A 55,392-nucleotide genomic window follows, 5' to 3' on the forward strand; every position below is an offset into this window, starting at 1 on the left:
GACGGCGACCTTGCGGTCTTCGCCGCCCAGCTCCGGCTTCTCCTCCAATGCCTTCTGCGCGACCTCACTGCCCACGTAGCGGCCGAAGATGTCGCGGACGCGCTGGCGCTCGCGCAGGCCCCGCATCATCTCGTTGAAGCCGGCCTGGAGCACACCGATCTCGGAGCCGTCGTAGATGTCTACCTGCGTGTTGATTTCGCCGCGCCGCACGCGGTTGATGGCGTCCTGCAGCTCCTTGATGGGGTCGACCACGCTCATGATCACAAAGGCGGTGCCGAACGCGCCGGTGACCATGGCGGACAGGGCCAGCACGAATACCGCCGGTTGGAGCTCGCCCGGAATGTTGGTGAAGTAGCCGCGAGACTGGGCGAGGAACAGCAGGACGATGCCCAGCACGGGCACGGCCGAGGTGGTAAACCACGTCATGTAGAGGCGCTGCTTGATCGGCGGTTCCAGCGTGGCGTCCTCGAAGCGGCGTGCGAGTGCCGCCGCCGCGATCGGGCGCACCAGCCGCTCGGCCTGCAGGTAGGTCAGCACGGCGGTGACGAAGCAGGCCATGGAGGTCGCGACGAAAATGACCACCGCGAAGCGCCCGCTTGTGCGCGCGGTGAGCGCGGTGAGGATCGTGATGCCAATCAGCCACACCGCCACCACGATCAGTGTCTGGAGAACAGGCAGGCGCAGCACCAGCCGTCGCACCATGTTCGGGTCGTGGTCTTGCGGCCGATGCTGCCATTCCAGCACAGGCCGGAAGAGGAAGAAGGTGACCACCATCCCGAACACCACGGCAAAGGCAACATAGGCCAGCCCAATCAGCCCAAGCGTGGAGCTGTCCAGCGCCAGCTGCTCGGTCTCCGGCATGGGGATGAAGAAACGGATGAACGCCATGATGGCGGCGGCACCAAGCAGGTTGGTTCCCAGCACGCTTGCGGCGTAGAGGGGCCAGGAGGTCCCCCACACCCAACGCAAGCCGTGCCAGAATCTGTTCATGGTGTATTACCTTAGCGAACGAGTACGCTAGGGCGCTGTGAACCTGCCCCAGTTTCGAAGTGTTGCCGAGCGCCTCGCGGATGCGCCCAATGTCCGCGAGGTCATCCTCGCCGCGGCCAGCGCGGCAAGGGAGCAATTGCTTATCGACGGCACCCGCCAGGACTACGCCATGACCCACTCCTGGCTCTTTACCGGCCCACCCGGCTCGGGCCGTTCGCAGGCCGTGCTGGCCTTCGCCGCCGCGCTCGTATGCACGGACCCAAACGAGGTTGGGTGCGGGCGGTGTAAGGGCTGCCGTGACGCGCTCGCGGGCCAGCACACCGACATCGTGCACGTGGTGCCGAAGGAGCTGATTATTAAGACGGAGTACATCCGCGAGATCGTCGCCCAGGCGGCTCGGATGCCCACTGTTGCCCCGTACCGCGTCCTGATCATCGAAAACGCGGACCGCCTCCACCCGGCCGCCGCGGACGCCCTGCTGAAGACGGTGGAGGAGCCACCCGAGCGCACCGTGATCATCCTGCTCGCGCCGTCGACAGACCCGGAAGACTTCTCCCAGACGCTGCGCTCGCGCTGCCGACACCTCTATATCCCTTCGCCGTCCGAGGCGGAGCTGGTGCACATCCTCATGCAGGAGGAGGGCGCCACCGAGCACGACGCGCGCCTGGCCGCGGCGACCTCGCTGCGCCACGTCGGCCGCGCGCGCCTCTTGGTGCGCAGCCCCGAGATCCAGCAGCGCCGCGCGCAGGCCATCAACATGGCCGAGCTGATTTTCCAGGGTGCCTACGCCTTCCAGGCGGTCGGCTCGCTGATCAAGGCGACCGAGAAGGAAGCAGTGGACTCGTACGCCGAGGAAGACGCCGCGGAGCGCGCCAAACTTGAGCAGGCCCTCGGCATGGGCGCGAAGGGCAAGGGCGCGGCGAAGGCGCTGCGCGGGGCGGCGAGTTCCCTCAAGGAGCTGGAGGCTCGGCAGAAGGCGCGCAGCACTCGCCGCAAGCGCGACGTCTTCGACCTGGTGTTGGTGGATCTTGCCGGCGTATACCGCGATGCGCTGGTGGTGCAGTCGGGTGCCGACGTCCCGCTGACCCACCCCGATTTCGAACCGCTCGCCCGCGAGCTCGCCGAACGCGTCCCTGCCTCCGACCTGGTCGCCTGCCTTGACGCGATCGCCCAGTGCCGTGCGCGCCTGCACCAGTCGGTGACGCCGGCCGTGGCGTTCAACGGCATGATCGGGCACCTGCGCGTCGCCTGCGGCGTGCGCTGACCTGCCGGTTTATCGTTTAGTGGTTTCTGCACTACAATCGTTTTCCGGTACAGCGTCGCTATGCGTGTTGTCCGGCCGCCTTAGCTCAGTCGGCAGAGCGTTTCACTCGTAATGAAAAGGTCGCGAGTTCGATTCTCGCAGGCGGCTCCACCAAAACCCCAGCTAGACAGTAGTTTTAGCTGGGGTTTCGTCGTCGGCTCGGCGCGTCGAGTTGCCGCAGGCTGTGGTGGCCACCCCTAAAAGAACTCAGAGAAATATGGTCTATTTGGCTCTTGGCGCAGTGGTCGCGCTCTTCATCTCGTTATGCATCATGGCACTGGGGTACCTAGTCCATCTTTCAGCTAAGCGAAAGGTGCTTTCTCCATACCGTTTCTTAGTCGTGATGGTTGTGCTAGCACCCGTTTTTCTGATCTACGACATACTCAGCGATGAGATGTGTAGCGGCCTTTTCAATTACGCGGTCAGCGGTTACTTAATTACCGCAGTCATCATCAGTTCTCTGTGGCGCATCATCGCGGATGGCTCCAGTGAAGCGCCGGAATAGGAATAGGAGCGACTCCTGGGCAAGAGAACGTTTCCTCTTTTCCAGCTTCAACAATGTCAAGAGACCGCCTGCGGTACCGGATATACGGAACTACGATGTGGCCATGACAGTCTCGGTTGAATGCGTCGTGGACTCAATGTTCACAGCTTTTTCATCCCCCATTCCCATCCCCCACGATCAGCATCAGGAGAGGGGGGAGCGTAGCAATGGGAAATCTTTGAAGCGTGAAAGTAGTCCGTGAACGGCTTTTGCTCAAGATGCACACATTCCTCAGAGTCCCATTCGAACGATGCCAATTCATGCCAGACCTCAAATTGTAGCCGCAAACAATGCAGATCCTTAAGGCCAAAAAAGCTGCATAGCTCTGAAATCGTAAATTCCGCAACGACTTCATCTTTGTACAGCTTAATCCGAACAACATGATGGTCAACGTCTACCGGTTCGCCACCCTCTAGGTTCCAGAGTGGGGTTTTTAACAATTTCATTAGAGTCTCCTTAATTAGACTCCCCTGTAAAGTCTCCCTGGCACCGTTCCAAGTTAAAGGAATGAGGATGGTGGTGCCATGTTATATCCAGCGCAACCTCTTGTGGCCAACACACTTCACTCACGTTCCCTTTCAATTAGGGTACGGCCCAGAGTTACATGTGATGTGCTGGCATTAATGAAACACGGCGAGTAGGAAGTCTAATTCAACCCCAACTTCTGCGGCCCGAGAATTTGGCTATCTCTCTGTTCGCACTATTTATTCTTCATTTTCCACGACTTGCAATGCGTTTTGCAGACCATCGATAAGCTGGTAAGAGCGCAGTCCGTGAATGGCTAAAGTTACTAATAGGAGAACAAAGCGCGCAACACCCTTACAACGAATATGGTCGTTAATGGCCAGATGTCTCAATTCTCTAGGAGCTATTATGAGGAAAACTGCTAGTGCACTTTTTGCGTTTTAACCATCATTTCACTCATTTCGCCCGCTCAGGCCAGCACGTTCGGACAGACACCCACGGTATCCTACGCAGTCGATTTGAATGATCCGCAGGAACAGGAACATGTCAATCCATATGGATTGTTTCCGCAGCCATTCAGATTCAAATCTCGTTCCGACGACTTAAGTGACAAAATGTGTGCTTTTCTCGGCGTGTCGACTTAAGTGACAAAATGTGTGCTTTTTCAGGGGGCCGGGATGGGGGGTAGGGGTGTTGTGCTGGGGTTATGAGCGTCCTGCCCAGCCGTGTCGGATGGCCCAGGAGGGGTTGAAGTCGGTGTCGATGCCGGTGTCGTAGACTTTCGGCCGGCCGTCGGGTGAGTTGGCTTGGTCGCGTTCACGCATGTGTGCCTGGCGGGCGTGTGCGTAGCCTGCGTGGCCGAAGTCTTGCTCGATTGCTAGCGCCAGCGGGTCATCGTGGTGTTGGGTGTGCAGGTAGAGCCACCAGTCCATGATGATTCGTTGGTGTTCGTCAAATGCGCCGCGGTGGGCTCGGGCAAGGTGTTTCAGCTGTGCGTTCACGCCGCCTTCCAGGCTGTTTGTGGTGGTCTTCAACTCGGTTGTGGTGCGGTGTGGTGGGTTGAGCCAGACGAAGAGGTGGCCTTGTTGGTAGAGGCGCTCGAACCGGCGGTAGGCTCTGCGGGCTCTGGGATGGGTGTACCACCATTGCTGGTTGTCGCGGATGCGTTTTGGGATCTCCTCTGGGGCGACTTGGTTGCGGTAGGTGCGGTCTTTGAGCCAGTCACCGTAGAGGTCATGGAAGCGGTTGAGGCGAAGTGCCCAGTCAATTGCCTGATCGCGGGTGGTGATGTGGGTCAGCTGGTTGCCGAGGCGAAGCAGTGCTTTGTGGGCGGTAAGTGTTGGTTGGCGTGTGGTGTCTTTGATGGTGTCGCGGCGTACGTGGACGAGGCAGCGTTGGATAGCAGCGTTTGGCCAGCATTGTTTGATGGCTTTGTGGGCGCCACCGGAGCCGTCTGTAGTCACGACTAGGGGTTCGGCGATCAGGTCGAAGAGTTTGGCGTAGTCGTAGGCGGTTTCTCGTGTGCACCAGTGCCAGGCGACGACGTGCTCGCTGGTTGCAGCGACAAGCAGGCATTTCTTGTGGAAGTAGGTCCCGTCGATAAAGAGCTGGTCGTAGACGCGGTACGGGTCTGGTTTGCACGGGACAATGATGAACCAGAAGTAGGTGAACCAGCGGATCAGTGTGCGCCTGGAGACGTTGTGTGCAGCAGCTACAGCGTCGAGGGGGCGTTGGCCGGTGATCCAATCGATGAAGACGGAAAACCGATATGCGCTGGTCTTGGCCGTGTTGGGGTTGGTGAAGGTGTGCCCGCAGTGTGTGCAGCGCCATCGCTGTGTTCCGCTGGAGGTGGTGCCCATTTTTGTGGCGGTGTGCTCGCATGCCGGGCATAGGGGCCTGTTGTGTTTTCTCTTTCTGTGTTGAGTTGGCATGCAGCTGGTTTAACAGCCTGCTGCCATAGCACATCCAACGCCTGAAGTGGTGGACCTTCCGGTCTACGGCCGGGAATCCCGATTCAACGAGCACTGTCCCGCCGTAGGCCCAGGCAGGACCGGGAATCCATATCCAAAAAAGCACACATTATGTCGCTTAACCCGTTCCGACCGCCCGCATATTTCTACATCTGAAGGACCTAGGGCTGCCAGTGTCCACGGATGGTGGGATCAGGTTTCTGGCCCCGCAAGAACTGCTACGGTACGTATTGAGCTTTGGGTGAAAGGACCCCATGACCAGGGGTTCCGAAAGGTAGGGACCGGTACCAAAAATTCTATTCCTGGTGGGGGCGGTCGCGGAAATAGGGCTACCGCACGTGCTGTCTGCAAGAACCACGATCAAACGGTATTTCGAGGCGACGTCGATGTGGACATCAACGATTATGCTGATGCCCCTGGCATGGTCCGGGGCGTAGAAGTGACGCTACCCTGCTTCAGTGTGATATACACCGTGTACGAGGACAACTACATCATTCTCGAGGCTTCTGCCTCAGCCGCCGTGGAAGTAGACGTAGACCTACTTTTTGATCGCTTTAGGTGGGCAGAGTTATCGCTTGGCTTCGCCAGCACCGGGGGTTCCTTGGACGAGGGAGTCTCTTCGGGGCTCTGGGAACTCAATGACGTCACACGCAACATGAACAAAGAGCTACAAGCTATCCAAGTACATGTGAATGTCCGCTCTGCGGAGGGCCGATTGCCCCTTCGGCAGCTCTTCGCTGTGTGGGACTTGGCGCTCCCGGTAGCTATCATTTCGGACCTTCGGTCGGTCGCCATGAAGAGAATTTCGCGTCCTGGAATCTCTCCAGTGCAGCGGAATCCCTTTCCTGACTTCTATTCGCGGGATTGCCTTGAAGATGTGGATAAGGAATCCTGGGCGAGCGCTGTAGCGCTCGTCGATCATGTTGTAGTTCGACACCACACACCTGAGCAAGGGACAATTGCGTTGAAGGTCAGGGGAGAAAAGACCAAAGAAGCAACGTTCTATGCAGAAGGATTTCGCCCCGTGATCATCTCCCGTGATTTTGAATCGATCTTGGGTGGTCTTCCCCTAGAAGAAGAATGGTCTATCGCAGCTATCCGGATATGAGCAGGGCATTGATTGCAGGCCTCAGCGACGCGATTCATCACACTCGAACCCGTGGGACTGCATTGTCCAAACGGAGCTAGCTCCATTTGGACCAAGACCGGGCACAAAACCCCAGGTCGCCCTCACCAACCACTCCCAAACGGAGCTAGCTCCATTTGCGCCCGATCGCCCCATAAAATCCCAGGTCGCGCATCGCCGCATTGTCCAAACGGAGCTAGCTCCATCTAGGCCTGCACGCCCAGGACGGCACGCACCGACGAAACCTCAACCCCCAACAACCCCGCGCACCAGGTACCCGCGCCGAATCTGCGCGCTGCGGATGAGCGCGGAGCACGCGGCCAGCACGGCGAACACCGCAAACGGCAGGCTCGGCCCGACGCGCGGCGTGATCCACGCGATCAGCGGCGAGATCCCGAACCCGATGTAGGTGGCCACGTAGTACAGCCCGATGACGCGGCCGCGTTTCTCGGGCGGGGTGTACTCGTCGACGTCGAGAAGCCCCTCGCGCAGGCACAGCCCGTACGCCAGCCCGAGCAGCGCGGTGGCAGCCAGGAACACGGCGGCGGAAGGCTGCGCCCCGCCAACCGCGATGAGTGCCATGCCGCCGGTCGCGCCGAGGGCCCCGACCACGCCTGCGCGCGGCCCCCACTGCCCGCGCCGCGCGAGCGCCTGCATGGCCAGCGCCACGCTAAAACCCAGCACCGCGGCTACGCCGGGCATGAATGCCGCGCCGATGGCAAAGTCGGTGCGCCCGGCCAGCACCACCATCGCCGTCGTGATTGAGGCGAAGACCCATATCCCCATCGGCACGGCAGTCGCGAGCGCCTTGGCCTCGCTGTGCGCGGGACGAGCCTCAGCCGTCTGCGTCACCGCAGGCGCGCCAACGTCGCGCATGCTAATCGACGCCACCATCACCCCCACAGCCATCACAATCGGCACCACGAACGGGACTTTGACCGCGTCCGCGGCCAGGTGGGCGACCACGCCGGAGGAGACCGGACCCAGCATGAATCCGGTGGTCAGGGCGATGCCCGCAGCGGTGGCACCACTGGCACCGCGGAGCCTGCCGGCCCAGGCAGTGCCAGCGCTGACGACTAGACCCACCCCAAGTCCGACGATGAAGCGGCCGAGGAGCAACCCGTGCCCGGGGATGCCCAGCATGAGGTAGACGTTGCCCGCGGCCGCGATGACGGTGCCCGCAATCACGGCGGGCCGTGACCCGAAGCGGTCGGCGACCCACCCGCCGATGAGCAGGCTGGGGAAGAGCCCAACCGCGTAGATGCCGTACGCGCTGTTGGCCAACACGGCGGAGACGTCGTGGTCGCGGCGCAGCAGCACCAGCACCGACGCGAAGTGGTTCGCCGACCACCCGGCGGTGATGAGGAACGCCAGGGTGAGCGCGTACGTGGCGCGCGTCATTAGTCCTCCCGGCGGCTTTCCGGCAGCAGGCGGGGCACGACCTTGCCCGTCGCGTTACGCGGAAGCTTGTCGATGAAGTTCACATCGCGGGGAATGGAGTGGTCGGCCAAGTTGGCGCGGACCCAGTCGCGCACGGCCTGGGCGGTCAGTCGCCTGCCGGCCTCGGAGCGTTCCGGCACGACCCAGACGGCGATGCGTTTGAAGGTGTCGGGGTCGTCGACGCCGCCGGAGTGCAGCTCGTCGACGCCGGGCATGCGCTCGAGGACCTCGGTTACGGACTGGGGGTGGACGTTTTCGCCGCCGACGATGATCATGTCGTCGTTACGGCTTAAGACGTGCAGGTAGCCGTGCTCGTCGAAGTAGCCGAGGTCGCCCATCTCCACGAGCCCGTCGATGGTCACCAGCGGGGTCTCCGGGTTGGTGTAGCCGCGAAGTGCCGTTTCGTTGTTAAGGAAGATGCGGCCGACTTCGCCTTGGGGGACCTCGTTGCCCTCGTCGTCGTAAAGCTTGAGCACTGTGCCCGGCGGGACGCGGCCGGCGACGGAGGCGTCGCTCGCCAGGAGTGCGGGGTCAGCGGCTGCGGCAAGCGCGAGCTCGGTCGAGCCGTAGATGTTGGCCAGAGTGGGGCCGAATCGCTCGTGCATGCGCTCGACGATCGCCGGGGTCAGCGCGTTGCCGGCGGAGCCGATGAACTTGAGGTGCGAGGTGTCGAATCGCTCGTTGTCGGGGATGTCCAGCATCTGCTTGAAGAAGATGGGGGAGGACATCAACCCGTCGCAGCGGTACTGCTGCAGCTGGCGGAAGACGTTTTCAGGGTCGAAGACGCGCTGGGTGACCACGGTGCCGCGCACGCCGAGCGTGATGTTGAGCGCCGACCAGCCCCAGGTGTGGAAGATGGACGCCGTCATCTGGATGGTGTGGCCGGAGCGAAACGGCATGGCCTCGAGGTAGCCGGCGACCACGAGCGGCATCTTCGGTTCCGGGCGCAAAATGCCCTTGGGGATACCGGAGGTGCCGGAAGACATGAGCACCATGTCGCCGTGCTTGGGGAACAGCGGCAGCTTTGGCAAGCCGCGCGTGCCGCGGGCGATGATGCCGGCCTGAGTCAGCTCGTCGCCGTGGTCGAGGGTGGTGTGCGCCCACACGCGCGTGACGTGCTCGATGCCTTCGGGGATGCGGTCGGCGAACTCGTCGTCGATGAACAGGATGTCAATGTTGTTTTCCGCGATAATCCCGGCGAGCTGCTCGGGGGAAGAGCCGATGTTGAGCAGGAAGATCGTGCCGCCGGTGTAGCCCTTTGCGGCAAGCGGCAGGATGATGCCGCGGCCGTTACGTGCCATGACACCGATGCGTAAAGCGTCGAGGCCCTTGTCCTGCTGGACTTGAAGGAGCCAGCGGCCGAGTGTGCGCGATTGATCGCGGAGTTGGCGGTAGGAGAGGAGCCCGTCGTCGTCGATAAGCGCGGTGCGCTCGGGCACTGCTGCTGCACCCTGCTCGACCTCGCGGGCGGTGGTGAAGTGGTAGCGCGCGAGGTTGGGTGCGAGGGCGAGCATGGCTTTCGGGCCGCCCTCGCCGCTGATGAGGCCGGCGCGGTTGGCGGCGCGCAGGAAGCGCACGGTGGAGCGCGCAGTGAACGCGACGCGGGAGGGGGTCAGCGCGGGTTTGTGCATGGCTGCAGTCCTTCTTTCCCGAAATTTGCGTACGGGCGATAAGTGTATCTGTTTAGTATTGCAAAACGTTCAGTAGTGTGACAATTGTGTACTCGTGTTAACTTGTGTTGTTAGGAGAGTATGACACGGGTAACGTTTCGCTGCGACCTTGGGATGATTACTCTGTACAAAATTCTTTCGCAACTGGGAGTACACGCACAATGACGAGCACACGCTTACGCACAACACTTGCCGCCATCTGCGCGGCCGTCCTCGCGGCACTCGGAGTCGTTGCCGCGCCAAGCGCGGGGGCGCAGCAGCGCAACATGGTGATCTTCGGTGACTCCGTCATCGCGGACCCGAGTGGCCCGCAGTGGGCGGCCGGCAAGCTTGGGCTCGACCCGCGCGGCTCATCCTCGGTGACCACGTGGTGCCCGACCTCGCCGACCAGCTGGGGCAAACAGGCCGCGGCCCGCCTCGGCCTGCCTGCCTGGGATTACTCCTGCACCGGCACCGTCTCGATCCAGAAGGGCCCGCAGTTTTCCTCGCAGGTCACCCGCGCCGTGCGCGACCGTGGGCTCAACCGCAATACCGCCCGCGTGATCATCTCCACCGGGTTCAACGACACCTACCACAATGACGGCCGCAATCGCGCCGCTTTCCGACGCGACTTTGTCGCCGCCATGGTGCCGCAGATCAACCGCATCCGCGCCGCCGCCCCGAACGCGCGCATCCAGATTGTGGGCTACCCCAAGATCACGCAGGGCGACAAGGTTTGCCTCTTCCATATCGCGCCGAACGTGTCGGATACGACCCCGTTCGCCGCGGTGCAGGAGTGGGAGGACTCCGCGCAGTGGGCCCAGGTGGACCTGGCACGCGCAACCGGCATTGAGTTTTTGGACTTGAAGCCTTCGACCTGGCACAACAACATGTGCGCGCCCGATAATAAGCGCATGTGGGCCGGCCTGGTGGACTTCTACGGCGGGCCGGGCAACCTGCCTATCCACGTCAACCAGCGCGGCCACGCGCACGTCGCCCGCGTTATCGCCGCATCCTAATTACGGACATGACCACCGCTGCGGCAGAGCACACCGCAGCGAAGCCGAAGAGATAGACGGCGACCATATTCGGCCCGCCTTCGCTGAACCAGTTCAAGCCCGCATTAGCGAGGACGATCAAGAACAAACCTGCGTTGATGCGGGCTGTGCGCTCGAGCCTGCGTTTCGGCCGCGCCGGGAGGCTGTGCGCGTAGCGCTTCGGATCGCCGAACTCTTCTTCCACGCTTGTGCCGTTTTCTGCGGCGAACGCATGTGCCTCCGCGATGGTCTCGCGGATCTCGCGCTCGTGGTACTCGCCGCGGGCCCGCAGCTCACCCGCGACCGTGGTGTCCCAGTCGCCACGGGGCGTGTGTTCTTCTGGGCCCTGTTTCTTCCACGGTAGGAAGAACGCCGCGGCCGCAAAGATGAGCGCGAGGATGAGGCCCCACTCGTTGCCGAACGGCAGGCCAAACTTGTCCAGCGCCATGATGGCCCACGCGCCGAGCAGGCTGATCGCCACGAGCGGGATAGCGGAGAGGGCACCGGCCTTCCACTTCGCCATGCGGGTGTAGAGATTCCAGTAGGTGGCCAGCGTGACGCTCAACCCGAACGCGAGGATCGCTGGGGTGACCACCATGCCGAGGGAGACATCGTCATTCCAGGTGACAACGGTGAGCCCGAGGGCGAAGCCAGCTGCGGCCACGAAGAAGATCCATGTAAGGCGTGGCGGGCGCGCCCTCTCTTCGCCAACGAATGGGTCTGTGCCTCCGTGCGCGAGCTCGTCGCGTACTTCGGCGGCGTGCTGCTCAGCCCACTCGTCGGCTGTGCCGAAAGCGGCCTCGGGGGTGAGTCCGTCGGCTTGCGCGTGCGTTTCGGCGTCACCTGCGGCACGTTCCGCGGCGTCGCGGGAAAAGCCGTGGTTGAGGGTCAGTACGAGGGTTGCGCGGTCGGTCCAACGGCTCATTTCGTGTCCTTTCGGGTAGCGGGGTCGTTAAAAAGCGAAGCACGGAGCTGGTCGAGCTGTGCGCTGTGGGTAGCGAGCTCAGCCTCGCCCTCGGCGGTAATCGCGTAGGTTTTTCGGCCCGGGCCGCTCTCGCTTTGGGTCCAGTGGGCCTGGATGAGTCCGGCGTCCTCGAGCTTGCCGAGCACGGGATAGAGGGAGCCGCCCTTTGGCCTGCCGAAGCCGAGCGACTCGAGCGATTGCGCGATGGCGTAGCCGTGCGCGGGGCCGTCGCGAAGGCGGCGCAGCACCGCGGTTGGCATGAACGCGCGGATCCACGGTTGGGGGAATGTCATGTACCTAAGTATGAAGCGTATCTAGATATGCGTCAAGAGTTGGTACGGTGGGGGAGTATGGCTGCACAAAAAGTTCAAGGAGTAATTGCCCGCGAGAAGGGCGCAGACGTCGAGGTCACCACCATCGTCATCCCCGAGCCGGGGCCCAACGATGTGGTGGTGAAAGTCCAGGCCACAGGCGTATGCCACACCGACCTGGCCTACCGCGACGGCGATATCGAGGACGCGTACCCATTTCTGCTCGGCCACGAGACGGCCGGCGTGGTCGACTCGGTCGGCGCGGACGTCACCCACGTCGCCCCCGGCGACTTCGTCGTGCTGAACTGGCGCGCGGTGTGCGGCGAGTGCCGCGCCTGCCGCAAGGGGGACACGAAGAACTGCTTTAACACCCACAACGCTTCCAAGGGCATGACCTTGGAGGACGGCACGGAGCTCACCCCGGCGCTGGGCATCGGTTCCTTCGCGGAGAAGACCCTGGTCCACGAGCTGCAGTGCACCAAGGTGAACCCGGACGAGGACCCGGCCGCTGCGGGCCTGCTCGGCTGCGGCATCATGGCCGGCCTCGGCGCCGCCGTGAACACGGGCGAGGTCCAGCGCGGCGATTCCGTCGCCGTCTTCGGCCTGGGCGGCGTTGGCCTGGCCGCCGTCGCTGGCGCGGCGCTCGCGGGCGCGACCACGATCATCGCCGTCGACCTCGACCAGCGTAAGTGCGATGCCGCCACCGAAACCTTCGGCGCCACCCACGCGATCTGCTCGAAGGGTTTGAGTGAGCAGGAGGTTATCGACAAGGTGCGCGAGCTTAGCGACGGCTTCGGCACCGACGTCGCCATCGACGCCGTCGGCATCCAGCCCACCTGGCGCCAGGCCTTCTACTCGCGCGACCTGGCAGGCCGCATGGTCATGGTGGGTGTGCCCAACCAGACCGACCACATCGACGTGCCCGCCATCGACGTTTACGGCCGCGGCGGCTCGATTAAGCCGGCCTGGTACGGCGACTGCCTCCCGGAGCGCGACTTCCCCACCTACGTCGACCTGCACCTGCAGGGCCGCTTCCCGCTCGGCGAGTTCGTCTCCGAGCGCATCGGTATCAACGACGTGGAGGATTCTTTTGCCAAGATGAAGCGCGGCGACGTGCTGCGCAGCGTCGTCGAGTTCTAGCCCACCCAACCCCGAAAGGACCACCATGACTTTCCGCGTAGATAACGTTGTCACCTCTGGCCTGTTCAAGCTCGACGGCGGTGAGTGGGAGGTGGACAACAACGTCTGGATCGTCGGTGACGACAGCGAGGTCTACATCATCGACGCCGCCCATGACGCCAAGGCGATCGCCGCCGCGGTGGGGAACCGCCGCGTCAAGGGCATCATCGCCACCCACGGCCACTCCGACCACATCGACGCCGCGCCCGAGCTTTCCCGCCTGGTCAACGCGCCGGTCTACCTGCACCCCACCGACGGCTTTTTGTGGCAGCGCGAGAACCCTAACGCGCACTATGAGCAGCTTCTCGACGGCGCGACGTTCAACATCGCGGGCACCGACCTCAAGGTCTTGTCTACCCCGGGCCACTCGCCCGGCTCCGTGGTGATCTATGCGCCCGAGGCAGGCGAGCTCTTCTCCGGCGACACCCTTTTCCAGGGTGGGCCGGGCGCAACGGGACGCTCCTTCTCCTCCTTCGACACCATCATCCACTCGCTGCAGACCTCCGTACTGGACCTGCCTGCGGAGACTGTGGTGCGTACCGGCCACGGTGACCACACCACCATCGGTGACGAGGCACCGCACCTGGAGGAGTGGATCCGCCGCGGCTACTAGGGCTGCGGTTGAGAAGCCTCCCTCGTCTGCCATCTTGGCAGGGCGAGCGGGGCTAGCGCCTCTCGTGAAAGCCAAGACACAACCGGTACCGCTACCGCGTCGCCAAAACCGTAGTGGACCTGGGACTCACGCAGGCCACTGAGGTTGTACCACCCGGCACCCATGAGGCGTGCGTACTCGAGTCCGGTCATCCAGCGAACTCGGATCTGGCCGTGCCCCATGACCGCCACCGCCTGCTTCGATGAACCGCCGCGCGCTGTGCGCAAGCAACCCGCGATGTCTTCAGCGCGCATTTCCCAGGTGGGAACGCCGTTGCGGGTTCTCCGGTAGGCAGTACGCTCGCGCGTTGATAAACCCATCTGCGCGGAGCCGCTGTGTTGGCGACATGGAGCTGATGAAAGCCTCGGTACGCTGGCTGTCCCACCACCGCGGATCGTCGTCTGCAAGATGCTCGATCTCGCTGCTGAACCCGTCTTTGCGGGGAGCAGCGATAGTTGGGAACGGAAACTTGAAGGTGCGCAGGTCATCTTCCTGGTGCACCCACGCCACAGCATCCGGACGCAGCGCCGTGTCGTCTTTACCGCCGTCAAGCGGCTGTTTCGCACCAATAAGGAAGAGTCTTGGACGGGACTGCGGGACAAACCTGCGTGCGTCGATGGTGACGACATCCACCGCGTATCCGAGTTCGTTGAATTCTCGGATTGCGGCGCGAAGATCGTCGCCACCGTGGGAGGACGCCAGGCCAACGACATTCTCTAAGACCGCGACGTTTGGTCTGCGGTCTTTCATTCCGCGAAGGACGTTGGTGAAACCAAAGAACGCAGATGATTCCCGACCACTGATCCCATTCCGCTTCCCAGCCAGCGAGAGATCCGTGCAGGGAGATGAGGACCAGGCAATGTCTGCGGTTGGCACCTGGTCTGGGTCAACATCGAATACGTTCTCCAGAACGAAGTCATCGTCACCCCACTGGCCCGAGTACATGGCGAACTTGTTCTTGTCGTAATCGTTCGCCCAGACCGTCGAGATTCCTGCGTCAGCCAGCCCAGCCCGCGCGAGACCGATGCCAGCGAAAAACTCAATCGCGGTCAGCTGGTCGGTAGAGGGGACGGGGTGCAAATGCGACATAGGAGACTCGCCCTAGGACCCTACGCCCCGGCCTTCTCCAGCTCGGCGTCGATGACCTCGGCGAATTTCTCATACGGCAGCGCGCCCTCGAGTACCTGGCCGTTGATGGAGAAGCTCGGGGTGGCGTTGAAACCGGCCTGCTGGGCGAGCTGGTTCGCCTCGGTGAGCGCCTGGTCGTACTTGTCGCTTTCCATATCCGCGCGGAATTGCTCGAGATCCGGCACGCCTGCTTCTACTGCAAAGCCGGCCAGCTCGTCGAGGCTGAAGTCCGGGTGGCCGTCTACCTTGGAAGCAGCCGCCACGTAGGCTTCCTGGAACTCGAAGAACTTGCCCTGGTCGGCGGCGGCGCGGCCCGCGCGTGCGCCGTTGAGTGCGCTTTGGCCGTTGATGACAAAGTCGTTCATCTCGTAGCGCACCTTGCCGGTCTCCACGTACTGCTTCACAATCTCCGGCATCGTCTCCGTCGCGAAGCGCATGCAGTAGGGGCAGGCCCAGTCGGAGAATTCGGAGATGACGACGGGCGCGTCGACGCTACCAAGTGCCATCGGGTCATCCGCTTCTCGACGAGCAACCTCCACCTTCGCTTCCTTCTCACCCGCGGCTTCGCCCGCGGCCGGTGCCTGCTGCGTCTCAGTCGCCGCCGGCGGGGTAGCGCTCTGGCTACCAAGCACGTAGCCGCCTACGCCCGTACCGAGTGCCAGCACGGCGGTAAAGGCCCACATCAGCGGCGGGATGTTCGTATCGCTCACGCGGAATTACTCCTTGCTTGTTTTGTCTGTGATGCCAAGCGTATCTTCCGGGCACACCGCGTTTTGCAAGGCCACCGCCCGCGCCAGGCGCGCGTAGCGCAGCTCCTGCTCGCGGAAGCGCGTCCATGTGGAGATGGTGGTGAAGAAGAACGCGAAGATCAGTGCGTAGAGCATGAGATCTGTGCCGCGCGAGACGCCAAGCCAGTTGGCCAGGATAGTCACATCGTCGGGGCGCAGAATCGCCCAGATCGCCGCGAACACGAGCACGACGAACCCGAGCTTGACCCACGCTTTCGCGTTCGCCTTCTTACGGTGGGTGAAGAAGTAGATGGCCAGCACCAGGGTGGCCAGGATGAGGAAGAACTGGATCACGGTAGCCTCCTTGCCACGATGCCGTCGGCGAGGATATTCACGCCGTTGATCAGGGATTGGCCCTTGCTCATGGAGTACTCCGTGTACAGAATGTCCACCGGCTCTTCGGCGACCCGCCAGCCGTGCTCATCGATCATGGTGACGATCTCGGAGGCGTGCGACATCCCGTTCATCCGGATGTTCATCTCGCCTGCCACCTTGGCGTTGAAGGCGCGCAGCCCGTTGTGCGCGTCCGTCAATCCCAGCCGGCGGGTGCGCGGGGAGAGGAACACGACGGTCTTCAGCACGACCCGCTTGATCCACGGCACCTGCGTGTCTTCCTGCCCGGCGAAGCGGGTGCCCACCACGATGTCGATGGGCTCGGTGCGCAGCCGGTGGATCATGCGCTTGACGTCTTTGACCTGGTGTTGGCCGTCGGCGTCGAAGGTGACGAAGTACTTCGCGCCGGGCTGGGCGCGGGCGTACTCCACGCCCGTCTGGATCGCGGCACCCTGACCCAGGTTCACCGGGTGGTTGACCAGGTGCGCACCCGCGGCGTGGATGGCTTGTGCGGAATTGTCGCGGGAGCCGTCGTTGACCGCCACGATGTTGGGGAAGGTCTCCCGTGCGCTCGCCAGCACCTCTTGGATGACTTGCCCCTCGTTGTAACAGGGGACGATCAGCCAGGTGTCTTCAAAAGACTCCTGGCCTGCATCCGGGAAAGCGTTACGAGAAACATTCATAGCGTGCAATAGGTTACCGCGCGCGGTGGAAAAGCAGGGCGTACACGCGTGTGAGCAACCTGTGAGGAAGCAGACGGTACGCGCTGCGGATGACAAAATTAGCTGCCGCGCGTGGCCGCGAGATCAAGCCGTAGCGCACAAGACGGCGCTGCATCTCGGCTTCTGCCGCGAACATGACTCGCCCGGTGCGGCGAGAGAACTGCGCCGGGGTGACCCGGAAGTAGGTGAGCGCCTCCGGCAGGTTACGCAGCTGCCATCCGGCGGCCACCAACCGTGCGTACAGGTCGTAGTCCTCCATAAAGTGCACGTCCTGGTAGCCGCCGACCTCCCGCACCGCGGCTGTCCGCAGCATAACGGAAGGGTTGTTAATCGGAGAGTTCATCTTCACATAGTCGGAAGGATCCTCCGGCAGCGCGCGTACCGCCTCCCGGTCGCCGGGCACTTCGGCAAACTCCTCGACCGCCGTGCCGAGTGCGCCGACTGCGGGGTGGGCCTCCAGAAACGCCAGCTGGGCAGCGAATCGCTCCGGTTTCGCCGCGTCGTCGCTGTCCAACCGAGCCACGTAGTCCGCGGTAATCGTTTCCAACCCCGCCTGCGACGCAGGACCGGACCCAACATTGTTGGGCAAGGCGATGATCCGCGCGCCGGCCTCCTCTGCAGCATGACGCACCGCATCCGCGACGGGGCCGTCGAGCACTACCACCAGGTCATCCGCGGGCCGGGTTTGCGCAAGCAGCGAGTGCAGCGCGGTGGAAAACTCGGCGGCGTCGGTGCGGTGATATGCAGTGATTAAAGCGGCGAGCGTGGGCATACCGGCTGAGTCTAGTCCCGCGCCGCATCCAACAGGTAGCGCCCGTAGCCCGACTTCAGCGTGGCGCGGCCAAGCTCTTCGAGCGCCTCGCGCGAGATGAAGCCCTCCCGGTAGGCGGCCACCTCGGGCGAGCCGATGATGGTGCCGGTGCGCTTCTGTATGACCTCCACGTACGCGCTGGCCTCGCTCATGGAATCGATCGTGCCGGTGTCTAACCACACGTCCCCGCGGTGCAGGCGGTGGACCTTCAGCGCGCCCTCGCGCAGGTAGGCCTCATTGATACTGGTGATTTCCAGCTCGCCGCGCGCGCTCGGGGTGATCTGCTTAGCAATGTCCACGACGCGGTTGTCGTAGAAGTACAGGCCCACCACCGCGAAGTTGGACTTCGGGTGCGCGGGCTTCTCCTCAATCGACAGGGCCGTGCCGTTGGCGTCGAAATCGACCACGCCGTAGCGCTGCGGGTCGGAGACTTCGTAGGCGAAAATCGCGCCGCCGTTCACGTCGCGCGTTTCGCCCAGGATGCGGGTCAGCTGCGCGCCTTCAAAAATGTTGTCGCCGAGCACGAGCGCGACCGAGTCGTCGCCGATGAAGTCCTCGCCGATGATGAAAGCCTGCGCGAGTCCATCCGGGGAGGGCTGGACGGCGTAGCTGAGCATGATGCCGAAACGCGAGCCGTCGCCAAGCAGGCGCTTGAACGCGCCCGCATCCTCCGGGGTGGTGATGATGAGGATCTCCCGGATACCCGCGCTGATCAGGGTGGTCAGCGGGTAATAGATCATCGGCTTGTCGTAAATGGGCATGAGCTGCTTCGATATGCCCTGCGTGATCGGGTACAGCCGCGTGCCGGACCCGCCGGCCAAGATGATGCCTCGCATGCGTCCCAGACTAGCTGGTCGTTTTAGCCCTGGGACATCTCCTTGAGGAAGTCCTCGAACGTGTAGCGGCCCGCCGCGATCTCGCGCACGTCGAACTTCACGGCCAGGCTGAGCACCGTGGTCAGCACACCGAGCACCAGCAGTGCGATCTGCGGCTTGCTGATATTGGAGAAGTCGCCGCTGGACAGCGCCAACATGATGTCAGGTGCCGCGGTCGTGCTTGTCGACGTCGTAGGCGTCACCGTCGGCGTCACCGTCACGGTCACCGTGGGCGTGGGCGTTGCAGTGCCAGTCGCAGTGCCCGTCGCCGTTGTCGTCTCGCTCGCCTTTTCAGGAGCCGCCTGCGCCGGCGCGATCACGCACGCGGCGCCGAGAGCAGCGGTGGTGGCAACAGCCGCAAAAAACTTCTTCGACATTGGTGGCTCCTTTAATGTTTCTGGCAGCGAAGCAAGTACAGGGTCTAAACCTAGTGCATCGCAAGGTGCAGGGCGAGTGCTGCGCGCCAATTCATCGGCGCAAACCCGGTCGCCTTGATCTTGTCCAAGCTCAGCGTGGACTCCGCCGGGCGTGGTGCCTCGGGCCCGTTGAGCTCGGCGTACTGCGCGGTGGTCACCGGGTGGACCTCGGAAGGGGCGTGGCCGACCCCGATGAACACGGCCATGGCGATCTCGTCGCGGCCTACGGCATCCCCGTCTGAGGTGAGGTTGTAGACCCCGTACTCGGCCTTGGTGCGCAGCAGGTGCGCGATGCCCTTGGCCAGGTCCTCTGCGTAGGTGGGCCGCCCGCGCTGGTCCATGATCACCTTCGGCTCCACCCCGCGCGCGGCGAGGCCCGCCATGGTGGACATGAAGTTGTTGCCCTCGCCGAAGACCCAGGCGGTGCGCACCACGTAGTGCTTGCGCGCCACCTGCGCCGCCGTATCGCCCGCGGCTTTCGACGCCCCGTAGGCCGACAGCGGCGACGGCAGCTCCGCCTCATCGTGGACCTCGTTGGTGCCGTCGAAGATGTAGTCGCTGGAGACGTGCACGAGCGTCAGATCATGTGCGTTGCAGATCGCCGCCAGGCGCGCTGGGGCCTCGGCATTGACCGCCCAGGCGGTCGCCCGGTCGTTCTCGGCACCGTTGACGTCGTTGTAGGCCGCGCAGTTGATCACCGCCCAGTACTGGGAAAAGTCCAGCTCCGGTATGTCGGTGAGGTCGAACTCTGCGCGGGTGAAGAAGTCGGCTTCCTCGGCACTGTAGATCTGCTTGAGCGCCCGGCCCAGCTGGCCGTTCGCGCCGGTGATGAGGATTTTGCGGGGAGGGACTGGCGTGGCGTCGGCAAGCGCAGGGTGCGCCTTGTCCGCCTCGGAGAGTTCAGTGGGTTGCAGCGGCCACTCGATCTCCTGGTAGGAGCAAAACGCGTACGACCCGTCCGGGTTGTAGCGCTGATTGACCAGGTAGATGTAGGAGGTGTCGTCCTCGAGCGCCTGGAAGCCGTTGGCCACCCCGCGCGGGACAAACACCGCCGTGTCCGGGCCGACCTCCAGGCCAAAAGTCTTGCCATAGGTGGGCGAGCCTTCTCGCATATCCACCCACGCGGCGTAGACGCGGCCCGTGGCTACCGAGACCCACTTGTCCCAGGGCTCGGCGTGCATCCCGCGGGTCGCGCCGCGCCGGGCGTTGAGGCTCACGTTCTGCTGCGCGGGCACAAGCGCCTGGCCGGCCCAGTTCTCCTTGAACCAGCCGCGGTTGTCCTCGTGGACGCGCAGCGAGTGGATTTGCAGGCCTTCAATCGGGGTGTCAACCATGCGGGTCAGTCTACTGGCCGCGCGCCGCGTAGCCCGCCTCTACCTCGGCCTTGTCGCCCGCCCACCAGGACTCGTGGTCGCGGTACCACTCGATGGTCTGCTTGAGGCCGGTCCGCAGGTCCGTGTAGCGCGGGGCCCAGCCCAGCTCGTTGCACAGCTTGGTGGCGTCCATGGTGTAGCGCTGGTCGTGGCCGGGTCGGTCCGCCACGTGCTCGTAAGCGCCGCCCATCAGCTCGCAGATTTCCTCGATGACGTGCTTGTTCGTCACGTGGACGGCGTCTGCGCCGGTGTGCGCCCCGATGTTGTAGGTCTCGCCGATCGCGCCGCGTGCAAGGATCGTGAGCACCGCGTCGTTGTGGTCGTCCACGTGGATCCAGTCGCGCACTTGCGCGCCAGTGCCGTAGAGCTTGGCGGGCTGCCCTTGAAGCAGGTTGGTGATCTGGCGGGGGATGAATTTTTCCACGTGCTGGTAGGGCCCGTAGTTGTTGGAGCAGTTCGAAATCGTCGCGTTGATGCCGAAGGAGCGGACCCAGGCGCGCACGAGGTGGTCAGAGCCGGCCTTGGTGGCCGAGTACGGCGAGGACGGATTGTACGCAGTGGTCTCAGTAAAGGCGTCCTTAGCGCCGAGGGCTAGGTCGCCGAAGACCTCGTCGGTGGAGATGTGGTGCAGGCGCACGTCGTGTGCGCGCACCGCCTCGAGCAGCGCATAGGTGCCGAGCAGGTTGGTATGCACGAAGGAGGAGGGGTCGCGCAGCGAGTTGTCGTTGTGGGATTCGGCCGCGAAGTGCACCACGGTGTCCGCGCGGGCCATAAGCTTATCGACGAGCACCGCATCCGCCACATCGCCCTGCACAAACTCCACGTCGCAACCGTCAAGGCTGGCGCGGTTGCCCGCATAGGTGAGCTTGTCCAGCACAATCACTTTGCCCACCGTGCCACGGGAGAGCACCATGCGCACGAAGTTGGATCCGATGAACCCGGCACCGCCGGTGACCAGCATTGTTTCCATGGGGGTCTACTTTACCGCCCGGCGCAGGCCGGCGATATGCACCAGCGAACCCGCGGCCGGCCCCAAGAAAAGGGCAGTGCTTACCGACGCCACGTGGCCGCCTGCGGCCGCCGGCGCCCCAAACACGATGCCGAAAGCAACGACAGTTGCGGTGAGCCAGCCGGCCACGTACCAGCCGTGGCGCTCCAGGGCGAGTACAGCCACCCCGGTAATCATCAGCGCGCCCATCCAGGCGGACGCGAAGGTAAGTACGCCGAGGGTGAGCCCGCTCATGGCGTACTCGGGGGAAAAGAGTAGCCGCAGAATCAGCGGGCCGAGGGCCCAGGCGGCAACGAACCCGACCGCGCCGAGCGCGAGCACCGCGGCGATCGGCATAGCCAGCGCTGCGTAGATGCGGTCGCGGTGCTCGACGAAGCGGACCACGAGTGCGGACTGGAAGCGCTGCAGCGGCACGAGCACCGGTGCGCGCGTGAGGATCACCGCGTTGATCAGCGCAGCGACCGGCGCGGCTGGGAAGGCGGCGTTGATCACGGCCGGGAAACCCGTGATCAGCACGGCCGAGGCCCCGGAGGCCACCATCGCGCTGAGCATGCGGCGCACGAACATCCCGTGGTTCACATCCACCGGCACGTGCAGGTGCTCGCGGCGCAGCAGGACAAGCCAGCTGGCCGCGCCGATGACGGTGATGACGAGGAAGACGGTGACTCCCCAGCCAGCCGCCCAGGCCGCCACAGCAAGTACCAGGCGCACGCCGGAATCCAGGGCGAAGAGGCCGGCGTAGCGATCCCAGGCCTGCATGCCGGAGAGGATGCCCGCCAGCACAGCCTGGAAGGCGTAGCTGGCCAGACCGATCGTCATGAGCGCGGTGGCGGTACCGGGGGACTGCGGTACGACCAACCCCATGAGCAGCACCCCGCCGAGGGCGACGACGATCAGCACGATCGCGGCTAGGCGTGCGCCGATGCGCCAGGGGTTCGCCGCGCCCAGCTTCTTCGTCTCGCGGGCGGAGGCGACTGCGCGGGTGGTCTCGTGCGTGATGCCGTCGATAAGCCCGGTGCCCGCGAAGAACACACTCCAGAACGCGGCGAAGTAGCGGTAGCCGGTCTCCGCGTCGAGTGCGCGGGCGGCGACCCACAGGACGACGAAGCCGCTGATCGCGGCGAAGATCGTCGCCAGCGTCAGGTTCCTCACTTTTTAGACTCCGCGGCAGTGTCGCCGATCTTCTCCTCGAGCCAGGCGTAGATCATGGCTTCCACGCGCGCGACCTGCGCATTATCGGCAGCGCCGGCGTGGCCGCCTGCGGTGTTTTCAAAGTAGTCCACCGGCTGGCCCGCCTCCCACAGCGCGAGCGCGAAGGTGCGCGCGTGCGCGGGGTGGACCCTATCGTCGCGGGTCGAGGTGGTCACCAGCGCCGGCGGGTACGCGGGCGTGCTGGCCACGTTCTGCAGCGGCGACCAGGTCTCGATGAAGGCGCGCTGCGCCGGGTCGTCCGGGTCGCCGTACTCGGCCATCCAGGACGCACCCGCGGAAAGCGTGTGGTAGCGCAGCATATCCGTCAGCGGCACCTGCACTACGGCCGCGCCGAAGCACTGCGGGTACTGCGTGAGCGCCCCGGAGGTGAGCAGCCCGCCGTTGGAACCGCCGCGGATGGCGATCTGCGCAGGTGTTGCGTAGCCGCGCGCCACGAGATCCTCGAGTACGGCGCGGTGGTCCTCCCACACCTTGTGGCGGTGCTCCTTGACCGCTTGCGAGTGCCAGTGCGGGCCGAACTCGCCGCCGCCGCGCAGGTTGGGCTGGACGTAGAAGTAGCCCTTGGACAGCCAGGCGATCCCGCGCAGGTTGGAAAAACCGGGGGTGAGTGAGACCTCGAAGCCGCCGTAGCCGCCCACCAGCGTCGGGCGCGCACCACGCGAGAAGTCACCGGTGATGTAGTAGGGGATCTTCGTCCCGTCCGCCGAGGTCGCCCAGTGCTGGCGGGTGGTCAGTCCCGCGGTGTCGAAGAGGGCGGGGGCGTGCTTGATTTCGGTGGGCGTGGCGTCGAGAAGCAAAAGCGTGCTCGGCGTGGTGAAGCTGGCGACGTTGAGCCAGACCTCATCGCCGTCGAGCGGGCTGGTGGCGACGATCGACGCGGTCGCCGCCTCGGGCAGGGCCACCTCGGTGCGCTCCCACGTGCCGAGGGTGAAGCGTGAGATGCGCGTGGCGACGTTTTCCAGCGTGGTGACGTAGATGCCGGTGGCGGTCACCGAGAGATCTTCGACCGCAGCATCGCTCACGAGCAGCGTGAACTCGCGCGCGCCTTTGAGAAAAGCGTTGAGCTCGATCACGGCGAGCGCCCCGGCCGGGACCGTCTGCTCGCCCGCGGTGTAGTCCGTGCGCGGCAGGATGAATAGCCACTGTTTGTAGGGCACCGCGGTGCAGTCGGTCGGCAGGTCGAGCTCGACGCCGTCGACCCAGGTCCGCGAGGTGTAAAAGTCCAGCGCGCGGGTGCAGATGGTGTGCTCGAACCCCGGGGTGGGGTCGAAGTGCGCGCCCACGGCCACGTCGGACGGCTCGCCGCGGAAGATCTCCTCGGCCTGACCAAGGTCGGTGCCGCGGTGCCAGCGCCGCACCTGTGCCGGGTAGCCCGACTGGGTGAGCGAGTCTTCGCCCAGGTCGGTGCCCACCAGCAGCGTGTCGCGGTCGACCCAGCTCACGTCCGTTTTCGCTTCGGGGAGGTAAAAGCCCCCGTCGACGAAGGCGCGGCGGGCCAGGTCGAATTCGCGGATGACCACGGCGTCGGCACCGCCGCGCGAGAGACGCAGCAGTGCGCGGTCGTGCTCCAGCGGCAGGACGGTCGCGCCCTTCCACACCCAGTCTTCGCCCTCGGCCTGGGCCAGGGTATCGACGCTGACCAACACTTCCCACTGCGGCTCATCCGAGCGGTACTCGTCCAAGGTGGTGCGACGCCACACGCCGCGCGGGTTATCGGCGTCGCGCCAGTAGTTGTAGAGGTACTCGCCGCGGCGCACCACGTACGGGATGCGGTCGCTGGTATCGAGCGCGGCGCGCAGGCGCGAGCGCAGCTCGGCGGTGTCGGGGCTCTCGAGTGCGTCCTCGGTGGCGCGCGACCACGCGGTGGCCCAGTCGAGCGCCTCGGAGCCCGTGATGTCGTCTAAAAGGTGCGGGTCAATGGGGCGCATTTACATCCCAAAGGCCGGGGCGATCGTGGTGAACCAGGCCTTCTTGATGTCCTGGCGCCAGTAGCCCCACGAGTGCGTCCCCGCGTTGCGGAACTCGTAGTGCGCCGGGATGTTCAATCCCTCCAGCTTGGCGCGCAGGTCGTGCGAGCACTGGTTGATCGCGGCCTCAATCGCGCCGCCTTCCACCTGCAGGGTGGTGGCGGCGATACCGGCGGCGACCTCCGGCACGCCTGCCTCGCCGACCAGGTAGCTGACCTGGTCCTGACGTCCGGCAAGGCCGGTAGACGTAGAGATGTACAGCTTGGTGCCGCGCAGGCGCTCCGCATTGAGCAGCGCGTCGTTCCAACGGTTCTTCGGCCCACCCATCGGACCCCACATCTGCTCCGGGGTGATCTGCTGGAAGTTCGGCACGTGCGAAGCGCGGTTGACGGTGACACGCCCGTAGTTGTAGCCGTGCGGCGAGGACGTCGAGGCGCACCCGGAGAAGGAAGCGGCCGCATCATAAAAGCCTGGGCGGTGCTCCGGGAGCACCAGGGAGGTAGTGCCGGACATGGAGAAACCAACGATGGCGCGGCGGTTATCCGCGTTCAAGGTGCGTTCGATCGGGCCCGGCAGCTCCTTGGTCAGGAAAGTCTCCCACTTCTGCGGGCCCTTGAGGTAGCGGCCCTGCGGGTTGGGATCTACCCAATCCGTGTAATACGAAAACGCGCCGGCCTGGGGGATGACCACGTTGACGCCCTTGCCCGCGAAGAACTCTCGGACTTCAAAAGACTTCAGCCAATCCTGGTCCTGCTCTGCGCCGCCCGCGCCGTTGAGCAGGTAGATGATCGGTGCGTTTGCGACACGCTGGCCCGCTGGGTTGGTAGCCGGGACGACGGCGATGGGGATATCGCGGCGCATCGACGGCGAGTACACCTTGTAGGACAGCACGTTGCGGTGGTCGACCTGCTTGGTCCAGGACTGCGGTTGGTTCAGGTTCAGCGCCAGCGGCGGGTTGCTGCGGGCATCCCACGGCTTGACCACGCCGACCGGGCTGTCACCGGCAACCTGGCCTGCGGTGACGGTGGCGGCGTCGGCGGGGGCTGCCACACCGCAGGTCAGCGCCAGCGTCGAGGCGAGAGCGGCAACTACGCGCTTCATCTTCATCGGTCCGGGTTTCCTTAACTTTTCTGTTCGGGGGAAGTTGGCAAACACCGCTCCGCGCGGCTGTGACGGAAGTTCATCATACGTTACTCGTGGGGCAATTGGGGTTTACGTGTGCGACAATGGGCCGCACAGTTTGTAATATTCGTGCCAGCAAAAGCGAACATAGAGATGTGTGCCTTGCAATCCACTGCAAGTCCTACTGGCACCTGCCCCGAGAAGAGAAAGAGGTCCCTTTTATGAATGGTTTGGAAGCACTCCAGGTTCAGATCAACACCGTGCTCGGCGAGCTCATCCACGTTGGCTCGTCGATGTCGTCGACCATCGCCTACGGCATGGGGATGTTCTAGCCCTTTTTGCGGCGGAGAAAGCGCCCTGGTCGCAGCTTGTCAGTTGCGGCGAGGGCGCTTTACTTTGTCGGGCCGTGTGTTAGGCGTCCGGGAGGAGCGCCGGGCGGATCACGGTCTTCCAGGACTCACGCATGTCCTCCAACCAGGACGGCCAGGAGTGCGTGCCGGTAGCGCGGAAGTTGTAGTGCGCAGGAATGCCCTTGGCGTTGAGCTTGGCGCGCAGGTCGTGCGTGCAGGCATTCATCGCGCCCTCGATCGCGCCGCCTTCAACCAGCAGCGTCATGTGGTTAGAAAACGCCTGGCTGGAGGTCAGCCCGCGCTTGTTCTTCAGGTAGCCGATCATGTCGGTCTCGCTGGTCAGGCCGGTGCCCGAGGAGATGTAGAGCTTGGTGCCGCGCAGGTGCTCGGCCATCACCAGTGCGTCGTTGTAGCGGTTGTACTCCGATCCCATCGGGCCCCACAGCTGATCCGGGGTGATGCCGCCCGCGCGGTTGACGGTCAGGCCCACGAAGAAGGAGGGCAGCGGGGTAGAGGTGGCGGCGCAGCCGGAGAAGGAGCCGACCGCGTCGTAGAAGCCGGGGTTGTGCTCGGCGAGCAGCAGCGAGGAGGTTGCCGACATGGAGAACCCGGACACGGCGCGCTTATCGTTCGCGTTCATGTATGGCTCGATCGACTGCGGCAGCTCCTTGGCCAAGAACGTCGACCACATCTGCTTGCCATTGAGGTAGCGGTTCTTCTCAGGCACGGTGAGCCAGTCCACGTAGTAGGAGAACGCGCCCTCCATCGGGATGACCACGTTCACCGGCTCATTGCCGAGGGTCTTGTAGATCGTGCCCGCGGCCTGCGCCAGCCAGTCGGTGTTCTGCTCGGAGCCGCCAGCGCCGTTGAGGAGGTAGTAGGTCGGCGCGTTGTCGATCGGCTTGCCTGCACTATCGGTCGCGCGGATCATCGCGACCGGGATGTCGCGCTCCATCGACGGCGAGTACACCTCGAGCGCCTCGCCGCCTGGGAACTGCTTGACCTTCTGAATCCAGGACTGCTCCCCGCCGTCGGTCGACGGCAGCGAGCGCGAAAGCGGCTTGACGGTACCCGCAGGGCTCTCCTGTTCCTCCGGCATGTTGGCCAGCTTCTCCGGGTCGGTCTCCGGGCCTGCCAGCGCGTTGTCCAGCACCTCGCCCAGGTCGCCCTCCTCGCCGGTGGGTTTGGACGCACCGATGTCCTCGCCCTCGGGCAGGTCGCTGTCGACGGGCGCATCCACCACGTCGACCTCATCGACCACCTCGACCACCTCGGTGGTGGTGGTGACCACGGGCTCTGCCGCTTCTTCGCTTGCCGACGGCGCGTTGTCGGCCGTGCCTTCAGTCGTGGTCGCGGCCGCAGCTGTCTCGGCTGCGCTTGTGGTGGAGCTGGTCTCCGGCACGGTCGCCTGCGTGGTCGACTGCGCCGCGGCGATGCGGGCGGTCTCCGTGTCAGACGAGTTGCTCGCGGTGAGGTGGACAGTAGTCGGGATCGCGGTTGCAGCGACGGCAAGAGCGGCGACGGCAGCGATCGCCGGGCGCGTCATTTTCACAGGTTGGCTCGCTTTCCTGAGTCTGGTGTGGGGATCGTTAGGGTATATAGTGCCAGATCGCTGAAGCGTTACCCAAGGGTAGCGGGCGTCGGAAAGCGGCGGGGCCGAGGCGAAGTCGGCGCAGGGGCACGCAAAATCGGGGGAGTCGTACCCAAAGTGCGGGAATACACGTATCCTGATGGGCGTGAGTAAAGAACATTTTGACGTTGTTGTCCTCGGCGCGGGCCCCGGTGGCTACGTTGCCGCAATCCGTGCAGCTCAGCTGGGTAAAAAGGTTGCAGTTGTAGAGAAGCAGTACTGGGGCGGTGTGTGCCTGAACGTGGGCTGCATCCCGTCCAAGGCGTTGATTAAGAACGCCGAGGTTGCTGAAATTTTCAACCACGATGCCAAGACGTTCGGCATTAAGGGCGATGTGGAGTTTGATTACGAAGACGCCCACAAGCGCTCCCGCCAGGTCTCCAAGAAGATCGTCGGCGGCGTGCATTACCTGATGAAGAAGAACAAGATCACCGAGGTCAACGGTCTTGGCTCCTTCAAGGATGCGAACACGATCGAGATCACCGAGGGTGACGATAAGGGTAAGGTCGTCACCTTCGACGATTGCATTATCGCTACCGGTTCCGTCGTGCGCACCCTGCCGGGCATTGAGCTGTCCGAGAACGTGGTGTCCTACGAGGAGCAGATCCTGAATCCGGAGGCTCCGGAGAAGATGGTCATCGTCGGTGCCGGTGCCATCGGTATGGAGTTCGCCTACGTGCTGTCCAACTACGGCGTGGACGTCACGGTGGTGGAGTACATGGACCGCGTCCTGCCGAACGAGGACAAGGACGTGTCCAAGGAGATCGCCAAGAAGTACAAGAAGCTCGGCGTGAAGCTTCTGACCGGCCACGCCACCACCGCGGTGCGCGACAACGGTGACTCCGTTGAGGTCGACATTAAGAAGAACGACTCCGAGAAGGCCGAGACGCTGACCGTGGATCGCGTGATGATCTCCGTCGGCTTCGCCCCGCGCGTTGAGGGCTACGGCCTGGAGAACACCGGCGTGGAGCTGACCGACCGCGGCGCGATCGACATTGATGAGCGCATGCGCACCAACGTCGACCACATCTACGCCATCGGCGACGTGACCGCCAAGCTGCAGCTTGCGCACGTGGCGGAGGCCCAGGGCATCATTGCTGCGGAGACCATCGCTGGTGCGGAAACCCTCGAGATCGAGGACTACATGATGACCCCGCGCGCTACCTTCTGTAACCCGCAGGTCGCCTCCATGGGTTACACCGAGGAGCAGGCGAAGGAGAAGTGGCCGGACCGCGACATCAAGGTCGCAACCTTCCCGTTCACCGCGAACGGCAAGGCGGTCGGTCTGGCCGAGACCGCTGGCTTTGGCAAGCTCGTCGCAGACGCCGAGTTCGGCGAGATCCTCGGCGCACACCTGGTTGGCCCGCACGTCTCTGAGCTGCTGCCGGAAATCACCCTGGCGCAGCGCTTCGACCTCACCGCCGGTGAGATCGCGCGCAACATCCACATCCACCCGACGCTGTCTGAGGTGCTCAAGGAGATCGCGCACGGCGTCGAAGGCCACATGATCAACCTGTAGAAGGCCACGAACGCATCTGAAACTCGCCCCGGTTTTGCCGGGGCGTTTTTCGTATCCCAACAGGCTCGTGGGCGTCGCAAAGCAATGGCTCAACCTCAGGTTGACTCTTAGGGTGGGCTTACCAACCAAAGGTTGACACATTAAGGGGTACTGGAAGGGGTACCCTCAACAAAGCTGGTGCAAGGTGTCCAAAGTCACAAATGCGCGTAGGGGAACCTGGCAAGGTTGAAATCTGCTGGGAGTATGGAGCGATCCGCAAAAGATATGCTCATTGTGGGAGGTGGGAGGGGGTCTCTCGGCGTGCAAAGCGGACAATAAAGTATGTGACAAGACCAAAGGTTGCCTACAGTAGTAGCGACACTGGAGGTGCCATGACTGTACAAAACGCAGACCGTGAAGCAATTCGTCACGGAAAAATCACTGAGAAGCCGCTGCGCGAGCGGCCGTCCTACCCAACGTGGGCTTTGAAGCTGACCATGGCCATCACTGGCCTTATTTTTGGTCTTTTCGTGCTTGGCCACATGGTGGGCAACCTGAAGATCTTTATGCCGCTCGATGCGAACGGGGAGGCGCCGATTGATGCATACGGCCGCTTCCTGCGCGAGATGGGCGAGCCGTTGTTCCCGCACGAGGGCTTCCTGTGGATCGTCCGCATTGTGCTGCTTGCCTGCCTGGTGCTGCACATCTGGGGCGCATTCGCGCTGAAGTCGCGCTCGGCGAAGTCCCGCGGCAAGTTCAAGCGCACGGGCCTGATGGGTGGCTGGCAGTCCACCGCCACCCGCTGGATGCTGGTGACCGGCGTTATTTTGCTGCTGTTCATCATCTTCCACCTGCTGGACCTCACGGTCGGCCAGGTCGTCGCCTCTGAGCAGTTCATGCACGGTGAGGTGCGCAACAACCTGCTCGCCACGTTTGCGCCTGAGCGCTGGTACGTCACCCTGTTCTATGTAGTGGCCAACCTTGCGCTGCTGCTGCACCTGACCCACGGCATCTACCTCGCTGTCTCCGACCTCGGTTGGCTGGGCGAGCGCGGCCGCGGCCTGATGGTGCTGCTGGCATACGTCCTTCCGTTCATCGTGGTCATCGGCAACGTTGTGATGCCGATCGCCATCATGCTCGGCTGGGTCCCAGGCTTTTCCCGGTAACGGCTGATAGAGGAGAATTACAACTATGACTACCGCATTCAACGCCAACCAGGGCGCACAGAGCGGCGAAGCCGACACCACTGTCACCGCTGCCCAGGACACCGCACAGGGCTTCCGCCAGCCGGAGTCCGTCGCGCCTGGTGTGACCCCGGGTCACGTCCTCGAGTCCAACGAGCCGAACCGCGACGAGGTCCGGATGAAGGACATGTGGGCCTACCAGAAGGACCACATGAACCTGGTCTCCCCGCTGAACCGTCGCAAGTTCACCGTGCTCGTAGTCGGCACCGGCCTGTCCGGCGGTGCTGCAGCTGCCGCGCTCGGTGAGCTGGGCTACAACGTCAAGGCGTTCACCTACCACGACGCACCGCGTCGTGCGCACTCCATCGCTGCGCAGGGTGGCGTGAACTCCGCCCGCGGCAAGAAGGTGGACAACGACGGCGCGTACCGCCACACCAAGGACACCGTCAAGGGCGGCGACTACCGCTGCCGCGAGTCCGACTGCTGGCGTCTGGCCATCGAGTCGGTCCGCGTGATCGACCACATGAACGCCATCGGCGCACCGTTTGCCCGTGAGTACGGCGGCACCCTGGCCACCCGTTCCTTCGGTGGCGTGCAGGTCTCCCGTACCTACTACACCCGTGGCCAAACGGGCCAGCAGCTGCAGCTGTCCACCGCGTCGGCACTGCAGCGCCAGATCCACCTGGGCAACGTGGAGATCTTCACCCACAACGACCTGATGGACCTGGTCATCACGGAAGAGGACGGCAAAAAGCGCTGCCGCGGCATTGTCACCCGCAACCTGATTAACGGCGAGATCGTGCCGTTTACCGGCCACGCTGTCATCCTGGCTACCGGCGGTTACGGCAACGTCTACCACAAGACCACCCTGGCGAAGAACTCCAACTCTTCCGCCATGATGCGCGCCTACGAGCGCGGCGCTTACCTCGCCTCCCCGGCGTTTATCCAGTTCCACCCGACTGGTCTGCCGGTGAACGCAGAGTGGCAGGCGAAGACGACGCTGATGTCGGAGTCGCTGCGTAACGACGGTCGTATTTGGACCCCGAAGGAGAAGGGCGACGACCGCGATCCGAAGGACATTCCGGAAGAGGAGCGCGATTACTTCCTCGAGCGCCGCTACCCTGCGTTCGGCAACCTGGTGCCGCGTGACGTGGCATCCCGCGCCATCTCCCAGCAGCTCAACGCCGGCTACGGCGTGGGCCCGCTGCACAACTCCGCGTACCTGGACTTCGCCGACGCAATCGAGCGCCTCGGCGAGGACACGATCCGCGAGCGCTACTCCAACCTGTTCGAGATGTACCTGGACTCCACCGGCGAGGACCCGTACAAGGCTCCGATGCGTATCGCCCCGACCGTCCACTTCACCATGGGCGGCCTGTGGACCGACTTCAACGAGATGACGTCCATCGACGGCCTGTTCGCCGCCGGTGAGTGCTCCTGGACCTACCACGGCGCGAACCGCCTGGGCGCGAACTCCCTGCTGTCGGCTTCCGTCGATGGCTGGTTCACCCTGCCGTTTACGGTGCCGAACTACCTGGCCAACCACCTCGGCGAGGAGCGCCTGGCGGAGGACGCACCGGAGGTCGCCGAGGCTGTCAACCGCGCCAAGGACATGGTCGAGCAGATCATGAACGTCAAGGGCAATGACCCGCACGGCCCGGAGTACTTCCACAAGCAGCTCGGCGAGATCCTCTACGAGCACTGTGGTGTCTCCCGTACCGTTGAGGGCCTGCAGGAGGGCATCAAGAAGATCCGCGCCCTGCGCGAGGACTTCCGTGCCAACATCTCCGTCCCGGGCTCCGCTGATGAGATGAACCAGACGCTCGAGGCCGCACTCCGCCTGGCTGACTACATCAACCTGGGCGAGCTCATGTGCATCGACGCGCTTGACCGCGACGAGTCCTGCGGTGCGCACTACCGCATGGATCACCTCTCCGAGGACGGCGAGGCTGAGCGTGACGACGAGAACTGGTGCTTCGTCTCCGCGTGGGAGCCGGCTGGCGAGGGCGAGTTCATTCGCCACGCAGAACCCCTGTACTTTGATTCGATCCCGCTGATGACAAGGAACTACAAGTAATGAAACTGACACTTGAGATCTGGCGTCAGGCCGGACCCGACACTGACGGGCACTTTGAGACGGTGCAGGTAGATGACGCCGTCGAGCAGATGTCCATCCTGGAGCTCCTCGACCACGTGAACAACAACCTGGTCGAGGAAGGCAAGGAGCCCTTCGTCTTCGCCTCTGACTGCCGCGAGGGCATCTGTGGCACCTGTGGCCTGAGCGTGAACGGCCGCCCGCACGGCGCCGACACGAACATCACGGCCTGCCTGCAGCGCCTGTACAACTACAACGACGGCGACACGCTGAAGATCGAGCCCTTCCGCTCCGGCGCGTTCCCGGTGATCAAGGACCTCACCGTGGATCGCTCCGCACTGGACCGCGTGATGCAGCAGGGCGGCTACGTCTCCGTCAACGCCGGTACTGCACCGGACGCCGACACGCTGGCTGTCAACCACCACGACGCGGAGACCGCGCTGGACTACGCCGCCTGCATCGGCTGCGGTGCCTGCGTGGCTGCCTGCCCGAACGGTGCTGCGCACCTGTTCACGGGCGCGAAGCTCAAGCACCTGAAGCTGCTGCCCTTGGGCAAGCAGGAGCGCGGCCGTCGTGCCCGCAACATGGTCGACGAGCTGGAGACCAACTTCGGCCACTGCTCGCTCTACGGCGAGTGTGCGGATGTGTGCCCGGCGGGTATCCCGCTGGACGCGGTCGGCGCAATCAACGCCGAGCGTGCGCGCGCAGCCTTCCGCGGTGGCGACGACTAGGCCGTCGTATAATGACGACAGAGTATTGACCGAGTATTTGACGCAGGACTAGAGAAAAGAGTCATCATGGCTTCCGAGCACGCTGTTGCAGACATCAGGAGCGAATCCTTCCCGGACTACGAGCCGGCTATTCAGGACACCTACATTGAGGGCTACGACCCGGTTTCCCTCGCCGCGCCCCATGCATCGCTGAACAAGCACGCCACCTGGATCTCGATGGGGCTGATCCTGGCCTCCTTGCACGGTTTCGGTATGGCTGTGTGGGGCGGTGCCGCAATGCTCTACGGCTTCGGCGCTCAGCAGCACGACTACGCCCAGATCATGCTCATCATCGGCGTGGTTGAGATGGTCCTCACCCTCGTCGGCGGTGCTGCCCTGTTGGGCGTGGGTCGTAAGGACTACAAGGCTTACCGCAAGGCCACCGGCCGCGTGAACTAGTCACTGCGCCAAATCTTAAACTCCCCGTCCGGGAACGCAGAGGTTCTCGGGCGGGGAGTTTTGCGTGCGCGGCCACTCGTGACTTGAGTCGAGCCCGCAGTACCTGCCCTGCCATAATCGGGGTATGGCTCAGCACGCGCTCATGCCCGCGCCCGCGAATGAAGAGGCGCGGCGGCGGACTTTAAGAAACCACAAGATCTTCGTTACCAGCCTGCTTGGGCTGATGGCGGTGATCTTCCTATCCTGCTCCTGGTGGCAATCCACCGGTAGCGCGCCCGCCTGGGTGGGGTATGTGCGCGCGGCCGCGGAGGCCGGCATGGTCGGCGGGCTCGCCGACTGGTTCGCCGTGACCGCCCTGTTCCGCTATCCCATGGGCATCCCGATCCCGCACACGGCGATTATCCCCAACAAGAAGGACCAGGTCGCCGACGCGCTCAGCGAGTTCGTGAGCGAGAACTTCCTCAACGCACAGACGATCACGCAGAAGGTGATGGAGGCCAAGCTGCCCGAGCGCGTCGGCGCGTGGCTCGCGCAGCCTGCAAACGCCGAACGCGTGAGCGAAGAGGTCGGCGTCTTCACCGTCCGCCTGGTGCGCGGCATCAACCCGGCGGATGCGGAGGCACTCATCAACACGCAGCTGATAGACCGGCTCGCGGAGCCGACGTGGGGCCCGCCGCTCGGCCGCGCGCTCGACGGCTTCATCGCGGACGGCAAGGCCGAACCCATCGTGGATGACATCATCGCCTGGTCCCGCACCAAGCTCGGTGGGATGGAGGAGAGCATCATCACGCTTATCGACGAGCGCATGCCCCGCTGGGCCCCCAAGTTTGCCAAGGACCTGGTGGGGGAGAAGGTCTATTCCGAGCTGGTGAAGTTCATGGCCGAGGTAGACCATGACCCGAATCACGAGGCCCGCCGCGCGATCCGCCGCCAGCTCAACCAGTTCGCCCAGGACCTGCAGTTCGACGGCGAGATGATCGCGCGCGTCGAGGCGCTGAAGACCGACGTGATGGGCTCGAACGCAGTGACCGCTGCCGCGGGCAACATCTGGGAGCAGGTCTCCGAGGCACTCATCGCCAACGCCTCGGATGCGGACAGCTTGCTGCGCCGCAAGGTGGCCAGCGCCGCGCAGGAGTGGGGCGAGAAGCTGGCGCACGACGAAAAGGTGCGCGCCGCGGCAGAGGAGAAGCTGGAGAAGGCGGTGCACTACGCCGCCGACAACGGCGCGGACCAGATCGTCGGCATTATTGCGGAGACGATCCAGCGCTGGGACGGTCGCGAGGCTTCCGACAAAATCGAGCTGATGGTGGGCAAGGACCTGCAGTTCATTCGCCTCAACGGCACGATCGTGGGTGCGCTCGCCGGTCTGGTTATTTACACTGTGTCTCAACTGCTCTTTTTCTAACAAAGGATGATTCATGACTGAGAACACTTCCTCGGGTAAGCACGCCGCACACGAAGAGAACACCGCCGCCGACGGGCTGCGCGCCAACCTGCGCGACGCAGGCCAGGCCCTGCTTGCCGCCGGTTCCTCGCTCGGCTCGCTGCTGAGCAAGCAGGCGGGCAAGTACGCCGAGGACCTGCCGGGCAAGCTCAAGGCAGCCACCGCCAGCGCGCGCGAGCGCCTGGATAGCGCCTCGGATGAGAGCGAGGTGCGCGCGGCGGCCTCCAACTTTGTTGCCGAGGCGGAGAAGCAGTTCCAGGCCTTCCAGAAGCGCGACCTGGAGCTTTCCGACGAGGTCATGGCCACCCTGCGCAGCACGGTGGAGGATGTGCGCGGCACGTTTAACAGCAAGATTGATGAGCTGCGCGCCAAGGACACCGACGGCGTGCTCGAGGACGTCCGCCAGCGTCTGGAAGCGCTGTTCGGGCGCGTGCAGGAGCAGTTTGCGGGCAAGGATGAGACGCCGGATATCATCGAGGGCGAAATCGTTGCCGAGGATGGAAAGTAACCCATGCCCATTCCCTTTGACTTGAGCACGGTCGGACTGATCGTGTCGATCCCGAACATGGTGAGCGCCGCGCTGTTCCTCGTGGTGGGGATCGCAGGCTTCGTCGGCCTCTACTTCGCGGCCACCACTCGCCCGGACGCTTTCGAAGCCGCGGATCGGCAGTCCAAGGGTGCCTGGTGCGCGATCCTGGGCCTGTCCGGGTTGGTGTGCCTGCTCAGCTTCCCGTTCGTGATGTGGTTCGGTGCCGTGGCGATCGGCATCTACTGGTTTGATGTCAAGCCGCAGATCGACGGCATCCTCAACGGCAACTACGGCTACTAGGGTGCTCTCACACGCTGATGAACGATATAGAGTGGCTGGCCACCCGCTGCGGCACCTTTGTCGCTGGGAGGCCTTTTTCTCTCCCTGCAGCCCCAGGGACGGCCGGGCTGGTCGTGGAGCCGACCCAGATCCCGCAGGCGGTGCGCACCGGTCTTGAGGTGATCGCCGTGGTGGGCTGGCCCACGGGCCGCCACCACAGCGTGATTAAGGCCGTCGAAGCACGACTCGCGGTGGAAGCAGGCGCGGACGCGCTGTGGCTCGCCTTGGACCCCGATGCCGCGCCTGAGGCCATGCTTGCCGACGCCATCGCGGTCCACCAATCCCTCACCGTTGAAGTCGGCATCGTGTGCCCCGGCACGCCCGATCCGGCCGTGGTGCGCGTCGCCGAGCAGCTCGGCGCGTCGTGCCTGGCGGTGCCCGCGTCCGCCCCGCTGCCCGAAACCTCCCTGGACATCTGCGTCTTTAATGCCGAGCCGGGGCAGGAGGCCGCGATCGAGTGGCTGGAGGCGGGCGCGGCCCGCGTGTTCGCTCGCCCCGCTTAGGCCTGCCTAGGCCCCGAAGTTTTGGCCCTGCATCTGTTGCAGGTCGTTGAAGTTCACGTTCTCGCCAGCCATGGTCACGCGCACCCCGCCGGGGACGACCGTGAACTCTTCGATGCGCAGCTGGCCGGCCCCCTGGTTTTCCATGCCCTGGTTCATCGCGTCGCTCAGCGCGCCTGCGGCCTCGTCTGGCAGGTCGAAGCCGAAGAGCTTGGTGCCGGTGGCCTCGAAGCGCATCTGCCCACCCTCGGTGACCGGCTTGAGGTCCAGGCTGGCCACCCCGCCGCTGAACGCGATGTGGATGGTGCCCGCCTCGGGGTCGGTGTTGACGTCGGAGACGTTGATGATGTCGCTGAGGAAGGAGTCCTCGCCCATCTGCTCGCGGAGCTGCTGGTTGAGCATGGCGCGGATCAGCTCGTTGGTCAGTTCGGTGTCCAGGCGCAGGGAATCAGCGATCGGCTCGCCGGAGCCGTAGCGCATATTGTCCATCTGCACGTGGGAGGCGGGTTCGCCGTAGATCTCGTCGCCGTTGACCACCAGAGTCGACGGTGTCTCGATGTCGATGTGCGGCAGCTTGCCGGAGGCGAGCCCGAAGATCACCGGTTGGGGGCCAAAGGACACCTTCGGCTCGGCCGGCTCAGCCTCGCTACTGGCGTCAGACTGCGCGCCCGCCGAGTACTCGGAGGTGATTTGGTTGGCCATGAACATGCGGATCCCGCCCTCGGCGATGAGCAGGAGGACCAGTAGCACGGCAAGGATGCCGACGATGACTTTCCACGCAGTTTTCATGCGGCCTAGTGTACGGCAGGGGCCACGGCCGCCCAGTCCACGGTGAGCACGTTGTCCCGCAGGGGCCGGCGCACAGGCTGGATGGGCCAGCCCGAGGAGATGAGCTCCTTGCGGGCTTCGCGCCAACGCACCCGGGGCCCGTAGGGTTCGAAGGCGGCGGCGTGGGCGTAGGCGGCGTCGGCGTCGGCAAGCAGGGCGTGGATGCGCTCGCCCGGCACATTGCGGTGAATGAGCGCCTTCGGCAGGCGCTCGGCGACATCGCCTGGGGTGGTCACGTCGAAGGGGTCCCAGGCGAGGGTAAGCGAGCGCGGCCCGGAGGCGTCGAGAAGCACCCAGGTGGCGCGGCGGCCGAGCTCATCGCAGGTGCCCTCGATGAACATGCCGCCGGGGGCCAGGCGGTTACAGACGGTGCGCCAGGCCTTATCGACTTCGGCGACGTCGTACTGGCGCAGCACGTTGAAGGCGCGCACGAGGTGCGGCCGGTAGCCGGCGAGCTCGAAGCCGCCGAGCTCGAAGCACACCCCGTCGCGCGGCGGCAGCACCCTATCGGGGTGGATTTCCAAGCCCACGACCTCGGTGGACGGGGTGATGCGGCGCAGCCAGCGCGCCCACTCGACGGTGGTGGTGTGCGAGGCACCGTAGCCCACGTCGAGCGCGAGCGGGGACGGTGCGCTCCGCAACAGGGAGCGGATCGCCGGGTTGTAAAAGGCCCAGCGATCGCAACGGCGCAGGCGGTTATACCCGGTCGTGCCGCGGGTGATCACCCCGTACGGCCTGCCGGGACCGGCCTGCGCCCGAAGGTTGTGGTGGTGCGGGGAGATTTACAGGTTCTCCGCAATCCACTGCTCGGTGAGCTTGGCCTCGTTCTCCACGATCTCCTCGAGCGCCTCGGCCACCTTCGGCTCGAGCGCAGCGCCCATGAACGGGATGTCCACCTTCGCCTCGTTGTCGTAGGCCAGGGTGGTGGTCTCGCCCTCGCCGGTCATGGTGATCTCGCCGGAGAAGTCGACCGGGGTGCCCTTCACATCACCGGTGAAGGTGTGCTTGGCGGTGTTGCCGTCCAGCTTGCCGACGTTGACCACGCGCTTGAGCTTGAGGTCCTGGCTGATCATTGCCTGCGCGGCCTCGGGCAGGATGGACTTTGGCAGCACCTCAAACAGGGTGGCGGTCTCACCGGTGAACTCGTGCAGCTGGCCCGGCTCCGGGGAGAGCTTCTCCGCGATGAACTCCCAGTACGCCTGGGTAGCGTAGGCTTCGGCGACCTTCTCGGCCGGCTGGTTGATGGTTACGGTGGTTTCACTACGTGCAGTCATGATGAACAGACTACCGTTGGTGGGGTGTCTGATTCATCTTTCGCCTCTCTGACCACGCTCCGCGTCGGCGGCACCCCCGCTGACCTGATCCGTTGCACACACGCCGAGGAGCTCGCCGCCACCGTCGCGCGCCTCGATGCGGCGGGCACCCCACTGCTGGTGGTGGGCGGCGGCTCGAACCTGCTCGTGGCGGAGGGGCAGTTGGACATCGTTGCGGTTGTCGCGCAAAACGCAGGCATTTCGCTTCTCGACGCCACCTCGTCCCCCTCCCACGCCACGCTGCGCATCGGCGCGGGCACCGTGTGGGACGACGTGGTGGCCTACGCGGTTGAGCACGGACTGGCTGGCATCGAAGCTTTGTCCGGCATCCCCGGCTCGGCGGGTGCCACCCCGGTGCAGAACGTGGGGGCCTACGGCGCGGAGATCGCCGACGTGCTCACCCGCGTGCGCCTGTACAACCGCGAGACGAACAAGGACGAGTGGGTGCCCGCAAGCGCACTGGAGCTGGCGTACCGCTACTCCAACCTGAAGTTCACTAACCGCGCCGTGGTCCTCGAGCTAGAGATCGAGCTGGAGCGCCGCGAGCTTTCCGCCCCGCTGCGCCACTTGGGCGGCAAGCGCGTCCCGCTCGCCGAGGCACGTGCCTCAGTGCTTGAAACACGCAGGCAGAAGGGGATGGTGCTGGATCCGGAAGACCACGACACATGGTCGGCCGGCTCCTTTTTCACCAACCCCGTCGTGGATACTGCGCTGGCGGACGCGATCGAACGCGAGGTCGGCGAGGAGGGCATGCCGCGCTTTGCCCAGCCGGACGGCAAAGAGAAGCTGTCGGCGGCCTGGCTTATCGAGCGCGCAGGCTTCCCGCGCGGCTTCCCGGGCGAGGACGCGCCGGCGCGGCTGTCCACAAAGCACACGCTCGCCCTGACCAACCGTGGTCGGGCGAGCGCGGATGATATTGCGGACTTGGCACGGCGGGTGCAGCGTGGCGTCGAGAAGCGCTTTGGCGTAGCCCTGGTGCCTGAGCCCGTGTGGGTGGGCCTTTAGCCCAGCATGCGCAGCAGGTCCTCGCGGACCTCGCGGCGGCGGATCTTGCCCATCTGATCGCGCGCGAGCTCCTCGAAGTGGTAGAAGGTGCGCGGCACCTTGTACCGGGTGAGGTTCTCGCGTGCGTGATCCTTCAGGCCCTCCGGGTCCAGCGCGGCACCGTCACGCAGCACCACGCAGGCGACGACATCTTCGGAGCCATCCTCGCGGGGGCGGCCCACCACGGCGACGTCAACCACGTCGCGGTGCTTGCGCATGACCTCCTCCACCTCGGCGGGGTAGACATTGAACCCGCCGGTGATGATGAGTTCCTTGATGCGCGAGACCAGCTTGATAAAGCCGTCTTCTTCCATCACGCCCATGTCCCCGGTGCGGAACCAGCCATCGTGGAAGGCGCGCTCGGTGGCCTCGGGGTTGTTGAGGTAGCCGCCGAAGACCTGGGGGCCCTTCGCCAGGATTTCGCCCTCCTCGCCGTAGGGCATGTCCTCATCCAGGTTCTTTTCGTTGGCGATACGGATCTGGGTATCCGGGAAGGGGATGCCGATGTAGCCGGGGCGGCGGTCCGCGGTGCGCGGGTTGCCCACGATGATCGGCGAAGTCTCGGTCAGCCCGTAGCCCTCCACGAGGTGGCCGCTGGTAATGGCCTCCCACTCCTCAATGACCTCGGCGGGCAGGGAGGAAGCACCGGAGAAGCCGATCTTCACCTTGGACATGTCCACGTTCTGCTCGCGCGCGGTCTTCACGATGCGCTCGAACACGGTGGGTACGCCCGGGATGAAGCTCGGCGGGCGCTTCTTCAGCGCGCGCATGATCAGGTCCATCTTCGGGGCCGGGAGCAGGACGAGTTCGCTGCCCACCAGCATCATCAGCGTGAGCGAGAAGGTCAGGCCGTAGGCGTGGAAGAAAGGCAGCGTGGCCAGCATGCGCTGGCCAGGCTCCTGCAGCTCCTTGACCCAAGCGCGGCCCTGCACCGGGTTGGCGTGCAGGTTGGCGTGGGTGAGCACCGCCCCCTTCGGCGCGCCTGTGGTGCCCGAGGTATAGAGCACCACGGCGGGCGAATCTGGGGTCAGCGTCTCCGGAATTTCCAGGTCCGTGCCCTCGCCCCCGATGGCGGAGCCGGTCAGCGCTTCAAAGGGGACCGTGTTGGTGCAAGGCCCGGTCAGCTGGGCGCGCGCGTCGCGGATCTTCGGGATCGGGATGCGCAGGGCGAGGCGCTGCAGCCGCGGCATGGCGCGGGTCATGTCCACGCTGACCACCGTTTCCAGCGCAGTATCCGCACGTAGCTTCTCCAGCGTGTCCGCGGTTTTATCCCACACGATGGCGATGCGGGCACCGTGGTCAGCGAACTGGGGGCGCAGCTCGTTGGCCGTGTAGAGCGGGTTGTGCTCCACCACCACGCCGCCGAGCAGCTGGACGGCGTAGAAGGCGACGATGTGCTGCGGGCAGTTCGGCAGCATGATGGCCACGCGGTCGCCCTCGCGCACACCGAAGGCCTTTAAGCCCGCGGCGGCGCGGCGCACATCGCGGTCCAGCTCGGCGAAGGTGAGCGTGCGGCCGAAGAAGGTTGCCGCAGGCTTGTGGGCGTTCTTCTCCAGGTTCTGCTGGTACATCTCCGGCAGGGTCGTGGTGCCGTACTCCAAGTGGTGGGCGGTCCACTCCGGGTAGTACTGAAGCCAGGGCTTTTCTTGGTTCGGATCGGGGGTTGCGCCAGTGTTGGGTGGTTGCACTGTGGAAGACATGCCACACACCTTACGCTCCCGTAGCTTTCGGGGTGCGGCGCGCGCTTAGCTGTCGGCGTTCAGCATGCCCATGAGCGTCTCCTGCACTTCTCGACGCCGCACCTTCCCCGTCTGGTCGCGGTTAAGTTCCTCAAAGTGGTAGAAGGTGCGCGGCACCTTGTAGCGGGTGAGCCTTTCGCGCGCGTACTCCTTCATCCCGTCCGGGTCCAGCGCCGCACCGTCGCGAAGCGTCACGCACGCCACTACATCCTCCGAGCCGTCTTCGCGCGGGCGGCCGACCACCGCGATGTCGGTGATGTCCGGGTGCTCGCGCATGACCTGCTCCACCTCGTCCGGGTAGACGTTGAAGCCGCCGGTGATGATGATCTCCTTGATGCGGGCGACCAGCTTGATCCACCCGTCTTCCTCCATGACCGCCATGTCGCCGGTGCGGAACCAGTCCTCGTGGAAGGCGCGCTCGGTGGCCTCCGGCTTGTTCAGGTAGCCGGAGAAGACCTGCGGGCCGCGGGCAAGCAGCTCGCCGGGCTCGCCGAAAGGCATCGTCTCTGCCGGATTCTCCGGGTTGGCAATGCGGATATCGGTGTTGGGGAACGGTAGGCCGATGTAGCCGGGCCTGCGGGAGCCGTCCAGCGGGTTGCCGGCCAGGATGGGCGAGGTCTCGGTGAGCCCGTAGCCCTCGATCAGGCGGCCGCCGGTGGCCTGCTCCCAGCGCTCGATGGTGGGGGCGGGCAGGGTCGCCGCGCCGGAGATGGAGGTGTGGATAGAGGAGAGGTCCGCGTTCGATTCCAGCGCCCAATCGATGATGCGGTCGTAGAGCGTAGGTACGCCGGGCAGGACAGTGGGGCGCGTCTTAGTAATAGCGGGCTGGTAGAGCTCCGGCTTCGGCGCGGGCACGAGCACCATCTGCCCGCCACAGGTCAAAGGCAGGCCGTAGTTAAGGGCGAAGCCGTAGATGTGGAACAGCGGCAGGATGGCGAGCACCTTTTCCTCCACCGCGCCCCAGTTCTCCAGCCAGGAGAGACCAGCTGTGAGCACGGAGACGATGTTGCGGTGGGTCAGCGGCACGCCCTTGGGCTCGCCGGTGGTGCCGGAGGTGTAGATCATGATCGCGGTGTCTTCCGGCTCCACCTGCGGCGTGGGCACCGCCTGCTGCGGCGTGGCAATCAGGCTGGAGAAGCTGATCGTGCCGGGCGCGGGCTTGCTGAGCTCCTTGCGCTTGGACTTGATCGGGCCGATCGGGATGGACAGCACTGCCTTGGTGGTCCAGGGCATTTCCTCGATCATGTTGACCGAGATGACCGTTTCCAGCGGGGTTTGCTCGGTCAGCGTGGTAAAGGTCTCCGCCTGCCGGTCAAAGACGACGGCCACCTTCGCCCCGTGATCTAGGAACTGGCTGCGCAGCTCGTAGGCGGTGTACAGCGGATTGTGCTCCACTGCGGTGGCGCCGAGGCGGAGGATTGCGGTCACCGCGATGATGTGCTGCGGGCAGTTCGGCAGGGCGACTGCGACCCGGTCGCCGGGGCGCACCCCGAGGCCGTAAAGCTGCGCGGCGAAGCGGGAGACCTTGGTGTTGAGTTCCTCGTAAGTAAGCGTCTTACCCATGAACCACGTGGCGGGATTCTTCGGCGTGGTGGCCATGACCCGGTTGAACATGCTGACCAGCGTGTCGCTCCCGACCTTGGGGTTCGGGTCGGTCCATGCCGCGTACTGCGTAATCCAGGGCCTGGCGGTCTCGTGCGCTCCCATGCGTCGTATCTCCTTAGTTGGTGGCAACTAACAGGGTGCGAGTATAACCTACGCAACTGTAGGTTTGTGGGCTTCTGAGAAAATTATTCGCTCCCGTTGCAGGCTCCACGACCCTGGCTTAGGCTTGGTGCCCAACTACATACGAGGGGAAATTGGGGGGAAATTTTTCATGACCACTTATGCTGGGCCCGCTGGGCACACAGGGCGTACTGCGCACAGCGACAACACCGTCGAGCTCGCGCCGCCGCCCGCGCTCGACCACTCCAACCTGGTCGACCCGGTCAAGGCACCGCCGAAAGCCGGCTGGCGCAAACTTGTCCACGCCGCCAGCCGAGGCAGGATCAACCCGGGCGGGTCGCGCAAGGAGCTCGAGTACGAGCGGCTCATTAGCGCGATCCGCGCCCCGCTGCGCGGCGACTACCGTATCGCGGTGATGAGCCTGAAAGGTGGGGTGGGCAAAACCACGACCACAGTGGCGCTCGGCGGCATCTTCGCCGAGACCCGCGGCGACCGGGTCATCGCCATCGACGCCAACCCGGACCTGGGCACACTCGCCCAGCGCGCGGCAGCAATCACCCCGGCTACTATCCGCGACCTGCTCGCCGCGCCGGACACCTCGCGCTACCCGCAGGTGCGCGCCTTTACCAACCAGGCCACCTCCCGGCTCGAGGTCATCGGCTCCGAGCGCGACCCGGCGGTCTCCGAGGCTTTCTCGGAGCTGGACTACCGCCGCTCCATCGACATCCTGCAGCACCACTACAACGTGATCCTCACCGACTGCGGCACCGGCCTGATGCACTCCGCGATGGCCGGCGTGCTCGACCTGGCCAACGCGCTTGTGCTGGTCACCTCGCCCGCGCTCGACGGGGCACAGTCCGCCTCGGCCACCCTGGACTGGCTCAACCTGCACGGCTACGATCAGCTGGCCGCGAACTCCACCGTGGTCATCTCCGCGGCCGCGCCGGGCAGGCCCACCATCGACACAGCAAAGCTTTCCGCGCACTTCGCCTCCCGCGCCCGGGCGGTTCACACGATCCCGTACGATAGGCACCTTGCCGAAGGCGCGGTAGTGGACCTCGACCGGCTGGCCACTGACACCAAGCGGGCATACCAGCACCTCGCCGCCGACATGGCCAGCGATTTCGGCGCCTGGCACAAGCACGCCGCCCACTAAGTACGCTTGGGGCCTATGGGCCAACTACGCGTCGCAATGATTTCAATGCACACCTCGCCGTTGGAGCAGCCGGGCGTGGGCGACGCCGGCGGCATGAACGTCTACACCTTCAACGTGGCCAAGGGGCTAGCCCGCCAGGGCGTGTGCGTCGACGTGTTTACGCGCGCCACCCGCCCCAGCCAGGGCGAGGTGGTCGAGGTGGGTGAGGGGCTGCGGGTGATCAACATCGTGGCCGGCCCCTACGAGGGCTTAAGCAAAGAGGAGCTGCCCACCCAGCTCGCAGCCTTCGCCGGCGGAGTAGTGCAGTTTACCCGCGCCCACGACCTGCACTACGACCTGATTCACTCGCACTACTGGCTTTCCGGGCAGGTCGGCTGGCTGCTCGCGGATCTGGCCGGGATCCCGCTCGTGCACACCGGGCACACGTGGGCCGCGGTCAAAAACGCGGCGTCGAATAGCGAGACGGAGGCCGAAGCCCGGCGTATCTGCGAGCAGCAGCTGGTGGATAACGCCGACCGCCTCGTGGTCAACACCGAAGACGAGATCGAGGAGCTGGCGCGCCACTACGACGTGGACCCGTGCAAGATCCGCGTGGTCACACCCGGTGCCGACACGGAGCTGTTTACCCCGGGCACGAACCGTAACACGGAGCTGGCTCGCCGCCAGCTGGGCATCCCGCTGCACGCAAAGGTCGTCGCGTTTGTGGGCAGGCTGCAGGATTTCAAGGGCCCGCAGGTACTCATCCGGGCCCTCGGCGAGCTACACCGCACGCACCCGGAGCTGCCGCTGCGCGCGGTGATCTGCGGCGGGGCGTCGGGAAGCGGTGCCAGCGTCGAGCGCTACGTGCAGCTCGCGCGGGAGGAAGGGGTCGCGCACCTCGTGCGCTTCCTCGGCCCGCGGCCGCCGGAGGAGCTGGTGGCGGTCTACCAGGCCGCGGATGTGGTCGCCGTGCCGAGCTATAACGAGTCTTTCGGCCTGGTCGCGGTCGAGGCGCAGGCCACGGGCACGCCGGTCGTCGCCGCGCGCGTGGGCGGGCTCCCGCTCGCCGTGGCGGATGGGTCCACCGGCCGGCTGGTGGATGGGCATGAGCCTGGCGCGTGGGCAGAAGCGCTCGGGGCCCTGCTTAGCGACGATACGCTGCGGATCTCCATGGGCGAAGCCGCCGTCGCCCACGCCGCCACCTTCAGCTGGCAGGAAAGCGCGAAGACGCTGGTGGGCGTGTACGAGGAGACGATCGCCGACTTCGCGCCGGGCGCAGGCGAGCGCCGCGCCATCGGCGGCTAGTTCGAGCTGCCCAGGCCCGCGAGGTTGCTGATTGCGTAGTTAGTGCCGGTGGCGGAAAGCTGGGCGGCGTGGTGGTTGGCGGCAAAGGCTGCGGTGTCCGCCAGCTTCTGGGCCTCATCGATGGTGCGGACCTTGCCGGCGCGATCGGCGACGATGGCGGCGTCGGTCTGCGCGGCGTCGACAGCCTTGTTCCAGGCTTCTTCGGGCGTGTACATCGGCAGGTCCGGGTTTTCCTGCTTGACGGTGTCGGTGATTCGCTGCTGCTCGGTGTTCAGCGGTGTGAAGTTGGCGTGCGGGGCGGTGGAGTCCTCGAGCTTGAACTCTTTGTTGACCTGGCCGTCGGGCACTCCGTAGGCGGTCTCGATAATGCGGTCGGCGGGCTGCGCCTTGCCCAGGGGGCCGAGCCCCATAGAGGTCACGCCCACGACGGCACCGTCGGTGGGGTCGTAGTTGATGCCGCCGGAATCACCGAACTGGTAGTACAGGCCCCAGCTGTAGACGCCGTTGCGGCTGCGCCCGATCTGGGTGCCGCAGCTGCGGCCCGAGGTGGCTCCGTCCTTGCAGATCGGCTCGCCGAAGTTGTCGGTGCTGAAGGTGTTGTGCGGCAGCGTCGACCGGTCGCGGATGCTGCGCAGGTGCACCGGCGCGCCGTGGGTGCGGCCGTCCGCATCGCGGGACTGGGAGAGGCTGGTGGCGGGCACGCCGTCGTGAAGCTGCACGATACCCCAGTCGTCGGTGTTGATGGTGTCCCAGAAGAACTCGTGCGGCCAGAAGGTGTTTTCGTAGTCGGTGGGCTTGTGTACCTTCCCGCGCGTACCGATCGGGAGGTACTGGCGGCCGATGGGCACGGTGACTCGCTCGCCCATCTTCGGGCTGTCTTTGTCTTCTGCCAGGCAGTGACCGGCGGTGAGCATGACGCGCTGCCCGCGGATCGTGCCGTTCGGCCCCTGGGAGCAGGCTGCTGCGGAAGCCTCCGGCGGGATGACCACGTTGACACCCCCGCCCGCGGGCAGGTGCTTCGGCGGATCCTGCGCGAACACGCGGAACGCGCCGCCCGGGGCGGCAAGCGCGGGCTCGGCGGCGTGCGCTGCGTTCACGGTGGGGGCGAGTGGGGCGATGAGTGCGGTGGCGAGCACGGCGAGTGTGGCGGTGCGGAGGCGGCGAAAGCTCACAAGGATCCTTTGCTAATAGACGTCGACGTAGCGGGTGGTAGATGTGACGATTCTAAAGCACGGGTCCGCGATTCGTGGCATGCTGGGGGTATGAGCAACGGAAAGCTGATTCTTGTCCGTCACGGGCAAAGCGAGTGGAACAAGTCCAACCAGTTCACCGGCTGGGTCGACGTCAACCTGACCGAGCAAGGCGAGAAGGAAGCGGTGAACGCCGGCAAGCTGATGAAGGAGCACAACGTCGAGCCGGACGTCGTGTTTACCTCGCTGCTGCGCCGCGCAATCCGCACGGCCAACATTGCGTTGAACGCCGCTGATCGTCACTGGATCCCGGTGCACCGTAACTGGCGTTTGAACGAGCGCCACTACGGCAAGCTGCAGGGCCTGAACAAGGCCGAGATCCGCGATGAGTTCGGCGAGGAAAAGTTCATGACCTGGCGTCGTTCCTACGGCACCCCGCCGCCGGAGATTGACCCGGAGAACGAGTACTCGCAGACGCACGACGTGCGCTACTCCTTCCTGCCGGAGGTGCCGCGAACCGAGTGCCTTCAGGACGTGGTGGCCCGCTTCCTGCCTTACTACATTGACGTAATCCTGCCGGAGGTGCTCGCGGGCAAGAACGTCATGGTCGCCGCGCACGGCAACTCCCTGCGCGCGTTGGTGAAGTACCTGGACAACATCTCCGAGGAAGAGATTGCCGGGCTGAACATCCCCACGGGCATGCCGCTGGTCTACGAGATTGACGCAGAGGGCAAGGTACTCAACCCGGGCGGCACCTACCTGGATCCGGAGGCAGCTGCCGCCGGTGCCGCTGCAGTGGCAAACCAGGGCCAGAAGTAGTTAGCCCACTTTTGCCTGCATGTCCCCATTACTCGCCTTCTTTTTAGGCGTTGGCGCCGCAGCGCTCGCCGCACCACTGGTGCAGCGGGCGCTGCGTTGGCGTGAGCGCAATCGCGACTACAGCGACGAGGCCAGCGAGGAAACCAGCTCGATTAGCCAGATGTACCACCTGGCCATCCAGGGATCGCCCACCGGAGTCGCGGTGGTGGAGCGCTCCGGGCGCGTGGCGCTGTCCAACGCACGTGCGCACGACATGTCGATTGTGCACGACGGGACGGTCAACCCCGAGGTGTGGACGGTTGCGGAGCAGGTCTTCGAGGACCAGGAGGAACACCTCTTAAACCTGGACCTGCCGCAGCGCGCCACGGGCAGCCGGATTCGGAACGTGCGCGCGGTGATCAAACCGCTCACGCTCACACAAAACTCGTATGCGGCCGTGTACGTGACTGATGAGTCGGAAAATGTGCGCATGGAAAACGCACGCCGCGACTTTGTTGCAAACGTGTCCCACGAGCTGAAGACGCCGGTTGGCGGCATGGCGCTGCTTGCCGAGGCGCTGATGGAAGACCCCTCGGACGTGGAGATGGTCGACTACTTCGGTACCCGCCTGCAAACAGAGGCGCACCGGATGGGGGAGATGATCACGGACCTGATCTCCCTGTCCAAGCTGCAGGGGGCGGAGCGCCTGCCGGACATGTCGCCGGTGCGCATCGACGAGGTCATCGACGATGCCTTGGAGCGCAACCACGTCACCGCCGAGGACCGCGACATTGAGCTCATCCGCGGCGAGCGCACCGGCCTGCACGTGCTGGGAGACCGCTCGCTGCTGACGGCTGCGGTGTCCAACCTGATCTCCAACGCGATCAATTACTCGCCAGATGGCAAGCCGGTGAGCGTGACCCAGAAGGTTATGCGGGGCACGGTGCTGCACCTGCGGGTGACCGACCGGGGCATCGGGATCGCGCCGGAGGACCAAAAGCGCGTCTTCGAGCGCTTCTACCGGGTCGATAAGGCGCGCTCGCGCAGTACCGGGGGCACGGGTTTGGGCTTGGCCATCGTCAAGCACGTGGTGGCCAACCACGGGGGTAACATCAAGCTATGGTCCCGTCCCGGCACGGGATCGACGTTTACTATCGAGCTGCCGATCTTCGACCCGGAGCGTGCTGCCGCAACCGCTGCAGACGCGAGCGTTGGGGCCGCGCAGCAGCAGATGCAGAGCTAGGAAGACGTAAAAGGAATAACAGTGACCACCATTCTCATCGTTGAAGACGAAGAATCCTTGGCTGATCCCTTGGCGTACCTGCTGCAAAAGGAGGGTTTTGACACGCTTGTCGCGCCGGATGGGCCGAGCGCGCTGGAGTCCTTTGCCGCCAATGACGTGGACCTGGTCTTGCTGGATCTCATGCTGCCGGGGATGAGCGGCACGGAGGTGTGCAAGTCTCTGCGCACCACTTCCATGGTGCCGATCATCATGGTCACGGCCCGCGACACGGAGATCGACAAGGTCGTGGGCCTAGAGCTCGGTGCCGACGATTACGTGACCAAGCCTTATTCCACCCGCGAGCTCATCGCCCGTATCCGCGCGGTGCTGCGCCGTGGCGGGGAGGGGGAGCAGTCACAGGCCGAATCCCAGGAGATCCTGGAGGGCGGCCGCGTGAAGATGGACATCGAGCGGCACACCGTGCTTATCGACGGCACGCCGGTGCCCATGCCGCTCAAAGAGTTCGACCTGCTCGAGTACCTGATGCGCAACGCCGGCCGGGTCCTGACCCGCGGCCAGCTCATCGACCGGATCTGGGGTGCGGACTACGTCGGTGACACGAAGACCTTGGACGTGCACGTCAAGCGCTTGCGCACCAAGATCGAGGAGCAACCGTCGAAGCCCAAGCAGCTGATTACCGTGCGCGGCCTGGGCTACAAGTTCGAGGCCTAAGCGTTAGTGTCGGCCGCGGGGTGAATGGACTTCGCCTCGCGCGGTACTTTCGCGCGGGCGGCGCAGTGGCGCGCCACAACCTCGTAGGGCTTTTCGCCGATCAACGCGGTGAGCTCGTCTTTCATTGACTGCCACACCGGAGTAGCCGCACCTTCGCCCTGCGAGGTGTGGCAGCTGGGGGCGCTGGTGCACCACCAGTCGAAGTCCTCTCCGCCTCCGCCCCACTGGCGACGGTCGTACTCGCCGATGGTGGTGCGCAGGATTTCCTCCCCGTCGGAGCGCTCCTCGTAGGAGTCCTCCCGGGAGAAGGGCACCTGCCAGCACACCTCCGGCTTGGAACCGATGATATTGCGCCCTTCCGCCATGGCCCACTGGTGCAGCGCGCAGCCAGGACCGGAACCCTCTTTGGTGCGGTTGGCAAAGATACAGGCACCGTCGACCACGCGGGTTTTGATGTGCGGGCCGTCGTCCTCTTCCTCCGTGTCGTCCCACTCCAACCAGGGCTCGAGCACGGTCGGGTCCGCGTTGGCGATGTAGGAATCCGTCTCCGCCGGGCGCAGCTGCCAGTACTTGGCGGGCATTTCCGCAACGGCGTTGTAGAGGTCGTCGCGGTCGGTTTCATCGGCGATGTAGGCACCGTGGATGCAGCAGCCGACGACCGGGAAGCTCTCGTCGATACCCAAGCACTCGGGCGTGCCGAAGCGGCACGACCAGGTGGATTCCAGCCAGGTCAGGTCCAGGCTGAAGTAGTGGGTGGGGTCGTCCGGGTGGACAAATTCGAACCACTCGCGGGGGAAGTCCGGGGGCGTTTCCCGCCCTGCCAGGATGGATTTTCCGGCGGGTGAGGTGGCGGGAAATCCAAGAAAAACTTCATTGGAGGCTGGTTGATTCACACCTCAACACCGTAGACCCATTACCCTGGTGGTGTGCGATTAGGTGTATTAGACGTAGGCAGCAACACCGTTCACTTGGTGGCGGTGGATGCCCACGCAGGTGGCCGCCCAACCCCGATGAGCGATTGGAAGCAGCCGTTGCGGCTCGTGGAGCAGCTCGATGCGGACGGCAATATCGAGGACAAGGGCGTCAACAAGCTTATCGACGCCGTGGACGAAGCCCGCGGCCTTGCCGAAAACCTCAAATGCGACGAGCTGCTTGCCTTCGCCACCTCCGCGGTGCGCTCGGCGACCAACTCCGAGGCCGTACTGAAGAAGGTGGAGAAGAAGACGGGGGTCAAACTCAAGGTCATCTCCGGCGAGGAGGAGGCCCGCTCCACCTTCCAGGCGGTGCGCCGCTGGTACGGCTGGTCCGCCGGCCGCATCACCAACCTGGACATCGGCGGTGGCTCGCTCGAGCTGTCCACCGGCAGCGAGGAGGTGCCGGACCTGGCCGTCTCCCTGGACCTGGGCGCGGGCCGACTGACCCACGAGTGGTTCGACACGGACCCGCCGGAGCGCAAGAAGATCAACGCGCTGCGCGACTACATCGATGCGGAGCTCGCGGGCCCGGCCGAAAAGTTCCACGCCCTGGGGGAGGTGGGCCTGGCCGTCGGTACGTCGAAGACGTTCCGGTCGTTGGCGCGCCTGACCGGTGCCGCGCCGTCGTCAGCCGGCCCATACGTGCAGCGCACGCTCACCGCGCCCGGCCTACGCCAGCTGATCGCCTTCATCTCGCGCATGACGGCAGCCGACCGCGCTGAGCTGGAAGGCATCAACGCGGACCGCTCCCACCAGATCGTTGCGGGGGCCCTCGTCGCGGAAGCTGCCATGCGTGCCCTTAATCTTGATAAGTTAGAGATCTGTCCTTGGGCGCTGCGCGAAGGCGTCATTCTGAAGCGGATTGACCAGGGACTCGCCCCAGGAGATGACGAAGGAGACCACGCCTAATGTCTGAGGATCAGCAGCTGACAGTAGCGGAGCTGCTCGCCCGGGCCCAGAAGGATAACCCCGACGCGGGCAAGCGCCGTCGGCGTCGCCGGAGCTTGGAAGAGGGCGGCGTCTCGGTTGCTGAGCTCACCGGCTCCCTGAAGCGTGTGGACGCTCGACCGCCGGAGCCGAAGCACTCGAGCGTGCCGATCGACCCGCCGGAGGAGCAGGCTAAGGATAAGGCTTCTGGTGCAGCTTCGGCCCCGCGCGAGGTCGAGGTGGAGAAGGTGGAGGTGAAGCGTCCGGAGCAGTCTGCGGCCGCAGACTCCGCAGACGCCAAAAAGTCCGCGGCCGCAGACTCCGCGGCACCTGCTGAGTCCGCTGAGTCTTCGGCACCTTCTGCTGACGAGACCGCAGTTCTACCCAAGGTGGGATCCGGTGTCTCCCGCCCGGTCAAGGTTGCGCCGGAAAAGTCCGCCGCCGCAGACTCGGCAGACACTGCCGCACTCGCTGAGTCCAAAAAGTCCGCCGCCGCAGACTCCGCGGACTCCGCAACGCCCGAGGTCACGGAGGTCGCCGAGGATGCAGACGACTCGATCAACCCGATCATGCTGGTACTTCTGGTCTTCTTCGGTCTCATCCTTGGCGTGCTTGGCTTCCTGGCCTTCCAGTGGATCTGGGCAAATGCGGCGACTGCCGTAGCTGTCATTGCTGGCATCGTCGCTGTGGTCGCGGTGATCTTCGGTGTGAAGGCGCTCCGCACTGGCAACGACGCACTGACGGTAACGATGGCGGGTATCGCCGCCGCGGTCATGGCCTTTGGCCCGGCCCTGATTTAACGAGCCCGGTACCCCCGTTCACCCTCCGCCGAGCGCGAGCTTGGTCGGAGGGTTTACGCTGTGCTGCATGGAACAGAGCACTACCGGACAACGAGTAGACGTCGAAAAGCAGCCCGAGGCGGCGGCCGAGCCGGTCGAGCCCGCGTTCCGCGGCCAGATCGCGATCATCGGGGCGGGCAGCATTGGCGAGTCGCTGCTGGCTGGTTTGGTGGCCAGCGGGATCGACCCGAAGCGCATCACGGCGACGAACCGCACGGCAGAGCGCGGCCAGGAGCTGGCGGATCGCTACGGCGTGCAAGTCACGGACGACAACAACGGGGCCGTCTCGGAGGCGGACGTGGTCTTTCTGTGCGTGAAGCCCTATCAGATCCTCGAGCTGCTGGAGGAGGTGAGTACCGACATCGCGGAGGCGGACACCCAGCCGGTGCTGGTGTCGATGGCGGCGGGGATCGCCCTGCACGCGATGGAGGAGGCGGTGTCCTCGGCGGGCGCGCCGATCGTGCGCGTGATGCCGAATACCCCGATGCTGGTGGGCAAGGGTGTGCTCGCAGCCGCCTTCGGCCGCTTTGTCGACGACGAGCAGCGCGCGCAGATCGCGGAGCTGCTGTCTGCCGCGGGCACCTTTGTTGAGGTCGAAGAGCACCAGCTGGATGCTGTCACCGCCCTGTCAGGCTCGGGCCCGGCCTACTTCTTCTTGCTCGCTGAGGCGCTTGTCGACGCCGGCGTGTCCCTCGGCCTTCCCCGCGACCTCGCCGCCGAACTCGCCTCCGCTACCGCCGCGGGCGCGGGCGCGATGCTGGAGGAGACACCGGACCCGGCAGCGCTGCGTGCGGGCGTGTCGTCTCCGGCGGGCACGACTGTTGCGGCGATCCGTGAGCTGGAAGAGTCGGGCTTGCGCGGCGCGCTCTACCGGGCGACGGAGGCCTGTGCGGAACGCTCGGCGGAGATGGGGCGCAAGTAGCGATTGACGGCGCGTAAGCCCCACCTTTCACACGAGTGCGTTGGGGTCGACTGAAAACACTCTGAAAAATTTTGGCACTTGAGTCGCATTCGGCCCTGGTTTCACGATAGGGTGGTTCAAGCACGTGCGTGTTCGTCCTGTGGGAGGGGAAGCCTACAGCGCGACCGTGCTGAAGGGTTAAATATTTCATGGCAAACGAAGATAAAGGTAAGTTTCTGACAGTCGCAGAGGTCGCGGAGATCATGCGTGTTTCGAAGATGACGGTGTACCGCCTGGTGCACTCCGGCGAGCTGCCGGCAGTGCGCGTGGGCCGTTCTTTCCGTGTGAACGAGACCGCGGTCAACGAGTACCTCGAGTCCTCCGTCTACGACGTGGGGTAGAAGCACTGCGCGAAGCGCTACCAACACCTCCGGCGTCGGGTGCCCTAAGAGTCAAGGGTGCGCGGCGCCGGATTTTTGGTGGCGGCACGCCGCGCGGTATGCTGTCAACCACTGAAGTTGGCGCGCGCCCGGCAGAGCGTGCACCTCGTGCTGGCCCGCTAGCCCCGTTTGATGTGGGGATGGTGGTCGCGCTGACTCGCACTGTACGTACACAAGAAACGAGGAAGCCCCATGGGTTCTGTTATTAAGAAGCGCCGCAAGCGCATGTCCAAGAAGAAGCACCGCAAGATGCTCCGCCGCACCCGCGTGCAGCGTCGTAAACTGGGCAAGTAAGCCTTATGATTTGCACCCGTCCCACTTGTTGGGGCGGGTGTTTTGCTGTCCGCGTGAAAAATTCGACCATTTTTCACCCGATTTCGCATACCCCCAGGTCGTTAAATGGTCATACGTGGAATTTTTCACGCTTTGCCATAAGCCGCACCATGCCGCAGGCAACAGCAACCACACCAGCCACGCAAGCCCCAAGCGCAACGCGGTTCCGGGCAAGCTTGCGCAGCGGCCGGTACTCGCGGATCGCCCACCCGGCCTCGCGGGCGTGGCGGCGCAGCGCACGGTCCGGGTTGATAGCCACGGGCGAGCCCACCATGCCCAGCATCGGCAGGTCGTTGATGCTGTCGGAATAGGCGGTGCATTTTGCCAGGTCGAGGCGCTGGATGGCGGCGAGCGCGGCGACCGCGTGCCGCTTGCCGGGCCCGTGCAGGATGTCACCAACGAGCCGGCCGGTAAACACGCCGTCCTCTTCCTCCGCGACGGTGCCCAGCGCGCCCGTAAAGCCGAGCCGCTCGGCGAGCGCCTGGCCGATCTGCACGGGCGTGGCAGACACCAGCCACACCTGCTGGCCTGCGGCGATGTGCATGGAGGCCAGGTCGATGGTGTCCTGGTAGGCCTTGCTGACCATCTGGCGGTCGACGATCTCGCGGCACAGCGACTGCAGCTCGTTGACAGATTTGCCCTTGACCAGGCTCAGCGCGTGCTCGCGCCCGGAGGCGATGTCCTCGTGGCTTTCCGCCCCGCGCAGCCGAAAGCGCAGCTGCTTGATCAGGGCGGGGAACAGCTCACCCGCAGTGATGAAGCGGCGCTTGGCCAGCCCCTCGGCGAGCAGGATCAGCGAGGAGCCCTGGATGAGCGTGTTGTCCACGTCGAAGAAGGCGGCGGCCTCGGCATCCTGCGGCACGTCCGGGTCGGGCGGGGTGATCTTGGTTGCGCCCGCGGTGGCGAACGCCCCGCCGACGGAGTCGACGCCGAGGGCGAAGTCGTCGATGGTCAGGCCGAAGGTTTCCTCGACGGCGGCGGCTGCGGCGGCTTCGCCGGCGGTGCGCTGCGCTTCGTCGTCAAGCGGGGGCACGGCGAGATCTTCGATGAATCGCCGCAGGTTGCCGTGGGAGACGGACCACGCGGCGAGCAGGTCGCCGTGTTCGCTCATGTCCTCACCTTTCGCTGTACCTTTCGCTGTGGGTGTTAGCTTGGAACATCGTACCGCTTGGTAGGCAATCATTCAGGAGGAAGCGTTGGGCAAGCACGTGGAGCTGATGGTGCGCGAGGGCTGCGGCTCGTGCGTGCGCGTGGCGGAGCAGATTCGCCCGCTGGTGCGTGAGTGTGGCGCGGAGCTTTCGCTTGTCGACGTCGACACGGACCCCGAGCTCGCCGCCGAGTACGGCGACCGCGTCCCCGTCGTGGTGATCGACGATGAGGAGTTTGCCTGCTGGGAGGTCGACTCGGACGACCTCGTCGCGGAACTCAAGTCGTAACGGGGTATCCTTTAGTTTGATTTTCTTGGCCGCGGAAGGTCTGACTGGAGTGATTGTGTGAGTGTGCTCGTCGTAGGGATGTCGCACCGTTCTGCGCCGGTGGCGCTGTTGGAGCGCCTGAGCATGGACGAGACGGTGCAGCACGATACCGCCGCGTCGCTGGTGAAGCAGCCGTCGCTGACCGAGGCGATGATTATTTCCACCTGCAACCGGCTCGAGGTCTACACGGTGGCCACAGCCTTCCACTCGGGCGTGGAGGACGTGCTCGGTGTGCTCGCGGAGGTCTCCGGTGTGTCGGAGGCCGAGCTGCGCGGTTACCTGTACGTACGCTACGCCGACGCCGCCGCGGAGCACATGTTTACCGTGGCCGCGGGCCTGGACTCGATG

The 55,392-nt window shown here is 64.7% G+C and carries 57 protein-coding genes and 1 tRNA gene (2 of these 58 running past the window's edge); 29 read left to right on the forward strand and 29 right to left on the reverse strand.

The annotated features are described in order from the left end of the window. Positions 1–990, reverse strand: the 5' portion of a protein-coding gene (locus tag CIMIT_RS01020; RefSeq protein ID WP_038587911.1) for an adenylate/guanylate cyclase domain-containing protein. Its footprint begins 537 nt before the window's first position; 990 of the gene's 1,527 nt are visible here — the first part of the coding sequence; it begins with the start codon at positions 988–990; the stop codon falls past the left edge of the window. Positions 991–1,027: 37 nt separating this feature from the next. Between CIMIT_RS01020 and CIMIT_RS01025 the strand changes: the two genes are divergently transcribed. The 3 genes from CIMIT_RS01025 to CIMIT_RS01035 all read left to right on the forward strand — a co-directional run bounded on the left by CIMIT_RS01025 (position 1,028) and on the right by CIMIT_RS01035 (position 2,798). Continuing rightward, positions 1,028–2,254, forward strand: coding sequence for a DNA polymerase III subunit delta' (locus CIMIT_RS01025; protein WP_051904687.1), 1,227 nt, complete (start codon positions 1,028–1,030; stop codon positions 2,252–2,254). 74 nt (positions 2,255–2,328) lie between these two features. Further along, positions 2,329–2,404, forward strand: a tRNA-Thr gene (locus CIMIT_RS01030). A 106-nt stretch (positions 2,405–2,510) separates the two neighbouring features. Continuing rightward, on the forward strand, positions 2,511–2,798 hold the full coding sequence (locus CIMIT_RS01035; protein WP_038587914.1) for a hypothetical protein: 288 nt from the start codon (positions 2,511–2,513) through the stop codon (positions 2,796–2,798). Positions 2,799–2,938: 140 nt separating this feature from the next. Here CIMIT_RS01035 and CIMIT_RS01040 read toward each other — a convergent pair whose 3' ends face one another. Beyond that, positions 2,939–3,283, reverse strand: coding sequence for a hypothetical protein (locus CIMIT_RS01040; RefSeq protein WP_038587918.1), 345 nt, complete (start codon positions 3,281–3,283; stop codon positions 2,939–2,941). Between the two features lie 723 nt (positions 3,284–4,006). Then, positions 4,007–5,233 (reverse strand): IS1249 family transposase, encoded by a 1,227-nt coding sequence (locus CIMIT_RS01045; protein ID WP_084674229.1) that lies wholly within the window; start codon positions 5,231–5,233, stop codon positions 4,007–4,009. Positions 5,234–5,660: 427 nt separating this feature from the next. On the opposite strand from CIMIT_RS01045, the gene CIMIT_RS11965 reads away from it, so the two are divergent. Further along, a complete protein-coding gene (locus CIMIT_RS11965) occupies positions 5,661–6,380 on the forward strand; it encodes a hypothetical protein (protein ID WP_051904688.1) in 720 nt (239 codons plus the stop codon). A 264-nt stretch (positions 6,381–6,644) separates the two neighbouring features. Here the strand turns inward: CIMIT_RS11965 and CIMIT_RS01055 are convergent, their stop codons facing one another. Together CIMIT_RS01055 and CIMIT_RS01060 are read right to left on the reverse strand one after the other, a co-directional pair. After that, positions 6,645–7,799 carry an MFS transporter gene (locus CIMIT_RS01055; RefSeq protein ID WP_038587924.1) on the reverse strand — a complete coding sequence of 385 codons (1,155 nt, stop codon included), beginning with the start codon at positions 7,797–7,799 and terminating at the stop codon, positions 6,645–6,647. After that, positions 7,799–9,469, reverse strand: coding sequence for an AMP-binding protein (locus CIMIT_RS01060; protein WP_051904689.1), 1,671 nt, complete (start codon positions 9,467–9,469; stop codon positions 7,799–7,801). Before CIMIT_RS01060 ends, CIMIT_RS01055 begins: the two co-directional genes overlap by 1 nt. Positions 9,470–9,669: 200 nt before the next feature. On the opposite strand from CIMIT_RS01060, the gene CIMIT_RS01065 reads away from it, so the two are divergent. Continuing rightward, positions 9,670–10,506: a GDSL-type esterase/lipase family protein gene (locus CIMIT_RS01065; protein WP_038587927.1), complete on the forward strand. Its 837-nt coding sequence runs from the start codon at positions 9,670–9,672 to the stop codon at positions 10,504–10,506. Here CIMIT_RS01065 and CIMIT_RS01070 read toward each other — a convergent pair. Together CIMIT_RS01070 and CIMIT_RS01075 are read right to left on the reverse strand one after the other, a co-directional pair. Next, positions 10,490–11,449, reverse strand: coding sequence for a hypothetical protein (locus CIMIT_RS01070; RefSeq protein WP_038587930.1), 960 nt, complete (start codon positions 11,447–11,449; stop codon positions 10,490–10,492). The genes CIMIT_RS01065 and CIMIT_RS01070 overlap by 17 nt on opposite strands. Further along, positions 11,446–11,781: a PadR family transcriptional regulator gene (locus CIMIT_RS01075; RefSeq protein ID WP_038587933.1), complete on the reverse strand. Its 336-nt coding sequence runs from the start codon at positions 11,779–11,781 to the stop codon at positions 11,446–11,448. The genes CIMIT_RS01070 and CIMIT_RS01075 overlap by 4 nt, the downstream gene beginning before the upstream one ends. 57 nt (positions 11,782–11,838) lie before the next feature. On the opposite strand from CIMIT_RS01075, the gene CIMIT_RS01080 reads away from it, so the two are divergent. Next, complete coding sequence (locus CIMIT_RS01080) at positions 11,839–12,939, forward strand: S-(hydroxymethyl)mycothiol dehydrogenase (protein ID WP_038587937.1); 1,101 nt, start codon at positions 11,839–11,841, stop codon at positions 12,937–12,939. A 25-nt stretch (positions 12,940–12,964) separates the two neighbouring features. Further along, a complete protein-coding gene (locus tag CIMIT_RS01085; RefSeq protein WP_038587940.1) occupies positions 12,965–13,591 on the forward strand; it encodes an MBL fold metallo-hydrolase in 627 nt (208 codons plus the stop codon). Here CIMIT_RS01085 and CIMIT_RS12855 read toward each other — a convergent pair. From CIMIT_RS12855 to CIMIT_RS01150, 14 genes are all read right to left on the reverse strand, one after another. Then, on the reverse strand, positions 13,588–13,884 hold the full coding sequence (locus CIMIT_RS12855) for a DNA cytosine methyltransferase (protein ID WP_197697011.1): 297 nt from the start codon (positions 13,882–13,884) through the stop codon (positions 13,588–13,590). The genes CIMIT_RS01085 and CIMIT_RS12855 overlap by 4 nt on opposite strands. After that, positions 13,874–14,719: a DNA cytosine methyltransferase gene (locus CIMIT_RS01090; protein ID WP_197697012.1), complete on the reverse strand. Its 846-nt coding sequence runs from the start codon at positions 14,717–14,719 to the stop codon at positions 13,874–13,876. Before CIMIT_RS01090 ends, CIMIT_RS12855 begins: the two co-directional genes overlap by 11 nt. Before the next feature lie 20 nt (positions 14,720–14,739). Then, positions 14,740–15,468, reverse strand: a complete 729-nt coding sequence (locus tag CIMIT_RS01095) for a DsbA family protein (RefSeq protein WP_051904690.1) — start codon at positions 15,466–15,468, stop codon at positions 14,740–14,742. Between the two features lie 6 nt (positions 15,469–15,474). Beyond that, the gene (locus tag CIMIT_RS01100) at positions 15,475–15,840 is read right to left on the reverse strand and encodes a DUF2304 domain-containing protein (RefSeq protein WP_038587944.1); all 366 of its coding nucleotides are present in this window, start codon (positions 15,838–15,840) and stop codon (positions 15,475–15,477) included. Then, positions 15,837–16,562, reverse strand: a complete 726-nt coding sequence (locus tag CIMIT_RS01105) for a glycosyltransferase family 2 protein (protein WP_038587947.1) — start codon at positions 16,560–16,562, stop codon at positions 15,837–15,839. Before CIMIT_RS01105 ends, CIMIT_RS01100 begins: the two co-directional genes overlap by 4 nt. A gap of 13 nt (positions 16,563–16,575) precedes the next feature. Further along, positions 16,576–17,373, reverse strand: coding sequence for a glycosyltransferase (locus CIMIT_RS01110; RefSeq protein ID WP_038587950.1), 798 nt, complete (start codon positions 17,371–17,373; stop codon positions 16,576–16,578). Between the two features lie 11 nt (positions 17,374–17,384). Continuing rightward, positions 17,385–18,248 (reverse strand): glucose-1-phosphate thymidylyltransferase RfbA, encoded by an 864-nt coding sequence (gene rfbA / locus CIMIT_RS01115; protein ID WP_038587953.1) that lies wholly within the window; start codon positions 18,246–18,248, stop codon positions 17,385–17,387. 23 nt (positions 18,249–18,271) lie between these two features. Beyond that, on the reverse strand, positions 18,272–18,664 hold the full coding sequence (locus CIMIT_RS01120) for a hypothetical protein (protein WP_038587956.1): 393 nt from the start codon (positions 18,662–18,664) through the stop codon (positions 18,272–18,274). A gap of 50 nt (positions 18,665–18,714) precedes the next feature. After that, positions 18,715–20,037, reverse strand: coding sequence for a sugar nucleotide-binding protein (locus CIMIT_RS01125; protein WP_038587960.1), 1,323 nt, complete (start codon positions 20,035–20,037; stop codon positions 18,715–18,717). Between the two features lie 10 nt (positions 20,038–20,047). Further along, entirely contained in the window at positions 20,048–21,046 is a 999-nt protein-coding gene (rfbB, locus tag CIMIT_RS01130) for a dTDP-glucose 4,6-dehydratase (RefSeq protein ID WP_038587963.1), read from the reverse strand. A 6-nt stretch (positions 21,047–21,052) separates the two neighbouring features. Continuing rightward, positions 21,053–22,237, reverse strand: coding sequence for a hypothetical protein (locus CIMIT_RS01135; RefSeq protein ID WP_038587965.1), 1,185 nt, complete (start codon positions 22,235–22,237; stop codon positions 21,053–21,055). Further along, entirely contained in the window at positions 22,234–24,225 is a 1,992-nt protein-coding gene (locus tag CIMIT_RS01140) for a prolyl oligopeptidase family serine peptidase (protein ID WP_038587968.1), read from the reverse strand. Before CIMIT_RS01140 ends, CIMIT_RS01135 begins: the two co-directional genes overlap by 4 nt. Next, complete coding sequence (locus CIMIT_RS01145; protein WP_197697013.1) at positions 24,226–25,371, reverse strand: alpha/beta hydrolase; 1,146 nt, start codon at positions 25,369–25,371, stop codon at positions 24,226–24,228. 426 nt (positions 25,372–25,797) lie between these two features. Beyond that, on the reverse strand, positions 25,798–27,282 hold the full coding sequence (locus tag CIMIT_RS01150) for an alpha/beta hydrolase (RefSeq protein ID WP_231910317.1): 1,485 nt from the start codon (positions 27,280–27,282) through the stop codon (positions 25,798–25,800). A 184-nt stretch (positions 27,283–27,466) separates the two neighbouring features. Between CIMIT_RS01150 and lpdA the strand changes: the two genes are divergently transcribed. The 9 genes from lpdA (at position 27,467) to CIMIT_RS11970 (ending at position 36,127) form a co-directional block, all read left to right on the forward strand. After that, positions 27,467–28,885: a dihydrolipoyl dehydrogenase gene (lpdA, locus tag CIMIT_RS01155; RefSeq protein WP_038587971.1), complete on the forward strand. Its 1,419-nt coding sequence runs from the start codon at positions 27,467–27,469 to the stop codon at positions 28,883–28,885. Positions 28,886–29,256: 371 nt separating this feature from the next. Further along, positions 29,257–30,030 (forward strand): succinate dehydrogenase cytochrome b subunit, encoded by a 774-nt coding sequence (locus tag CIMIT_RS01160; protein ID WP_038587973.1) that lies wholly within the window; start codon positions 29,257–29,259, stop codon positions 30,028–30,030. 25 nt (positions 30,031–30,055) lie between these two features. Beyond that, positions 30,056–32,125: a fumarate reductase/succinate dehydrogenase flavoprotein subunit gene (locus CIMIT_RS01165; RefSeq protein ID WP_038587976.1), complete on the forward strand. Its 2,070-nt coding sequence runs from the start codon at positions 30,056–30,058 to the stop codon at positions 32,123–32,125. Then, on the forward strand, positions 32,125–32,874 hold the full coding sequence (locus tag CIMIT_RS01170) for a succinate dehydrogenase/fumarate reductase iron-sulfur subunit (protein WP_038587979.1): 750 nt from the start codon (positions 32,125–32,127) through the stop codon (positions 32,872–32,874). Before CIMIT_RS01165 ends, CIMIT_RS01170 begins: the two co-directional genes overlap by 1 nt. A 66-nt stretch (positions 32,875–32,940) precedes the next feature. Continuing rightward, positions 32,941–33,312 (forward strand): hypothetical protein, encoded by a 372-nt coding sequence (locus CIMIT_RS01175; protein ID WP_038587982.1) that lies wholly within the window; start codon positions 32,941–32,943, stop codon positions 33,310–33,312. Between the two features lie 124 nt (positions 33,313–33,436). Beyond that, the gene (locus CIMIT_RS01180; protein WP_038587986.1) at positions 33,437–34,717 is read left to right on the forward strand and encodes a DUF445 domain-containing protein; all 1,281 of its coding nucleotides are present in this window, start codon (positions 33,437–33,439) and stop codon (positions 34,715–34,717) included. Between the two features lie 13 nt (positions 34,718–34,730). Next, complete coding sequence (locus CIMIT_RS01185) at positions 34,731–35,264, forward strand: CGLAU_01105 family protein (RefSeq protein WP_038587989.1); 534 nt, start codon at positions 34,731–34,733, stop codon at positions 35,262–35,264. A gap of 57 nt (positions 35,265–35,321) precedes the next feature. After that, positions 35,322–35,585 carry a DUF2516 family protein gene (locus CIMIT_RS01190; protein ID WP_038593615.1) on the forward strand — a complete coding sequence of 88 codons (264 nt, stop codon included), beginning with the start codon at positions 35,322–35,324 and terminating at the stop codon, positions 35,583–35,585. A gap of 17 nt (positions 35,586–35,602) precedes the next feature. Then, the gene (locus tag CIMIT_RS11970; RefSeq protein WP_144311789.1) at positions 35,603–36,127 is read left to right on the forward strand and encodes a hypothetical protein; all 525 of its coding nucleotides are present in this window, start codon (positions 35,603–35,605) and stop codon (positions 36,125–36,127) included. A gap of 6 nt (positions 36,128–36,133) precedes the next feature. On the opposite strand, the gene CIMIT_RS01200 is transcribed toward CIMIT_RS11970, so the two are convergent. Genes CIMIT_RS01200 through CIMIT_RS01210 form a run of 3 tightly spaced genes read right to left on the reverse strand, consistent with a single transcriptional unit; the run spans position 36,134 to position 38,226 of the window. After that, positions 36,134–36,913, reverse strand: coding sequence for an LmeA family phospholipid-binding protein (locus CIMIT_RS01200; protein WP_038587992.1), 780 nt, complete (start codon positions 36,911–36,913; stop codon positions 36,134–36,136). Between the two features lie 5 nt (positions 36,914–36,918). Continuing rightward, positions 36,919–37,734 (reverse strand): methylase, encoded by an 816-nt coding sequence (locus CIMIT_RS01205; RefSeq protein ID WP_038587995.1) that lies wholly within the window; start codon positions 37,732–37,734, stop codon positions 36,919–36,921. Further along, positions 37,735–38,226 carry a DUF2505 domain-containing protein gene (locus tag CIMIT_RS01210; RefSeq protein WP_038587999.1) on the reverse strand — a complete coding sequence of 164 codons (492 nt, stop codon included), beginning with the start codon at positions 38,224–38,226 and terminating at the stop codon, positions 37,735–37,737. On the opposite strand from CIMIT_RS01210, the gene CIMIT_RS01215 reads away from it, so the two are divergent. Further along, positions 38,188–39,270 (forward strand): UDP-N-acetylmuramate dehydrogenase, encoded by a 1,083-nt coding sequence (locus CIMIT_RS01215; protein ID WP_051905000.1) that lies wholly within the window; start codon positions 38,188–38,190, stop codon positions 39,268–39,270. The genes CIMIT_RS01210 and CIMIT_RS01215 overlap by 39 nt on opposite strands. Here CIMIT_RS01215 and CIMIT_RS01220 read toward each other — a convergent pair. After that, a complete protein-coding gene (locus CIMIT_RS01220; RefSeq protein ID WP_051904692.1) occupies positions 39,267–41,009 on the reverse strand; it encodes a long-chain-fatty-acid--CoA ligase in 1,743 nt (580 codons plus the stop codon). The two genes, CIMIT_RS01215 and CIMIT_RS01220, sit on opposite strands and share 4 nt — an antisense overlap. Positions 41,010–41,054: 45 nt before the next feature. Further along, positions 41,055–42,755, reverse strand: coding sequence for a long-chain-fatty-acid--CoA ligase (locus CIMIT_RS01225; protein WP_038588002.1), 1,701 nt, complete (start codon positions 42,753–42,755; stop codon positions 41,055–41,057). Between the two features lie 169 nt (positions 42,756–42,924). On the opposite strand from CIMIT_RS01225, the gene CIMIT_RS01230 reads away from it, so the two are divergent. Beyond that, positions 42,925–43,929 carry a MinD/ParA family ATP-binding protein gene (locus CIMIT_RS01230; protein ID WP_084674230.1) on the forward strand — a complete coding sequence of 335 codons (1,005 nt, stop codon included), beginning with the start codon at positions 42,925–42,927 and terminating at the stop codon, positions 43,927–43,929. 15 nt (positions 43,930–43,944) lie between these two features. After that, positions 43,945–45,213: a D-inositol-3-phosphate glycosyltransferase gene (gene mshA / locus CIMIT_RS01235; protein ID WP_038588005.1), complete on the forward strand. Its 1,269-nt coding sequence runs from the start codon at positions 43,945–43,947 to the stop codon at positions 45,211–45,213. Here mshA and CIMIT_RS11975 read toward each other — a convergent pair. Continuing rightward, positions 45,210–46,385, reverse strand: a complete 1,176-nt coding sequence (locus tag CIMIT_RS11975; protein WP_051904693.1) for a chymotrypsin family serine protease — start codon at positions 46,383–46,385, stop codon at positions 45,210–45,212. The two genes, mshA and CIMIT_RS11975, sit on opposite strands and share 4 nt — an antisense overlap. A gap of 90 nt (positions 46,386–46,475) precedes the next feature. Here CIMIT_RS11975 and CIMIT_RS01245 point away from each other — a divergent pair, with 90 nt between their 5' ends. From CIMIT_RS01245 to CIMIT_RS01255, 3 genes are read left to right on the forward strand one after another with little or no spacing between them, the layout of a single operon-like run. Continuing rightward, on the forward strand, positions 46,476–47,222 hold the full coding sequence (locus CIMIT_RS01245) for a phosphoglyceromutase (RefSeq protein WP_038588009.1): 747 nt from the start codon (positions 46,476–46,478) through the stop codon (positions 47,220–47,222). Positions 47,223–47,241: 19 nt separating this feature from the next. Continuing rightward, the gene (locus CIMIT_RS01250) at positions 47,242–48,444 is read left to right on the forward strand and encodes a sensor histidine kinase (protein ID WP_051904694.1); all 1,203 of its coding nucleotides are present in this window, start codon (positions 47,242–47,244) and stop codon (positions 48,442–48,444) included. A 21-nt stretch (positions 48,445–48,465) separates the two neighbouring features. Further along, positions 48,466–49,155 carry a response regulator transcription factor gene (locus CIMIT_RS01255; RefSeq protein ID WP_038588012.1) on the forward strand — a complete coding sequence of 230 codons (690 nt, stop codon included), beginning with the start codon at positions 48,466–48,468 and terminating at the stop codon, positions 49,153–49,155. Here CIMIT_RS01255 and CIMIT_RS01260 read toward each other — a convergent pair. Then, on the reverse strand, positions 49,152–50,048 hold the full coding sequence (locus CIMIT_RS01260; RefSeq protein WP_038588015.1) for a hypothetical protein: 897 nt from the start codon (positions 50,046–50,048) through the stop codon (positions 49,152–49,154). The genes CIMIT_RS01255 and CIMIT_RS01260 overlap by 4 nt on opposite strands. Positions 50,049–50,081: 33 nt before the next feature. Here CIMIT_RS01260 and CIMIT_RS01265 point away from each other — a divergent pair, with 33 nt between their 5' ends. The 5 genes from CIMIT_RS01265 (at position 50,082) to CIMIT_RS12280 (ending at position 53,530) form a co-directional block, all read left to right on the forward strand. Beyond that, positions 50,082–51,038 carry a Ppx/GppA family phosphatase gene (locus tag CIMIT_RS01265; protein WP_038588017.1) on the forward strand — a complete coding sequence of 319 codons (957 nt, stop codon included), beginning with the start codon at positions 50,082–50,084 and terminating at the stop codon, positions 51,036–51,038. After that, positions 51,038–51,856 carry a phage holin family protein gene (locus CIMIT_RS01270; protein ID WP_038588020.1) on the forward strand — a complete coding sequence of 273 codons (819 nt, stop codon included), beginning with the start codon at positions 51,038–51,040 and terminating at the stop codon, positions 51,854–51,856. Before CIMIT_RS01265 ends, CIMIT_RS01270 begins: the two co-directional genes overlap by 1 nt. A 67-nt stretch (positions 51,857–51,923) precedes the next feature. Continuing rightward, positions 51,924–52,817 (forward strand): pyrroline-5-carboxylate reductase, encoded by an 894-nt coding sequence (gene proC, locus CIMIT_RS01275; RefSeq protein ID WP_084674232.1) that lies wholly within the window; start codon positions 51,924–51,926, stop codon positions 52,815–52,817. A gap of 188 nt (positions 52,818–53,005) precedes the next feature. Continuing rightward, complete coding sequence (locus CIMIT_RS01280) at positions 53,006–53,197, forward strand: helix-turn-helix domain-containing protein (protein ID WP_038588022.1); 192 nt, start codon at positions 53,006–53,008, stop codon at positions 53,195–53,197. 231 nt (positions 53,198–53,428) lie between these two features. Next, positions 53,429–53,530 carry a 30S ribosomal protein bS22 gene (locus CIMIT_RS12280; RefSeq protein WP_003855542.1) on the forward strand — a complete coding sequence of 34 codons (102 nt, stop codon included), beginning with the start codon at positions 53,429–53,431 and terminating at the stop codon, positions 53,528–53,530. 109 nt (positions 53,531–53,639) lie between these two features. On the opposite strand, the gene CIMIT_RS01285 is transcribed toward CIMIT_RS12280, so the two are convergent. Further along, positions 53,640–54,680, reverse strand: coding sequence for an HAD family hydrolase (locus tag CIMIT_RS01285; protein ID WP_038588025.1), 1,041 nt, complete (start codon positions 54,678–54,680; stop codon positions 53,640–53,642). A 106-nt stretch (positions 54,681–54,786) separates the two neighbouring features. On the opposite strand from CIMIT_RS01285, the gene CIMIT_RS01290 reads away from it, so the two are divergent. Further along, a complete protein-coding gene (locus CIMIT_RS01290; RefSeq protein WP_038593647.1) occupies positions 54,787–55,005 on the forward strand; it encodes a glutaredoxin family protein in 219 nt (72 codons plus the stop codon). Positions 55,006–55,062: 57 nt separating this feature from the next. Then, a protein-coding gene (locus tag CIMIT_RS01295) for a glutamyl-tRNA reductase (protein WP_084674234.1) crosses the window boundary here: on the forward strand, positions 55,063–55,392 show its start. Its footprint extends 996 nt past the window's final position; only the first 330 of its 1,326 coding nucleotides appear in the window; the start codon lies at positions 55,063–55,065; its stop codon lies off the right edge, out of view.

The organism is Corynebacterium imitans (assembly GCF_000739455.1).
Taxonomy (GTDB): Bacteria; Actinomycetota; Actinomycetes; order Mycobacteriales; family Mycobacteriaceae; genus Corynebacterium; species Corynebacterium imitans.

Excerpts from the sequence above, each read along its gene's own strand:
- CIMIT_RS01035 (WP_038587914.1), top strand. The coding sequence starts at position 2,511 with ATGGTCTATTTGGCTCTTGGCGCAGTGGTCGCGCTCTTCATCTCGTTA.
- CIMIT_RS01040 (WP_038587918.1), bottom strand. The coding sequence starts at position 3,283 with ATGAAATTGTTAAAAACCCCACTCTGGAACCTAGAGGGTGGCGAACCG.
- CIMIT_RS01045 (WP_084674229.1), bottom strand. The coding sequence starts at position 5,233 with ATGCCAACTCAACACAGAAAGAGAAAACACAACAGGCCCCTATGCCCG.
- CIMIT_RS01055 (WP_038587924.1), bottom strand. The coding sequence starts at position 7,799 with ATGACGCGCGCCACGTACGCGCTCACCCTGGCGTTCCTCATCACCGCC.
- CIMIT_RS01060 (WP_051904689.1), bottom strand. The coding sequence starts at position 9,469 with ATGCACAAACCCGCGCTGACCCCCTCCCGCGTCGCGTTCACTGCGCGC.
- CIMIT_RS01065 (WP_038587927.1), top strand. The coding sequence starts at position 9,670 with ATGACGAGCACACGCTTACGCACAACACTTGCCGCCATCTGCGCGGCC.
- CIMIT_RS01070 (WP_038587930.1), bottom strand. The coding sequence starts at position 11,449 with ATGAGCCGTTGGACCGACCGCGCAACCCTCGTACTGACCCTCAACCAC.
- CIMIT_RS01075 (WP_038587933.1), bottom strand. The coding sequence starts at position 11,781 with ATGACATTCCCCCAACCGTGGATCCGCGCGTTCATGCCAACCGCGGTG.
- CIMIT_RS01080 (WP_038587937.1), top strand. The coding sequence starts at position 11,839 with ATGGCTGCACAAAAAGTTCAAGGAGTAATTGCCCGCGAGAAGGGCGCA.
- CIMIT_RS01085 (WP_038587940.1), top strand. The coding sequence starts at position 12,965 with ATGACTTTCCGCGTAGATAACGTTGTCACCTCTGGCCTGTTCAAGCTC.
- CIMIT_RS12855 (WP_197697011.1), bottom strand. The coding sequence starts at position 13,884 with ATGCGCGCTGAAGACATCGCGGGTTGCTTGCGCACAGCGCGCGGCGGT.
- CIMIT_RS01090 (WP_197697012.1), bottom strand. The coding sequence starts at position 14,719 with ATGTCGCATTTGCACCCCGTCCCCTCTACCGACCAGCTGACCGCGATT.
- CIMIT_RS01105 (WP_038587947.1), bottom strand. The coding sequence starts at position 16,562 with ATGAATGTTTCTCGTAACGCTTTCCCGGATGCAGGCCAGGAGTCTTTT.
- CIMIT_RS01110 (WP_038587950.1), bottom strand. The coding sequence starts at position 17,373 with ATGCCCACGCTCGCCGCTTTAATCACTGCATATCACCGCACCGACGCC.
- rfbA (WP_038587953.1), bottom strand. The coding sequence starts at position 18,248 with ATGCGAGGCATCATCTTGGCCGGCGGGTCCGGCACGCGGCTGTACCCG.
- CIMIT_RS01120 (WP_038587956.1), bottom strand. The coding sequence starts at position 18,664 with ATGTCGAAGAAGTTTTTTGCGGCTGTTGCCACCACCGCTGCTCTCGGC.
- CIMIT_RS01125 (WP_038587960.1), bottom strand. The coding sequence starts at position 20,037 with ATGGTTGACACCCCGATTGAAGGCCTGCAAATCCACTCGCTGCGCGTC.
- rfbB (WP_038587963.1), bottom strand. The coding sequence starts at position 21,046 with ATGGAAACAATGCTGGTCACCGGCGGTGCCGGGTTCATCGGATCCAAC.
- CIMIT_RS01140 (WP_038587968.1), bottom strand. The coding sequence starts at position 24,225 with ATGCGCCCCATTGACCCGCACCTTTTAGACGACATCACGGGCTCCGAG.
- CIMIT_RS01145 (WP_197697013.1), bottom strand. The coding sequence starts at position 25,371 with ATGAAGATGAAGCGCGTAGTTGCCGCTCTCGCCTCGACGCTGGCGCTG.
- CIMIT_RS01150 (WP_231910317.1), bottom strand. The coding sequence starts at position 27,282 with ATGACGCGCCCGGCGATCGCTGCCGTCGCCGCTCTTGCCGTCGCTGCA.
- lpdA (WP_038587971.1), top strand. The coding sequence starts at position 27,467 with ATGGGCGTGAGTAAAGAACATTTTGACGTTGTTGTCCTCGGCGCGGGC.
- CIMIT_RS01160 (WP_038587973.1), top strand. The coding sequence starts at position 29,257 with ATGACTGTACAAAACGCAGACCGTGAAGCAATTCGTCACGGAAAAATC.
- CIMIT_RS01165 (WP_038587976.1), top strand. The coding sequence starts at position 30,056 with ATGACTACCGCATTCAACGCCAACCAGGGCGCACAGAGCGGCGAAGCC.
- CIMIT_RS01170 (WP_038587979.1), top strand. The coding sequence starts at position 32,125 with ATGAAACTGACACTTGAGATCTGGCGTCAGGCCGGACCCGACACTGAC.
- CIMIT_RS01175 (WP_038587982.1), top strand. The coding sequence starts at position 32,941 with ATGGCTTCCGAGCACGCTGTTGCAGACATCAGGAGCGAATCCTTCCCG.
- CIMIT_RS01180 (WP_038587986.1), top strand. The coding sequence starts at position 33,437 with ATGGCTCAGCACGCGCTCATGCCCGCGCCCGCGAATGAAGAGGCGCGG.
- CIMIT_RS01185 (WP_038587989.1), top strand. The coding sequence starts at position 34,731 with ATGACTGAGAACACTTCCTCGGGTAAGCACGCCGCACACGAAGAGAAC.
- CIMIT_RS01190 (WP_038593615.1), top strand. The coding sequence starts at position 35,322 with ATGGTGAGCGCCGCGCTGTTCCTCGTGGTGGGGATCGCAGGCTTCGTC.
- CIMIT_RS11970 (WP_144311789.1), top strand. The coding sequence starts at position 35,603 with ATGAACGATATAGAGTGGCTGGCCACCCGCTGCGGCACCTTTGTCGCT.
- CIMIT_RS01200 (WP_038587992.1), bottom strand. The coding sequence starts at position 36,913 with ATGAAAACTGCGTGGAAAGTCATCGTCGGCATCCTTGCCGTGCTACTG.
- CIMIT_RS01210 (WP_038587999.1), bottom strand. The coding sequence starts at position 38,226 with ATGACTGCACGTAGTGAAACCACCGTAACCATCAACCAGCCGGCCGAG.
- CIMIT_RS01220 (WP_051904692.1), bottom strand. The coding sequence starts at position 41,009 with ATGTCTTCCACAGTGCAACCACCCAACACTGGCGCAACCCCCGATCCG.
- CIMIT_RS01225 (WP_038588002.1), bottom strand. The coding sequence starts at position 42,755 with ATGGGAGCGCACGAGACCGCCAGGCCCTGGATTACGCAGTACGCGGCA.
- CIMIT_RS01230 (WP_084674230.1), top strand. The coding sequence starts at position 42,925 with ATGACCACTTATGCTGGGCCCGCTGGGCACACAGGGCGTACTGCGCAC.
- mshA (WP_038588005.1), top strand. The coding sequence starts at position 43,945 with ATGGGCCAACTACGCGTCGCAATGATTTCAATGCACACCTCGCCGTTG.
- CIMIT_RS01245 (WP_038588009.1), top strand. The coding sequence starts at position 46,476 with ATGAGCAACGGAAAGCTGATTCTTGTCCGTCACGGGCAAAGCGAGTGG.
- CIMIT_RS01250 (WP_051904694.1), top strand. The coding sequence starts at position 47,242 with ATGTCCCCATTACTCGCCTTCTTTTTAGGCGTTGGCGCCGCAGCGCTC.
- CIMIT_RS01270 (WP_038588020.1), top strand. The coding sequence starts at position 51,038 with ATGTCTGAGGATCAGCAGCTGACAGTAGCGGAGCTGCTCGCCCGGGCC.
- proC (WP_084674232.1), top strand. The coding sequence starts at position 51,924 with ATGGAACAGAGCACTACCGGACAACGAGTAGACGTCGAAAAGCAGCCC.
- CIMIT_RS01280 (WP_038588022.1), top strand. The coding sequence starts at position 53,006 with ATGGCAAACGAAGATAAAGGTAAGTTTCTGACAGTCGCAGAGGTCGCG.
- CIMIT_RS12280 (WP_003855542.1), top strand. The coding sequence starts at position 53,429 with ATGGGTTCTGTTATTAAGAAGCGCCGCAAGCGCATGTCCAAGAAGAAG.
- CIMIT_RS01285 (WP_038588025.1), bottom strand. The coding sequence starts at position 54,680 with ATGAGCGAACACGGCGACCTGCTCGCCGCGTGGTCCGTCTCCCACGGC.
- CIMIT_RS01290 (WP_038593647.1), top strand. The coding sequence starts at position 54,787 with ATGGTGCGCGAGGGCTGCGGCTCGTGCGTGCGCGTGGCGGAGCAGATT.